Here is a 55,098-nt window from a genome sequence, read left to right as displayed (position 1 = left end):
CGGCCGTATGCCAACCGTGCCGAGATGAGCGCGCGGATTGCGGCGGCGGCCGACCAGACCGGCATCGGCCTGACCCTGCTGCCGGTGTTCTATGCGCATGCCGATTTCGGCGGAGCGGCACCGAACCCCGCGCAGCGACGCCTGATCCACGACGTGGACGGCTTCGCGCAGCTGCTGGACGCCGCGAAGCCGTCTTTGGCCGCGCTGCCCGATGCGGTGCTCGGCATTGCCCCGCACAGCCTGCGTGCAGTCACCGGCGAGGAATTGAGTGCTTTGCTGCCGCTTACCGACGGCCCGGTGCACATCCACATCGCCGAACAGGTGCGCGAGGTGGAGGCCTGCCTGGCCTGGAGCGGCCAGCGCCCGGTGCAGTGGCTGTACGACCATGCGCCGGTGGATGCGCGCTGGTGCCTGGTGCATGCCACCCACATCACCGACGATGAGCGCGCCGCCATCGTGGCCAGCCAGGCGGTGGCCGGCCTGTGCCCGATCACCGAAGCCAACCTTGGCGACGGCCTGTTCCCGATGCAGGCGTTCGCGCGCGAGGGTGGGCGCTTCGGTGTCGGCTCCGATTCCAATGTGCTGATCGACGCGGCCGAAGAACTGCGCCTGCTCGAGTACGGTCAGCGCCTGACCCTGCGCGGGCGCAACGTACTGGCCCCGGATGCCACCCGCAGCAGCGGTCGCTTCCTGTTCGAAGGCGCACTGCACGGTGGTGCACAGGCCCTGGGCGTGGCCGCTGGCCTGGAGGTGGGCGCCAGCGCCGATCTGGTCGAGCTGGATGCCGCACACCCCGCGCTACAGGCGCGGCAGGACGACGCATGGCTTGACAGCTGGGTGTTCGCCGCACGTAATGGCGCGCTGCGATCGGTCTGGCGCCATGGCCGCCAGTGCGTGGCCGACGGCCGCCACCTGCAGCGCGAGGCGATCACCAGCGCCTTCGCTGCCGCCCTGCGCGGCGTGCTGGGCTGATCGCATCCCGCCACCGAGATCCCATCACGTGAAGGCCAGCAAGTCCGCCACGCTCAACCAGCGTATCCGCAGCGATCTGGAAAGCCGCATCCTCAGCGGAGAGTGGGCGCCGGGCTTCCGTATTCCGTACGAGCACGAGCTGATGGAGCAGTACGGCTGCTCACGGATGACGGTGAACAAGGTGCTGACCGCGCTGGCCGAGAGCGGCATGATCGAGCGTCGCCGCCGCGCTGGTTCGTTCGTGGCGCGGCAGCCCCCGCACCTGGAGCAGGTGGCGCTGGAGATTCCCGATATCGCGATGGAAGTGGGTTCGCGTGGCCATCAGTACGCGTATCGCCTGCTGCAGCGCGACCTGCGCCTTGCAGATGCCGGCAATGCCGGTGAAGTCGAGCTGGCCGGCAGCGAAATGCTGCTGGCGATGCGCTGCCTGCACCTGGCCGACGGCCGCCCGCTGGCGCTGGAGCATCGTCTGATCAGCCCGGTGGGCGTGCCCGAGGTGCTGGAGGTCGACTTCAGTACCACCGCGCCGGGCAGCTGGCTGCTGCAGAACGTGTCGTGGACCCGCGCCCAGCACCGCATCAGCGCCTGGGGCGCGGACACCGCCACGGCCAAGCTGCTGGACGTGAAGCCCGGCACCGCTTGTCTGGTGATCGAGCGCCTGACCTGGCGCGGCGAACAGCCGATCACCCGTGTGCGGCAGGTGTTCCTCGGCGATGCCTGGGATCTGGTGGCGCGCTTCGCGCCTGGGGCAAGGTAGGGGCGGCCCCGCTCGGGACACGCTGTCGCCTTGAACTCTGTCGGGGCGTGTGTACGATGTGTATCGTCCCCGCATGAAGAGCAGGGGCCTCATCCGGGATCTGGAGGCGGCAGGTTGGACCTGTCGCCGGATTCGCGGATCCCATCATGTATTCGTGCACCCGCAGCACCCTCACATCATCACCGTGCCTCACCCTAGGAAGGATCTGGGGAAAGGGCTGGTGCAGGCGTTGCGGAAGCTCGCAGGACTGACGTAGGAGGGCCCATGCGATATCCAGTCTTGATCGAGGCAGGCGATGAGCGCACCGCGTGGGGTGTGGTCGTTCCGGATCTGCCGGGGTGCTTCTCGGCGGCCGACACGCTTGAGGAGGCGCTCAGCGCTGCCGAGGAGGCTGCGCTCGCCTGGATTGATGCGGCCCTGGATGACGGGCGCTCGATTCCGACACCTTCCGCGCCACAGAAAATCGCCGCCGAGGCATCCAAGGACATCCGTTGGATTCTTGCGTACATCTGCATTGATCCGGCCCTGCTGGACGACACCATCGAGCGGGTCAACATCAGCCTGCCACGCCGGATCCTGGCGAGGCTGGATGCGCAGGCCAGAGCGGCAGGTGAATCGCGCTCCAGTTACATCGCCCATCTCGCAGCATTGGGCTGAGCAGGCGCCATGTAGAGCCGAGCCATGCTCGGCTGCTGTTGGCGCGATGCACGATGAGTCGAGCGTGGCTCGACGCTACAAGGGCACCCACGCATCTACGGACACCCCAATCAATACGTGGCGCACTGCCGCCAGCGCACCGGCTCATCCACGCCGGGGCGGGCGTTGAGCTGGATGCGCACGTTGCGCAGGGCCGGGTAGTGCAGCACTTCCTCGCAGACCCGCGGCCACACCGCATCCAGCTCGCCGGTGCGGTTGATCGCCAGCGTCTGCCGGGTCAGCCAGACACCGCTGGCGATGCCGGGTTTGCCGGCCAAGGCACGGGACAGATCGGCCTGGAAGCGCTCCAGCGTGGCGGCATCCGGGTTGGGATTGCTGCGCGCATCGGTTGAGGGTGTGGCCGGCGCAGGCAGCGTGGTCGGCGGCGTGGTGGCGGGGGCCGGCGCCGGTTCGGGCGCCGCTTCAACCGCAGGCGCGACCGGCGCGGGGGCGACCGCCACCTCGGCAACGGGCGGGGCGTCCTGCACATGCAGCCCTTGCAGGCTCAATCCCACCAGCAGGCCCAGCGTCACTGCGGCGAGCGCGGCTATAGCAATGCGGCGCAGGGCTTCATGGCGGGCGCTGGCGCGCACACGGGTTTCGATTTCCGCCGGTAGATAGGGCTGCAGCAACGGCCACAGGCGCGGGCCGTCCAGCACCTCGACCGCCTGCTTTTCGGCGGCGCTGCGGCCGTCGCGTTCCATCCGGCCTTCGGTCAGCAGCACGCCGCCGCGGGCGCCGGCCAGGCGCGCGGCCGCGCCCAGTTCGTTCACCGCAGCGGTGCCGATGCGATAGGCCAAGCCGTGCTTGCACGAGACCAGCCAGCTGTTGGGGCCGTCGCTGAGCAGGAAATCGCTGCTGGGCTCACGGGATTCCTCGCCCGGGTCATCCAGTTCGCGCAGGCCGCGCTGCTCGCGCAGCATGCGCTTGACCAGTACCGAGAACTCGCGCCAGTGCATGCCCGCCAGGGCCTGCAGGCCGAGTTGCATCTCCTTTTGCCGCCGCTTGATCCACCACAGATAGACAACAGCCAGGGAACAGGTAAGCAGGGCCGACAGCAGGGCCAGGATCCAAGGGAGCATGCAGGAGGTGCGCGGAAGGGGCGAATGCGAAGGCGACAGTGTAAAGGTCGCGCCGTGCCGCTGAGTCAGGAGGTTCCTGACAGGAAGCGTGATGGAGCACGCAATTCGGAATACCGCAGGCACGAAAAACCCGCCAATCCTGAAGCCGTGAGGGGAGGGAACAAACGGCAGCCGAAGCGATTGGCGGGTTGCTCGCGATTGTCAATCAAAATTTATTGCAATGCAACAATGGTCGGTCAGGGCACGCTGCCTGGCGACTGATGGCTGCCCGGTGCAGGTGCATCAGTGCCCGACGCGTCGCGATTCTCCAGCTTGGCCAGGCGTGCCTGCAGTGCGTCGATGCGCGCCTCCAGCGCAGTCACCTCGTCGGCGGTGGGCACGTGCAGGCGCTTGAGTACGCCCTGCACCTGGTCGTCGAAGGCTTTTTCGACCTTGTTCCAGGTACCGGAAGCCTTCTCGCGGGCCTCGTCCAGCGACGTTTCAACGTTGTCGCGCCACCCCGGGCCCTGTTCGCTGTTGCGTTCACGGCGGCGGGCTTCCCAGGCTTCGCCTTCCTTCACCAGGCCGTCGAAGAAGCGGCTGCCTTCGGCCTGTGCACGGCCAAGAGCGCCCAGGCCGGCCAACCAGACCTGCTGCGCCGAGTCACTCAGCTTGCGCGAGAAGCGCTCGGCCTGGTCACCGAAAGAGGCGTCGTCGTTGCGGCGGTCGTCGTTCTCGTAGTGGTTCATCGCACTTCCCGTGGGAGTTGGGCCTGCCCCGAGAGTAGCGCGCGTTGGCGTTGCACGGCCGTGATGGCCGCCGCCGGGGTTCAGCCCAGCTTTTCCTTCAGAACGCGCTGGATCTCGCCTTCGACCATGCCCTTCATCGCCGACAGCAGGAAGCCCAGCTTGGCCGTGACGCGCACGGCGCCCGGCTGCAGCTCGATCGCACCGTCCACGCCGCTGCCGGAGAAATTCAGTACGTCGGCAGTCCAGGACGACTTCAGGCCGAAGCGCTCGGACAGCTTGGCGGCGACCTGTTCGATCGCGGCGCGCGCCTGTGCATCGGGCAGGGCGTGGGCGTGGCGGACATCGATGGTGGACATGCAGGCTCCTGGCGCAAAGCGGGGATGATCAATGAGGGCGAGCATTGTGCGCATCGAGGGCCTTCGCGCCAAGCACTCATCGTGGGTTCTTCTTCGTTGGCGACCAACCTGCTAGGCTGCGCCGCGTGCAGAACCTGCTTGTTCACTTCAGCCAACAACAACAGCCCGACCAGCCGCTGCGGCCCGGGGTGCAACGCATCGTGCGCCAGGCCAATGGCAGTGTGAGGCTCGGCGACGCCGGCCACGGAGCCCTGCTGCTGGCACAGTTCTGCGTGGATGATCGCGGCCTCTGGCTGCAGGTCGGCAACGGTATCCGCGGCATTCATGTGAACGGTCGCCCGGTGCGGCGCATGGCGCTGCTGCGTGCGGGCGATGCGGTGTATGTGGACGGCGTGGAAATGGTCCTGCAGGGCGAGGTGGAGAGCCTGCTGCAGGCCCCCGCACCGAACAGCGGTGACGGCACCAATGAGCAGCAGCGCCTGCTGCGCGGTGTCGGTGGCCTGCACCATGGCCGCAGCTTCACGCTGTCGCGGTCCCGCCTGATCGGCCGCGGTGGCGACGCTGACATCGAGATCAATGAACCGGCCTTCGCCGAACAGCACGCCCGCGTGGAAGTGCACGGCGAGCGCGTGCTGTTGCGTGACCTGGGCAGTGCCGATGGCACACGGGTCAATGGCGTGGCCGTGCGCCACTGCTGGCTGCAGGCCGGCGACCAGGTGGTGTTCGATGGCCAGCACCGGTTCGTGCTGGAAGTGCCGCATGACCCGCGCCGGCGCCCGCTGCCGGATGAAGACGAGTCCAGCCAGGACGCCGAGCAGGCGCCGGTGATGCCGGCCGCGCCGCGCAAGGTCCGGCGCTGGCCGTGGCTGCTGGTGAGTGCGCTGCTGCTGGCGGCGGTGCTCAGCCTGCTGCTCTGGTTCGGCGCGCGCTGATCTGAACCGGCCGTATCCGCTCTGGTAGGTGCCGACCTTGGTCGGCACGCTCCTTCGGCGGGGATGACGCCTGACGGCGTACGCCGACCAAGGTCGGCGACTACCGGGGCAATGCTGCTGGCCAATGGATTCCAATGAAACCAAATTTCCCTTGCCGCACAAGGCCGCAAGGCTGGTGCACTGCGGCATACTAGGGGTCTTGCCCCACAGGTGTGACATGACGCGCGCGTTCAACTTCAGTGCCGGCCCTGCAACCTTGCCGGAATCGGTCCTGCGCCAGGCGCAGGCGGAAATGCTGGACTGGCACGGTACCGGTGCCTCGATCGTGGAAATGAGCCATCGCGGCGCGGAGTTCATGTCCGTGGCCGCCGAGGCCGAGGCCGACCTGCGTCGCCTGCTCGATATCCCCGAAGACTATGCGGTGCTGTTCCTGTCCGGTGGTGCCACCACCCAGCAGGCGCTGATCCCGCTCAACTTCGCCACCCCCGGCCAGCGTGCCGATTACGTGGTCAGTGGTCACTGGGGCAAGACGGCGGTCAAGCAGGCCAGTGTCTACGTCGACGTCAACATCGCCGCCAGCAGCGAGGCCGATGGTTACCGCACGCTGCCGCCGCGCGCCGACTGGCAGCTGTCGCCCGATGCCGCCTACGTGCACATCACCGCCAACGAAACCATCCACGGCGTCGAGTTCCGTGATGTGCCCGACACCGGCGGCGTCCCGCTGATCGCCGACTTCAGCTCGTCCATCGCCAGCGAACCGCTGGATGTGCGCCGTTATGGCGTGATCTACGCCGGCGCGCAGAAGAACCTGGGCCCGGTCGGCATCGCGGTGATGATCATCCGCCGCGATCTGCTCGAGCGCAGCGGCCAGCCGCGCGCGGACATCTTCGACTACCGCTCGCATGTCGCCCGCGATTCGATGCTCAACACCCCGCCGACCTGGAACTGGTACCTGGCCGGCCTGGTGTTCAAGTGGATGCTGGCCGAAGGTGGCGTGGCCGAGTTCGCCAAGCGCAATGCCGCCAAGGCCGCGCTGGTATACGGCGCCATCGATGGTTCCGGGGGCTTCTACCGCAACGAGGTCGCACATCCGGCACGCTCGCGGATGAACATCCCGTTCTTCCTGCCCAATGCCGAGCTTGATGCCCGTTTCGTCGCCGAAGCCAAGGCCGCCGGCCTGCTGGCGCTGAAGGGGCACAAGGTGGTCGGGGGCATCCGCGCCTCGCTGTACAACGCCATGCCGCTGGCCGGGGCCGAGGCGCTGGTCGCCTTCATGGCCGATTTCCAGCAGCGTCACGGCTGAGCAATGAACGGCGCGCACCGTCGGGTGCGTGCCCCGCAACAAGGAATTCCGATGGCAAGCAGCAAATCCAGCAAGAAGGCGCCGAAGAAGGCCGAACCGGCCAAGGACAGCGCGCCCACCAAGGCGAAGGGCAAGGCCAAGGCCGCGTCGAACCCGGCACCCACCCTGGCGCCGCTGGCGCTGGCCGATGTGCGCTCGAAGATCGACCAGATCGACCGCGACATCCAGAGCCTGATCGCCGAGCGCGCGCGCTTCGCCCACCAGGTCGGCAAGGCCAAGGGCAAGCTTGCCGCCGCCGTCGACTACTACCGCCCCGAGCGCGAAGCGCAGGTGCTGCGCATGGTGGTGGACCGTAACGAAGGCCCGCTCAGCGATGAGCTGCTGGTGCACGTCTACCGCGAGATCATGTCGGCCTGCCTGGCCCAGCAGGAGCCGCTGAAGATCGGCTACCTCGGCCCGGAAGGCACCTTCAGCCAGCAGGCCGTGCTCAAGCACTTCGGCCGCTCCGCGCTGGGCCTGCCGATGGCCAGCATCGAGGAAGTGTTCCAGGAAGTGGAAGCGGGCAACGCAGATTTCGGCGTGGTGCCGGTGGAGAATTCCGGGCAGGGCACCATCCAGATCACCCTGGACATGTTCCTGACCTCCAACCTGAAGATCTGTGGCGAAGTGGAGCTGCGCGTGCAGCAGTACCTGATGTCGCGCAGCGGCCGCATCGAGGACATCGAGCGCATCTACGCGCACCCGCAGTCGTTCATGCAGACCTCGGCGTGGCTGCGCGCCAACCTGCCGAAGGCCGAGAAGATTCCGGTATCCAGCAACGCCGAAGGTGCGCGCCGTGCGCGCAACGCCGACGACGCGGCGGCCATCGGTGGCGAGAGTGCCGGCCACGTGTACGGCCTGAAGAAGGTGGTCACCAAGCCGATCCAGAACGATGCCGACAACACCACCCGCTTCCTGGTGGTGGGCCGGAATATCTTCCCGACCTCCGGCCACGACCGCACGTCGGTGCTGGTGTTCATCCATGACAAGCCCGGTGCGCTGTTCGACGTGCTCAGTCCGTTCGCCCGCCACGGCATCAGCATGAACCGCATCGAGTCGCGCCCGTCGCACCACGGCAAGTGGGAATACGGCTTCTTCATCGACCTGGCCGGCCATATCGACGACGCGCCGATGCAGGCCGCGCTGGCCGAACTGGAAGCGCACTCGGCACAGATCAAGGTGCTGGGTTCCTATCCGGTGGCCGTGCCCTGAGTGCCGCTGTGGCGGCTGCGGCCGCTGCCCCCTGATGCATCGCCGGTGCTGCCGGCGTTTACGGAATGATCGAACGATGAGCAACGCGCAACACTGGATTGCCCGCAAGGGCCAGCCGCTGCAGGGCAGCCTGACCATTCCCGGCGACAAGTCGGTCTCTCACCGCTCGGTGATGTTCGCCGCGCTGGCCGATGGCACCTCGCATATCGAGGGTTTCCTGGAAGGTGAGGACACCCGCGCCACTGCGCGCATCTTCGGCCAGCTGGGCGTGCGCATCGAAACCCCCAGCCCGTCGCAGCGCATCGTGCACGGCGTCGGTATCGACGGCCTGAAGGCGCCGGATGCGCCGCTGGACTGCGGCAACGCCGGTACCGGCATGCGCCTGTTGGCCGGTCTGCTGGCGGGCCAGGCATTCGACTGCACGCTGATCGGCGATGAGTCGCTGTCCGGCCGCCCGATGCGCCGCGTGACCGGCCCGCTGTCGCAGATGGGCGCGAAGATCGACACTGAAAGCGATGGCACGCCGCCGTTGCACGTGCATGGCGGCCAGACGCTGCACGGCATCGACTTCGCCTCGCCGGTGGCCAGCGCGCAGATCAAGTCGGCGGTGCTGTTGGCCGGCCTGTACGCGCAGGGCGAAACCCAGGTGACCGAACCGCACCCGACCCGTGACTACACCGAGCGCATGCTGTCCGCGTTCGGCGTGGACATCGAATTCTCGCCCGGCAAGGCACGCCTGCGTGGTGGTCAGCGCCTGCGCGCGACTGACATCGTGGTGCCGGCCGACTTCTCTTCGGCCGCGTTCTATCTGGTGGCGGCCAGTATCATTCCCGGCTCCGAACTGCGCCTGAAGCAGGTCGGCCTGAATCCGCGTCGCACCGGTTTGCTGCACGCGCTGCGCCTGATGGGTGCGGACATCACCGAAGAGAACCCGGCCGAGCAGGGCGGTGAACCGGTGGCGGATCTGGTGGTGCGCTACGCCCCGCTGAAGGGCGCACGCATTCCGGAAGCACTGGTGCCGGACATGATCGACGAGTTCCCGGCGCTGTTCGTGGCCGCTGCGGCCGCCGAAGGCCAGACCGTGGTCAGCGGGGCCGCCGAACTGCGGGTAAAGGAATCTGATCGTCTCGCCGCGATGGCGACCGGCCTGCGCGCGCTGGGCATGCAGGTGGACGAAACCGAAGACGGCGCCACCCTGCACGGCGGTGTGCGCCTGGGCAGCGGCACCATCGAAAGCCACGGTGACCATCGCATCGCCATGGCCTTCGCCATCGCCGGCCAGATCAGTGACGGCGAAGTGCGCATCAACGATATCGCCAACGTCGCCACCTCCTTCCCGGACTTCGATGGCCTGGCGCGCAGCGCCGGGTTCAACCTGGCCTGAGCGGCCACGCCCGGCAGATGACGTAACCCGGTGGGTGCCAACCTTGATCGGCTCGCTCACATCACCCGGTAGGTGCCGACCTTGGTCGGCACGCTCACATCGCCCGGTAGGTGCCGACCTTGGTCGGCACGCTCATATCGCCCGGTAGGTGCCAACCTTGGTTGGCACGCCTTTCCGCATAAAAAGACGGAGGCCGAAGCCTCCGTCGAAACATCACGAACCCCTCGTCCGCGATCAACGCTGCTCGGTACGGAAATCCACCGGGACCCGCACCACGCTTGCTACTGCGCGGCCGTCATGCACCGCAGGCTGGAACTTCCAGTTCTGCACGGTGTTCAGCACCGCACGGTCCAGGTCGCGGCTGCGCTCGCCGCTGCGCGAAACAATCGCAGCGTTGGCGACATTGCCACGGGTATCGACATTCAGGCTGGCGATCACGCTGCCCTGCACGCCACTGCGCAGTGCGGCAGCGGGGTAGGTGGGCATGCGGTTGCTGGCCAGCGGGCGTGCTTCGCGATTACGCGCGACCGGCGCAGTCTTGTGCTGGCTGGAGGCCGGGGCGGCCTGGCGCGTTGCAGGTGCTGCTGCATCGGTCACCGCAGCCTGCTCAGGGGCGGGCAACATGCGCTCACCGACCGGTGCCGGCGCCACATCCTCCTGGTTGGAATGGCGCAGCCACAGCAGGGCGGCCGCAAACATCGCCACGATCAGCGCGATCCACATCCAGGGCGACGTGGGCTTGTGCTGCACGCTCGGATCCTGCTGCAGCTGCGGCGAATGAAGGTCTTCGTGGGTGGTGGCAGTCATCGCAAACTCCTTCCGTCAACTGACGACGTGGGAAGTGTTGCCCGAGCCATGGACGGGAAGTGTCAGCGCTGCGTCAACGCCACCGGCAGGGTTCAGTTTGCCTGCCGGGAAGCGTTCAGTTACTGCGTCTTGAAGTCGAACGGTACTTCAATGCTGCCGGGCACGGCCTGGCCATTGCTCTGCGCCGGGGTGAAACGCCAGCGGCGCACCGCGTCGGTGGCGGCACGGTCGAGGTCGCGTGAACCACTGCGCTGGATCACTGTGGTGTTGTTGGGATAGCCGGTGGCGTCCACGTCTACGCGTACCACCACGGTGCCGGTTTCGCCGGCGCGCAGGGCGGCGGCGGGGTACGACGGCGGCGGCGACTGGCCGGCAATCGGCATCGGCTGGCTGTTGCTGGTCGCAGCCGGCGCAGCGCCCGGGGCGGCCGGGGCCGGCTCGGCGATCGGGGCGGGTGGCGGCGGAGCGGTTTCGACCAGCTTCGGCGCTTCCTCCTCCACCGGTGCCGGCTTGGCGTCAGGCATGTCGCTGGAACCGGCTGCAGCGGCCAAGGGTTCCGGCAGGGGCTCGACCTGGGCGGTTTCCTGCGGGGTCTGTGCGGCCGGGTCGGCGCGGAAGAACTCCTTGTCACGGCCGGTCAGCCAGACCAGCACGAACAGCAGCACGCCCACGCCGAAGGCGATGCCGGCGATCTTCAGGGCGTTGCGCGGGATATGCACAGTGAACGACTTGGCGGACGACGAGCGGGGTGCAGACATGGACCGGACCAGTACGGAATAGCCCGATTCTGCCACGCCGGGAATGAACCGGGCGGCAGAAATCCGTATAACAAGCGATAATCCCGTTCCTGATACCCACCACGACACCTGCCATGCTTGATCCAGCCCTGCTCCGCCACCAGCCCGCCGACCTCGCCGAACGCCTGCGCACCAGCCGCGGCTTCGAGCTCGACGTGTCTGCCCTGGAGTCCCTGGAGGCCGATCGCAAGCGCATCCAGGTGCGGACCCAGGAGCTGCAGAGCCTGCGCAACAGCCGTTCCAAGGCCATCGGCCAGGCCAAGGCGAAGGGAGAGGACGTCTCGGCCATCATGGCCGAGGTCGCTGCCTTCGCCGACGAACTGAAGGCCTCGGAAGTGGCGCTGGACGAGCTGCGCGAGAAGATCGACGCCATCTCGATGGGCATTCCGAACCTGCCGGCCGATGACGTGCCGGCCGGTGCCGACGAGAACGACAACGTCGAGCAGGCGCGCTGGGGCACCCCGCGCCAGTTCGACTTCAAGGTGCTCGATCACGTCGAACTGGGCGCCCGCAACGGTTGGCTGGACGGCGAAACCGCCGCCAAGCTGTCCGGTTCGCGCTTCACCGTGCTGCGCGGCCCGATTGCGCGCCTGCACCGTGCGCTGGCGCAGTTCATGGTCGACCTGCACACCGGTGAGCACGGCTACGAGGAAACCAACGTGCCGCTGCTGGTCAACGCCGATTCGCTGCGCGGCACCAGCCAGCTGCCGAAGTTCGAGGACGACCTGTTCAAGACCGCCGTGGGCGACTCCACGCGCTACCTGATCCCGACCTCGGAAGTACCGCTGACCAACATCGTGCGCGATGAGATCGTCGATGCCGAACGCCTGCCGCTGCGCATGACCGCCCACTCGATGTGCTTCCGTGCCGAGGCCGGCAGCGGTGGCCGCGACGTGCGCGGCATGATCCGCCAGCACCAGTTCGAGAAGGTCGAGCTGGTCTCGATCAGCCGCCCGGAAGACAGCGACGCCGAACACCAGCGCATGACCCGTTGCGCCGAAGTGGTGCTGGAAAAGCTGGGCCTGCCGTACCGCAAGGTGCTGCTGTGCACCGGCGACATGGGCTTCTCGGCGGTGAAGACCTACGACCTGGAAGTCTGGCTGCCGTCGCAGGAGACCTACCGCGAGATCTCCTCGTGCTCGAACTGTGGTGACTTCCAGGCCCGCCGCATGCAGGCCCGCTGGCGCAACCCGGCCACCGGCAAACCGGAACTGGCGCATACCCTGAACGGTTCGGGCGTGGCGGTGGGCCGCGCGATGATCGCGGTGATGGAGAACTACCAGAACGCCGACGGCAGCATCACCGTGCCGGAGGCCCTGCGCCCGTACATGGGTGGCCTGGAAACCATCGGCTGATAGCCTGATGGGGTGGGTGCCATGCTTGCATGGCACTGCTCTGGCTCTGGTGGGTGCCATGCTTGCATGGCACTGCTGCGGCTCTGGTGGGTGCCATGCTTGCATGGCACCATATCCACGCATGGCGTGGATCTACAATGCGGGCTACATCCACGCCATGCGTGGATGAACCACCGTGATCACTCCACAACCCGCACCTTCTCCAACGGCACCCAGCCCGGTTCACCCGTCTCCGGCACGCACCACGCCCAGCCATTGAGCGTGCGCTCGCCACGCAGCAGCTGCCCGGGATCCACATCCAGTTCGCGCGCACAGTAGTCTTCCGTGGCAAATGCGCCACCCTGCGCGTCGCGGCCGATCACCGGCGCCGGCACGAATCCCGGCTGCTGGCCCTCTGCCTCGCACAGGAACCAGTCTTCCCAGCCTTCAGGCCCTTCATAACGTTCGCCCACCACCAGCGGCTGGCCACGGCGCAGGGTGATCGGGTGCGGAAATTCGCTGCGGTGTGCAGTGGTCACGATGTAGTTCATGGCCCCAGCCTAACGTTCTGGTGAGCGTCGCGCATGGCAGCGTATCCACGCGCACGTGCGGTAGAGCCACGCCATGCGTGGATGACATAGCGCACAGTCCATACGCCATAAAAAAACGGCCCCGCAAAGCGGGGCCGCCAGGGTGGGCCGGGATGGGGGAGGGGATCCCGGCCCGCGTTCAGCGCCCAGACGAGGAGAGAGCGGCGCCGAACGCTGGAACGCGTTACGCCGCGGCGGCCTCGGCCGCTTCGTGCGACGGCAGCGCAGCCAGTGCGCCGGCAATGGCGTCTTCGCGGTGCTGCGGCGAGTAGGCGATGCCTTCGGCGCGTACGAACTCGACATCGTTGATGCCCCAGAAGGCAAACGTCTGGCGCAGGAACGGCTCCTGGAAGTCCGCGGGCGAATCGGTGTAGATGCCGCCACGGCTGCTGGCGATGATCACCCGCTTGCCACCGGCCAGGCCGACCGGGCCGTTCTCGGTGTACTTGAAGGTGCGCCCGGCCACGGCCACGCGGTCGATCCAGGCCTTCAGGGTGGACGGAATGCTGAAGTTGTACATCGGCGCGCCGATCACCACGATATCGGCCGCCAGGAACTGCTCGAGTACCTGTTCAGCATCGGCGGCTTCGGCAGCGTCGGCCTTAGCAAGCGATCCGCTGCGCAGATGCGGTACCGGATTGGCGTCAAGATCGCGATAATCAACCTGCAGGCCGTCGATCTGCTGAGTGAACTGGGCCACCACGGCGGCGGTCAGGTGGCGGGAGACGGAGTTGTCGCCAAGCACGCTGGCGTCGATGTGCAGAAGCTTCATGGCAGTACCTATGTTCGGGAGAGGTGGCGGGCTTGCCGCCGACGGAGAGAACGATAGGTTGTTGCAAAGGCGGGATAAAGGTGGTTGAATGCCACGTATTGTTCTAGATATGGAACTCGGGCATGCATGACCTGAATGATCTGTACTACTTCGCGATGGTGGTCGACCATGGCGGATTCGCCGCCGCCGAGCGCGCACTGGGTATCCCCAAGTCGCGCCTGAGCCGCCGCATCAGCCAGCTGGAAACCGACCTGGGCGTGCGCCTGCTGCAGCGCTCCACGCGTCGTTTCGCCGTCACCGATGTCGGCACCAGCGTGCACCGCCACGCGCAGACGATGCTGGCCGAGGCACAGGCCGCACGCGAAGTGGTGGACCGCCTCAGCGCGGAACCGCGCGGCGTGGTGCGCGCCAGCGTGCCGGTATCGCTGGCGCAGATGCAGCTGCCCAAGCTGCTGCCCAAGTTCCTTGAGCAGTACCCGAAGGTGCGCCTGCAGTTGAACATCAGCAACCGCCGCGTGGACATCATCAATGAAGGCTACGACGTGGCCCTGCGCGTGCGCTCGCGCCTGGACGACGATGGCAGCCTGGTGATGCGCAGCTTCGGACAGGTGCAGGAACTGCTGGTGGCCAGCCCGAAGTACCTGGATCGCGCCGGCCGGCCGAAGGATCCTGAAGAGCTGACCCAGCACGTCACCCTAAGCATCAGCGAAGACGAAGCACGCCAGCGCTGGGAGCTGCATGGCCCGGAAGGCGAAGTGCGCCGGGTCGACCTGCAGCCGCGCGTGGCCGGCTTCGACTTCCCGCTGCTGCAGAGCATGGTGAAGGACGGCTTCGGCATCACCATGCTGCCGGAAACCGTGTGCGCCGATGCCGTGCGCAACGGCGAACTGGAAGTGGTGCTGCCGGACTGGTCGCTGCCGCAGGGCGTGTGCCATGCCGTGTTCGCCTCGCGCCGCGGCTTGCTGCCGGCGGTGCGCGTGTTCATCGACTTCCTGGCCGAGCACCTGCCGCCGCAGCTGGAGGCCTCGCGCCTGGATTGCGGTGGCGCCTGTGAAAAGGCCAAGGAGCGGATCAAGGCCAGTGCGCTGGGCGCGTTGGCAGTGGATGCGGGCTGAGGCACCTGGCCGCAACTGCACCGCCGATCTGTGAAACGGTAGCGCCGGGCCATGCCCGGCGTTGCTGCTTTCCGGCCCCGGTCACTTCCGGCCGAACAGCCGATCCCAGAAGCTGCGCCGCGGCGGTGTGGCTGGCCTGGGCTCGGCAATGACCGGTGCTTCCAGTACCGCCATCAGTTCTGCGCTGCGTGGCTTCTTCAGGAAGCGGGCGTAGTCCATGTAGCTGGTCACCTTGCTCATGTGCAGGCGCTCCGGCATTGCCGGCAACGCGCCGCCCTGCAGCAGCACCCGCAGTGCCTGTGGACGGTCCAGGCGGATCGCCTCGAACAGGGCGGTGCCGCCGCAACCGGGCTCGATCTGGTTGGCGCGCTGTGGCGCATCCTTCAGCAGCTCTCGCAGCGCATCCGGGTCGTCGCGGTCCACGGCGGCAACCAGCCGTGCCAGCGCTTCAGCTTCTTCGGGTGGAAGACTGTCGCGATAGGCCTGGTCGGCGATCTCGCGCTCGTCGCGCCCGTCACCGCCCTGGATGCACAGGAAGTCGGTGACCAGGGCGACCGGAATGCCGGAGGTATCCAGCGCCCAGTAGCTCGGATAGACGCCGTCGCCCCAGCCGCTGGTGAATACGACCAGGCCGTGTGGAGAGTCCTCGCCCCAGGGGCGGTACTCGGCGCCTTCATCCAGGCCGTCATGGTCGATCAGCGCATCCGACCATTCGCTGTCTTCGTCGCCATCGGTCTGTTCGATCAGGGCCAGCAGTGCCTGCTGAGTGTTGGTATCCATGAAGCAGCCGATGCCGGCGTCGACCGGATAGCCAATGAAACTGTCCTCATCCAGGCCGGTCAGGTCCTGCGTGGTCCAGCGCGCCATCTGCCAGTGCAGGGCAGACGCAGTGAGGGCTTCGCGGGGCTTGAACCAGACCACGGCCAGCGCCGGGCGGCCGCTGTGCACGATGATCTCGACCGGATGCCGGCCCAGCGGGGCGGTGTAGTCGGCCAGCGCGGGCGCCTCGGCCTGGACCAGCGGATCGCAGACCACCAGATGCCCACTGCTGACCGGCAGGTGCCCGGCGAAAGTGCGGTGCAGGGCCACTGCGGCCAGCTGGGTGTCGTCCAGCAGGGTGGTGCGCAGGTTGGCCAGATCGAGGTGGGCCATGGGGGCTCCGATTGCAGTGAAGGCCCCACCGTGCCGGATGCGAAGGGCGGGGGCAAGGGTGGTCTTGGGCAAATGCCCTTCACGTGCGAGAATACGCCGCTGCCCGGGCGACCGGGACCCGATTGGAGAGATGGCCGAGCGGTTTAAGGCACCGGTCTTGAAAACCGGCGAAGGGTTAAACCTTCCGTGGGTTCGAATCCCACTCTCTCCGCCAGTCTTTACAAAAAGCTCCTAGAAATAGGGGCTTTTTCGTTTCTACAGCCTTCGCTACCCGCCCGCTTACCCATCCACCTGCAAAGGTCGGTTCTGCGCGATCTGCTGCCGAACCCAGCCTTGCACCTCGGATTGTATCCAGAGTGCGCGACGGCCGATGCGGATAGAGCGCGGGAAGCGGCCAGCTTTGATCTCGCCGTAGATGAAGGTGGTGCCCATACCGGTCATCTGGCGCACGCGATCAAGCGATAGCAGCTCTTCCAGTCTTTCAGCCGCGCCCATGATGGCCTCCGATACGACTAGCCTCCGTAGGGCGGTCGGCCAGCCCAAGCTGGAACTGCAGAACGTTGTCGATCGGCGTATCGACCGATGGGTGGCGCGCGCCGCGCACCGGTCGGTTGAGCCTGCGCCAGGCAGCAATGGTCGCATCGGGATCGTCATGCTTGCTGGTCGACCTGCAGGCGCACTCGACCAGGTGGCCGCCGCCAGCGGACGGGCAGCGCTTGTCGTGGATGTGGCGCCCGGCGGCCGGCGGCGCAGTTCGGCAGTCCTTCGGGGTGAGCTACATGTCGCGGAGTCATTATGCGCCCTCCATTTTGTGGCTATAGCTCTGGCGTAGTCTGGGGGCCTCGGAGCCGAGCTTTAATTTTCTTAATCCACAACTTATCCACATGGCTGTCCGTGGCCGCAGTGTGCTGGGGGATATAGTCTGTGCTTGGCACTTAATGGAGGCCGAAATGAACTGGAACAGCAGCGATAACAAGCACTACCGTGGTCCGATAGATCGAGTGTTTGTCTCGATGACCGAGCAGTACGAGGTGAGTTACTTCATTGATCAGTATCTGAAGACTCGCGGTTATGGTCTGACTGACGAGAATAGGAAGAAAGTCGGCACTAAACTGGCTACGTATGCGGGCAGGGCACCGTTCAAGCGCGACGACCTCAACGCGTTCTTGGACAACGGCTGGAAGAAATGAGATGTCCGCGAGAGGAGAGTCGCACTCTCCTCTCGTTCCCTGAGGAAATCCCAATGGTTTGAATGACGCCGCGCCGCGGCGTGCTCCCGCAAACCCACCGTGGTACTTGGATTGACCCCTCCAAGCAAACCATGCGGTGGCACGGATGGAGTGAACGGAAACATCTGCGTGGGCGTCTTCGTGCCGCATTTCCTCTCGCTGGCACTGGGTCACCATCAATCGCTCCCAGGCGGGAGCGGTGGGGAGCTTCGATCTGGAAGCAGGAAAGCCGTCAGTCATCGGTGGTCTACCTAAGACATTGGGTGCAAGGGGCGGTGTGAGGCGCGCGCAAGGAGAACCTGGTGTCGCACACATGCTCGCCTGGGCGGATCACGACGTGAACGCACGACAATAGACATTGGAATCGAGCGGCAAGGACGCTCGCGCCGGGCGAAGCAACGAATTGCGCGCGGGTGACGTTGAGCACAGGTGCAGCGGTGAGCAGCTGGTCAGCCATGGGTGATCTCCTCCGGCCGCATTGGCGTGGCAGAATACCCGGCAGTCCACAGGGGGATCAGGGAATGAGCTGGTGGAGCGGCTTTAGTACGTGCTCGGGCTTGGGGGTCGACGGCTGTGTCGTCTGGTGGGACGGGTGGGCGGTTGTCGTCGCGACACTCGCAGTCTTTGCGACGGTATTTCTCGGCATCGCTACGCTTCGGCTTGGCCGCCAGGCAAACTGTCTTGGGCGCATGTCCGTAAGACTGGGCAGAGCGGCCAATCGAGCTGCGAACTTGGCCGTGAAAATTGCGTCGGAGGAATCGAAAGCCCGTGCCGACCAAGAGCGTGCTCGCCGATTGCTGGTCCTCATCCAAATACGGGCTGAGGCGGCATTGGCCCGTGGCATCTTGAAAGGCACGTTGGACGCGATGCTCGCTGAGGGCGCAGAAAGACAGTTCTTGGCAGACCCGGGCTTCCGTAGTCGCATACGAGGCTCGGTACTCCTGCAAAGATTCCCGGTGGCGGAGTCGCTCAGCGATCGGCTGCATTACATCGGCCATCCGGTTGCCGGACACTTGGCCGCCGCTATGGCGATCGTCCAGAATTGGGCGCGCATATTTCCAAGCGCTGAGACGTTGGCTGGCGTTCCGTCAGACAATGATTGGGGCACCACTATGAAGGTGGTGCAGCTCGTGCATGGCCATATCACACAAGTTGATACCGCTTGCGATGCGGCCGCAGTGGAGGCGGGAATTGTGCCGGCCGAGTGATCGGCCGCGATAAGTGTCACGCCAACGGGTCATGAGTGCGCCTCCTTGATACTGGTGATCTGCTGGCCGCCGAGCGCTGCGCGGAACTCCCGCCGCTCGGCTTCGTTTGTGTAGTAGGCGGCGCGCTCCTGGCGCTCGCGCTTGGTGAACTGCGTGTCGTGCAGCGCGTGGTCGGCGGCATCGCGATTCGCCTTCCCGGTCCTCTGTACCGCGGGCTGACGTGCACGCTGTCTGGCCGGGCGACGGGTTCAATCCCGTTTTCACGGACACTCACAAGAAGGCCGATGCAGGCCATGAGGAGTGTTCATGTCAAAGCGTAGGAAGTTCAGTGTCGAGTTCAAGCGTGGTGTGGTTGAGCAGGCAAGCCAGCCCGGCGTCAGCTGTGCCCAGGTGGCGTGGGAGCCGGGAGTTCGGGACACCCTACTGACCCGCTGGAAGCGGGAAGCACAGCACCCGGGAGCTGCCGCTTTCGGCGGCACCAGGGCGCCACGGGACGACGAGCTGGCTCGCATTAAGCGTGAGCTGGCTCGGGTCAAGAAGGAATGGGATTTTTTGCGAGGAGCGGCGACGGTCTTTGCAAAGGAATCATCCTGAGGTGTCGGGTGAGCCGTGTTCTGATCACCGTCCGCCTTGTGCGGTTGACGACGTCGCTGGTACCAGCGACGTCGGTTACATGGCCGGCATTCTCTCTGCCAGAATCATGGAAATGCCCCTTGGAGCAGGGGCCTTTCTTGCTGCTTCCGCAGCTACTGCCCAGACATCGAACCGTTACGTCAGCCTGCGCAGCCTGGTTTGGGCGGGTGCACATGGATGAGGCCGAATGCACTTACCCACGCCGCCCACCCTTCGGCTTGTTGTGGCACAACGGATAACTGGAGCACGACCGGAAGGCCCCATGCGGTCCATTGCGGTCCACGAACACGCCCACCTTGCATACCGGACAGCGTTCTTCGTGGATGGCCGCGCCAGACAGGCTCGTCACTTCCACGGCCCCGTCCTTGACCAGCTCATCCAGGAACGGCGAGTGCTTGCCCTGCAGCGTGAACATCGCAACCGACCGCCGCGCTCGCGTCAGCGCCACATAGAACAACCGCCGTTCTTCGCTCAGTGGATAGGTGTCGCCATCCGGCATCGCCAGCGAAAGCACCGGGTCGTCCGACCGCAGGCTGGGGAAGCCTCGGTGGATCATCCCCGGCAGGATCACGTAGTCCGCTTCGCGCCCCTTCGATCGATGTGCGGTCAGGAATTCGACCTCCATCGTGCTGCCGAAGGCTGTCTTCCAATCCGAAGGCATCGCGCTGCGATCGGCGCGGTAGCGCCCCAGGATGAAGACCGTCACGCGTCCGTTGCGCCCTTGCGGCACCGCCCCGGACAACAACTGCTGATGCAGCTTGGCGAGGTACTGGCGAACGCCATCCTGCACCTCCTCACGCCGATTCATCTGGAACGCCTGCAGCACCGGGCCCATGGCCGTTGCAGCTGAGCGAACTGCTTTGGCGATCTGCGCGGGGTTGCGGCTGATGAAGCGGCTGGACACATCGCAGAGCGCCTGTGGGCAGCGGAACGTCTGTTCCAGTTTCAGCACCTGGCCATGGCCCATCCACCCGCGGAATCCGGTCATCACCGAAACGTCGGCCCCGGCGAAGCGATTGATCGACTGCCAGTCATCGCCCACCGCGAACAGATGGCGGCCCGGTTGGCTGACCAATGCACGGCAGAGGCGTGCGCGGGCGCGCGAAGCGTCCTGGAATTCATCGGCCATCACCAGCTCGTAAGGCGATTCGTAGCGGCCTTGTTCCAGCAGCCCGGCCGCCATGTTGAGCATGTCCTCGAAGTCGATGCCTCGCTCGTCAGCCAGTGCGTTGTCCCAGGCCTGGAAAACCGGCCCTGCGATTTCCAGGAAGCGACGGTGTCGCTCCTTGAACTGATCCTCGGGCATCTGCCGCAGGCGCGCGGCCATGTCATCCAGCGTCAGGCAGTTGCTCTTGGCATGGGCAATGAAGGTGCGCATCAAGCCGATCAGGTCCGCGTCCGGCATCGGCTTGGCACCCTGATCGGGCAGCTCGCGGTCCGGGTTCGGGTCGAGCTCGATGTCACACTCGCCAAGCTTCTCTGCGAGATCCAGCAGGGCATGCCCGCTGCGCAGGCCAAAGGATGTCGTCTCGACAAGGGCCGTGCCGCGTGCCACATGCTGCTGGCGCTTCCAGTGCATCCCTTCGCTGTAGTTGGCAATGTGCTTCGGCGGCTGACCATCAGCATCCAGCGCAAAGTGCTCGTGATACAGCCCGGCGTCCGGGTAATAGAAGTCGGGGCGATACTGGCGATGGGTGTCTGTCGCGGTATCAAATTCGTAGCGTCGCTCGTAGTCGTACGTCACGCCGTTATAGAAGAGCCAGTCGGCGATCACGCACTCTTCCAGGCTCTTCACCCGTTCCCCCTGCAGGGTGCGGATGTAGGGCGTGCCATCGCGGTCGTAGCCATCGGCCTCCATTTCCGCGCCGAATGGCGGCAGGTCGCGCCCGAACACCAGGCGGAACATGTCCCATTGGGTACGGAAGTGGGTCGAGCGATCCTTCAGATCGTCCACCAGTTCGGCCAGCTTGTTGAAGCCCAGCGTGGCGTCAGTGGTCCATTCGGGGATGTCGGGCTTGCGTCCGGTGGCCTTGGCGACGATGGCCAGGCCGAGGGCGTGGAAGGTCCGGGCTTCAACCACGGTGTCGCCCATGCCGAGCCGGTCGAAGCATCGCTGCGCGCGCTCTTCAAGCTCCCTGGCGGCATCCTTGTTGAAGGCGAGCATCACGATCCGTTCGGGTTCGACAAAGCCGCGATCAATGGCATAAGCGGCCTTGGCGACCATGGTGGAGGTCTTGCCAGAGCCGGCTGCGGCCACGACCTGCACGCGATTGTCGAAGCATATGACCGCGCGGGCCTGTTCGTCGGTCAGCGGCTTGCTCTCGACCCGGTCCAGGAAGTCCTTGGCCAGTACCCGTTCGCGTGCTGTCATGGATGCGTTGGCGTCGGCCCACGCCGCGGGCCAGTCCAGCTGCCAGTCGTGCAGGGCGTCCAGTGCTGCACGGTGGCTGGGCGAATGCAGGTCCTCGTGCACATCCTCATCCAGGAACAATTGTTCCAGCTCGCGCGGCGGGAGCGGCAGGGCGGGGCGACCAGCCAGCAGTGCCTGCTGTTGTTCGTGCGTGATCCAGCGGCGGCCGGTGCTGCCCCGGTCGATGAGGGCATCTGCCTCGGCCAGCCACGACTGGATCTGCTCCAGAATCGTGTCGAACAGTGCCTTGCGCCCGCGCGTGGTACCCGCAAAGCGCAGCTGCTGCAGCGCTGCCGCAAGCCGGGAAGCCTGGCTGTTGGACAGTCCATCCATGGTCAGCACGCCATCGCCCTGGGTCTGCAGGACGACCTTGGCCCAGACGAGTCCAGGGATGACCTGCACGCGCTCGTCGTCAGCTACGTGTTGCCGGTACTGGCGACCTTCAATCAAAAGCTCAACATGTTCGCCGTCAAGTCGCAGCCACCAGTTCGGCGAGCGGGTCACACGTAGGCCCCAGCCCGAGGGGCGCCATTCCATAGACATCCAGATACTGCCTTGCGTACGTCGACTGGGCTTGCAGAGCCCTTACCCCTCCATGATAAGGGGCCTTGACCACGCGCGTGGCCTTTCGCTTCATGGTCGGCCGTGCGGCCGGTTTCATTGACGTGGGCGAAGGCCGTTGCCAGCATGAAGCCTGTGGATGTGGACGCCGATCATGGAAATCGACTGGAACAGTGTGGGTACCTTGAAGCACACCGTCGGCGGCTACGATATCCGCACGGATGCACTGAAGATTCTGGTGACCGTTGCAATGCAGGGGCACGAAGGTGATGCCTCGCAGATGCGCATCGAAATGGAGGACGGCGTCGTGTTTCTGCCAGACGAGATCAGGCGCCTGGCACTGGCGCGGAGTCGCATCCGCTAGCCTCGCCGATCGGCACTGGACCTGGTTGCCCTGCGGCAGCTCCAGGTGCCAGCACCTGCCGGCACGGAATCACTCGTAGACGCAGTCCTGCCTTGTTGGAGGCACCTCAACCAGGTCTCCCCGTCGGATCAGCTCATCCAGATCCACTGCCGATGCCGCCAATGCCTCCTGCGCATCGAAATCCCATTTGTTCCTGTACTCACGCGCCAGGAGATCGCAGACAGCCTTGGCGCGCTGGTAGGCATCGCTCTTCGCGTCATCCTGCATCAGCTCATCGCGATGGATCTGGCAGAGCATCAGCTGGTGTGCGTCTTCGCCGCGCTCGCGCTCCCAGGCAATGTCGGGCAGGCCGGAAAGAGCGGTCGCAAGGGCGAGTGCAGTCATTGACATGGCGGTGTCCACAGTCGGCGGAAACCTGAGCGTATGCGAGCAGCAGTGGCAAACGGCCACTGCCGCACGCATGGTTTCACGGCGTGTTCACCATTCGTTGCCGGATGGAATCCGCTGGGGAGGCTTCCTCAGGCATTCACATCCACCACTATCCGCCCACGCACCTTGCCCGGAATGATCTGCTCGTAAACCTCAAGCACGCCGGCAAGCCCAATCAGCTGCACCGTGCTTTCAAGCTTCTGCGGATCCAGGTCGGTGGCAAGCCGGTCCCACGCGCGCTGGCGGACGTCCTGCGGCGCATTCACCGAATCCACGCCCGCAAGGGTCACGTTGCGCAGGATGAAAGGCAGCACCGAGCCGTGCAGCGCGTCGCTCTGCGCCAGGCCGCACGCGGCCACGGCACCGCGGTACTTGGTCTCGGCGATGGCGTTGACGAGGGTAGGGCCGCCGGCCACATCCACCACGCCGGCCCAGCGTTCGGCGCTCACCGGCCGGTCGCGTGGTTCCGAAAGCTGCGCGCGGTCGATGATTTCGCTCGCACCCAGGTTGTGCAGATACTCAGCATGCTCCGGGCGCCCGGTGGCGGCCACCACGCGATAGCCCAGCTTTGAAAGGATCGCCACCGCAATCGAGCCGACACCGCCGTTGGCGCCGGTCACCAGCACATCGCCCTTGTCGGGCGTCACGCCGGCATGTTCCAGGGCCAGCACGCACAGCATGGCGGTATAGCCCGCGGTGCCGATGGCCATGGCGTCGCGGGTGCTCAGGTTGCCGGGAATCCGGTTGAGCCATTCGCCGCGCACGCGGGCGCGCTGTGCCAGGCCGCCGTGGTGACTCATGCTCAGGCCCCAGCCATTGAGCACAACGCGGTCGCCTGGCTTGAAGTCGGCCCTGCTGGATTCCAGCACCACGCCTGCCAGATCGATGCCGGGAATGAGCGGGAACGTCCGGATGACCGGGCTCTTGCCGGTGAGGGCAAGCGCATCCTTGTAGTTGAGCGTGGAGTACTCGACCTGCACCAGGACGTCGCCGTCCATCAGATCGGCCTCATCAAAATCGACCAGATCGGTCGATACCTGGTTGTTTGTCTTGCGAGCGAGCAGTGCTTTGAACGTCATGGAGGGGCTCACATTCAAGGAATGGGGCCATGCTAGGCTCGCACCGCTATTGCAACAAGAACGATGATTTTCCGTAGGTACTATGGTTTTCCGGAGTATGCATGCGTAGCAAGCGTTGGGATGGCAAGAGCGGTTGCGCCGTGGAGGTCACGCTGTCGGTCATGGGTGGCGTGTGGAAGCCTGTCATCCTCTTCCACCTGATGACCGGCAAGCGTCGCTTCATGGAGCTGACGCGGCGGGTGCCCAACGCCACCCAGTCCATGCTGACCAGCCAACTGCGGGAACTGGAAGCTGACGGGGTGGTGATCCGCCATGTCTATGCAGAGGTGCCACCGAAGGTCGAGTACGAGCTGTCCGAATTCGGGCGCACGCTGGTGCCGGTGCTGCTGGCCATGCGCGAGTGGGGCGAAACCTATCGCGGCCATAGAAGCACGGACAGCGACAGCTGAGGTCTGAAGCGTAGCGCCGAGTGTGGTCGACATGGCCCGCGCACCCCGCAGCGTTTCGGAGGCCACAGCAATCGCGGTAGTGCAGGAGGCAGCGCATGTGGGGCGCTGCCTCGCTTCGTGAAGGGCGGCGAGCAGGATATCGAAATGCAGGCGCGCGAAAATAACGCGATGCGGATGGGATGAAATCACTCCGCCCACGCGTATGGAACCTCTTCAGTAGCAAGGGGCAGCGCCTGGCAGCCAATGCCAGCCCCCGAAATGGGGGCCGGCACACATCACGGCAGTGCGTGACTTACGGGATGGTGCAGCCGCTGTTCCGCAGGCAGCGGGCAAAAGCCGGGTAGCACACCTTCTCGCCATTGCCCGCTGCGAGGCAGGCCTCGTAGGCCGTGTAGCACGGGGTACAGCGGGACTGCGCGGAGGCACTGCCGATTCCCAGGGTCAGTGCAGCAGCCGCAATAGCAACAGACAGCTTGAATCCAATCTTCATGCTTCACTCCGTTGATAGCCCTCCTTGGGCACCTCGGAGGCTAACGTGGGAAGAGGGTGTATTCAACCCGCACCGAGCCCGGATGGGTATCCATCTTCAGCGCCCCGCCCTGGATTTACTTTGTTGGTGCGTCTGCAGTCTGAGCAGCAACCATGGCCTGTTGCATTTCCTTCAGCGACAGATAGCCATCACCATCGGTGTCCAGGCCCGCGAAGTACTTCGCGATCTCCGGCACCACGTTGGCTTCCTCCTTGCTGATCCTGCCGTCTTTGTTCCTGTCCATCGCGGAAAACGCGGCGTCGATGGAATCGGCCTGCTTGCTGAAACGTTCCTGCTGAAATGTCGCGTACTCTGTCTTGTCGACGCGTCCGTCGTTGTTGGCATCCATGGCGGTGAATGTGGCGTCGATGTAGGCCTGCTTCGGGTCGGCCGGTGAGGCCTGGGCCAGCAACGGGGCAGTGCACAGGGCGATCAACAGAGTGATCCTGGTCATGGGTGATTCTCCTTGAAAATTGCAGATCAGCGGCAGGGATAGGTGTAGCCGTCGGAGTCGCGATAGGTGTCGTTGCGGCGGTCGTAGTTGCCGTAGCGGTTCATGCAGTAGTTGGCGCGCTCGCGGGTCTCGCGCTCGCGTTTGGCGGCAGCGGCAATCACGCCGGCCACCACCGCTGCACCTACCACGCCCACCACGACACCGGCGGTCTTGGCATCGTGCCGGCGCTCGCGTTCGCGCTCATGATTCCGCTCACGTTCGCGCCGTTCCCATGCATCGCGCTCCCGATCGCGGTAGTCCTGGTTCCACTGCGGGTTGTAGCGGTCGCCACGCTGCGCATGGGCGTCGCCGGCGTACGGCATCAACACCAGCTGCGCAGTGACCGCTAGAATCAGCGCGGTTCTTCCTGTCTTCAGAAACATCGTCCAGCTCCTGTGCGGACATCGTTGGTAGCCGTAGTACACCCCGCAGACATTGCGCGAACCTGCCGTCAGGGCGAGCAATTGCAGCGGCTATCGAACCAGCGCCTCCACAGGATCCAGCTGTGCGGCACGGCGTGCCGGCAGGAAGCCGAAACCAACGCCGATCAGGCTGGAACACACGAACGCAGCCAGAATCGAATTGACGGAGAACACCAGGCTGAAGCCCGCATCGGCCAGCTCCATGACCGCGCCCAGCGCCAGTGCCACGCCGATGCCGAGCACGCCACCGAGCAGGCAGACCAGCACCGATTCGATCAGGAACTGCTGCAGGATGTCGCTGCGTCGCGCGCCCACCGCCATGCGCACGCCGATCTCGCGGGTTCGCTCGGTCACCGACACCAGCATGATGTTCATCACCCCGATCCCGCCCACTACCAGTGCGATGGCAGCGATGGAGCTGATCATCATGGTCAGGATGCCAGTGGTCTGTTCAATGGATCTACGGATCTGCGCGTTGTTGCTCATGTAGAAATCGGTGCTGCCGTGGCGGCGAGTCAGCAGTCGCGCGATGGCCTGCTCAGCCGCTTCCATGCTGATCGCATCCGAGACGCGCACGGTGATGCTGGAGACGTGGCTCTGCCCCAGTACGCGCGCCATCGCGGTGGTGTAGGGCAGCCATACCCGCAGCAACGATGCATCACCAGTGGTGCCGGCATCCTTCTTCACCACACCCACCACGCGCACCGGGACATTGCCCAGCAGCAGGGTCTGCCCGATCGGATTGTCGGTCGCGGCGAAGAAGCGTGCGCGGGTATTGGCGTCGATCACCACCACCTGCTGGTAGCCGACCACGCCGGGTGGACCGAAGAAGGCGCCCTCGCCGAGCTTCAGGCCATGCACGCGGAAGTACTGCTCGCTGACGCCCTGCACCTGCACGCTGGCAGAGCGGTTGCCGCGCAGGGCGGTGCCGCTGGTGGCAACACCCGGGGTGGCGCTGTCCACGAATGGCTGCCGGGCCAGGGCCACGCTGTCGCCGGGGGTGAGTGTTTCCACTCGCGCCGAGTGCAGGTCGCCAAAACCGGAACCGGGATAGATCTCGATCGTGTTGGTACCCAACGAGGAGATGTTGGACAGGATGGCCTGCCGTGCACCGGTGCCCAGTGCTACCACCGCCACGACCGAAGCAATGCCGATGATGATTCCGAGCATGGTCAGGAAGGTGCGCATGCGGTGGGCGTTCATCGCGCGCAGTGCCATGCGGAAGGCTTCAGCGAAACGGTCCCGCCAGACCTGCCAGCCGCTGCTACCCGCGGATTGGGGCACGGCTGGCGTCGCCACGCCCGCCGCCAGAGCAGTACCGGTTGCACGATCATCCACGATCCGCCCATCGCGGATTTCGATGATGCGCTGCGCATGCTCGGCCACGGCCATGTCATGCGTGACCAGCACCACGGTATGGCCCTCGGCGTGCAGCTCGCCGAGGATCTTCATCACCTCTTTGCCGGAATGCGTATCCAGCGCACCTGTGGGTTCGTCGGCGAAGATCACCGCGCCACCATTCATCAGCGCACGCGCAATCGAAACGCGTTGCTGCTGGCCGCCCGAGAGCTCGCCAGGGAGATGCTGCATACGCTCGCCCAGACCCAGCCGCGACAGCAGGGTGGCTGCCCGTGCATGGCGTGCTTCGGCAGGCATGCCGGCGTAGATCGCAGGCACCTCCACATTGCTCAGTGCAGTCAGATCGGTCAGCAGGTGGTAGCGCTGGAAGATGAAGCCGAAGTGCTCGCGGCGTAGTTCGGCCAGTTCATCAGGCGACATCTGCGCGGTCTCGCGCCCGGCGATCTGATAGACGCCAGCGGAAGGGCGATCCAGGCAACCCAGGATGTTCATCAGCGTGGACTTGCCCGAACCGGATTGGCCTACGATGGCCACCAGTTCACCTGCGTGAATATCCAGGTCGATGCCGTCGAGTACCACCAGTGTCTGCTCGCCCGCGGCAAATTCACGGCGTACGCCGCGAACGCGCAGCAGTGGCTCGGTCATGGTCGTACTCATTTGGGCTGAGCGGGTGCGCTGGTGGCTTCGACGTTGGCCTGCGCCAGCACGACCTGATCGCCTTCGTTCAGCCCGTCGCGTACTTCCACCTGGATCTGGTCATCCAGCCCGGTGGTGATGCGCCGCGTGCTGGCGCGGCCGTCGGCACCACGGACCTGCACGCTGTAGCTGCCATCGACGGCGCGCGCACCCAATGCGGCCGAGGGAATGGTCAGTACGTCGTTGGCGCGGCCCAGCACGATGCGAACCTGCGCGGTCATGTAGCTGCGCAGGCGGCCATCGGCGTTGTCCACGTCGAACTGGCCGTTGTAGTACATGGCCGTGCGGCTGGCACCCGACACCGCCGGTGCGGCGAGGCTGGAACTGTCTTCGTTGGTGATCGATTCCGGTGCTGGCGCTATATCCCGAAGCCTGCTGCTGTAGCGGCGACCGGCATCACCAAGAATGGTGAAGAACGCCTCCTGCCCAACAGCGGTGTGTACGACGTCAGCCTCGGAGATCTCGGCGTATACCGTCATCACGTCCTGATTGCCCAGCATCACGATGGTCGGTGCGCTCTGCACCGCATTCACGGTCTGCCCCTGGCGCGCGACCACGGCCAGTACGGTGCCGTCGGTGGGGGCGGTGATGCGGGTGTACTCCAGATTGGTCTGCGCGACATCGACGTCGGTCTGTCGACGCGCAACTTCACCGTCCAACGCGGCGATCTGTTCACGGGTGGCGTCGACCTTGGCCTTGGCTGCATCGAAGTCGGCGCGGGCCACCAGCTGCGCGGCAGCCAGTTGCTGCTGCCGATGCAGTGTCAACTCGAACTGGCGCAGGTCGGTCGCCAGTGCATCGCGGTTGGCGCGCGCGGTGCGCTGTGCGGCCTGCGCGCTCAGCAATGCATTGCGCTGCGTGCGCGAATCGATATCGGCGATGGGATCGCCGGCTTTCACTTTGTCGCCCAGTTTCACATGCAGGGTGTCGATGCGGCCGGAGACCTGCGCACCCACGCTGACCAGCCGCGAGGGCTTCAGCGTACCAGTGGCTTCCACCACCTGTTCGATGTTGCCGCGAACGACCGGCGCAACCTGCAGTTGCTGAGGTGGTGCGGGCCGCAACCATGCAAACAGAATCAGCGCGCTGCACAGCAGGGCGGCAGCAATCATGAGCGCCCGGCGGCGCTTGCGTGGTGCGGCGCTCATCGTCGCAGCATCCAGTAGAGACAGGTCATCGCGGGTCCTCGCGGCAGTAGAGACACACGTCTGGCGTGGCAGACGGGGTTGGCCGTCGAGTCTCGATGCGCTGGGTTGCGTGAACCTTGCGGGGCTGTCGCTGTGTCAGCGTGCGGCAAGAAGGGCGAGCAATGCTACGGCGATGAACTGCAGGGCGCTACCGAGAACCAGCAGTGCATTGCGCAGCCGGTGGCCTGCCAATCGCGCAGCGAAGAGTTGACTCACCGCGCCGGCCAACAACCAGAAGAATGCTGGAACAGGCAGCTTCGTCATCCCTGCACCGATGCTGATCAGCAGCGCGCTGGCAATCATTATCCCGGTGGCATGACCATCCAGGACGCGCAGCAGTGGTGGCATCGGGCGCGAGGTTGCCGCGCGCCATGCCGCCAACCCATGCAGCGCAGCATGCACGGCAACGAACAGGAGCACGGCAGCGGCCGCCGCAGCGCTCGCGTGCCTGTACGTTGAAGCCACCAGTGCAATGCCGGGCAGCAGTAGGAACAGGGCGCCGAACAGCCGCATCAATACACCTGCGCGCTCGGTTTCGGGAACTGCCCGCAGCCAATGCGGCCAGTGTTCCAGGCCGAGCGCGCGGCCAGTACGCGGGTGGCGATTCCATGCGGCAGCGGTAAGGCCCGGCGAATTCCGCGGTGGCACAGTGCGCGTGGAAGAGGACGGTGGCGGAGCTCCCTGGGTCACATGCAGGCTTCCTGTCAGATCGGAACGCGGTGGCACGGCAGGTGCCACACCCCGATGCTGTGCAGCGAACATTGCCGCAACCTTGCCTGTCCTCGCTACCGGCATCGCATGGACAGGTGCCAGTTACACAGGTGCACGCGGTGTGTTCAGTGCTCCAGCGGTGGCGCGCTGGTCACGCCCGGGTGCAGTGGAAACTCAACACGGATCAATGCACCACCGCCAGGCGCATCCAGAATCGTGACGTGGCCGCCGTGGCGGTCGATCACCTGGCGCACCAGGTTCAACCCCAGTCCTGCGCCTGTCTGCCGTGGCCGCAGCCGCTGGAAGGGTTCGAAAACCCGTTCGCGCTGGTCGACCGGTATGCCGGGGCCGTCGTCCTCGACCTCCAGGCAGCTGCCCTGAACGCGCACGATGATCTGGCGTCCGCCATGTTCGGCAGCATTCAGCACCAGGTTGGAGATTACCCGCTCCACTGCGCCGGTCTCGCCGAACACCGGGAAGTGCGATTCCACCGCCACGGCTACGGTCTTGTCCGACTGGATCAACAGCGGCGCCAGATCGGCGGCCACCCGTTTGGCCACCCGCGCCAGGTTGATGGTTTCCTTCGGCCCGTCTTCGTCCATGCGGTGCAGATCCAGCAACTGCTCTGCCAGCGTCGCCAACCGTGCCACTTCCACGGCCAGGTTGCGCGAGGTGGCGTCGTCGGCCGCATCGACCTTTACCCTCAGAATCGCGATGGGGGTGCGCAGCTCATGCGCGGCGGCGGCGATGAAGCGGCGTTGCCGCTCGTGCCCCTCGTCCAGCCGCTCCAGTGCTTCATTCACCGCCGTCACCAACGGAGCGATCTCCACCGGCACCGCGGTTTCTGTCAGGCGGACACCGCGGCGACTGGCGGAGATGTTGCGGGCTTCCTGGGCGATGCGCTCCACCCCGGCCAAAGCTCGTCTTACGATGATCGGTGTCAGGACGATGGTGGCCAGGCCCAGCAGCAGGAAGATCGGCAGGGTGATGATGTGTGCCGCCAACGCCATCTGCCAGGTCAGCGTATCGGTTTCGCCGTGGGCCATGATGGTCAGCTTGCCGGCCGGCCCGCTGTGCTGGCGGACCACGACGGCCAGGCCATCGCTGCGGTCGCGCCCGCGCAGGTCGCCAAAGGGGATGCCATCCAGTGCGCCAACCAGCGAGGCATAGGCCGGCGGCACAGGCCCGAACGTAACGTGGTGGCCGTGCTCATCCTCGGCGATGAACCATGCACCGGGAACAACCTTCAGCAGTTCGGCCAGTTCCGGCGTGTTCTGCACGTAGAGGTCGCCATTGCGGTCGCGGTGCACCGCGTCGGCCGCCACCGGCGCGAAGGTCTGGATGGTGTAGTAGCCACCGCTGTCGGCACGTATCAGCACCATCAGCAGCGCGAAGAACGCCACCAGCAACGCCAGCAGCTGATAGATCAGCGTTTTGACGATCAACGGGCGCTTCAGCGAGGGACGACGCGCCATTACTTGGCTTCCCGCATCAGATAGCCGACGCCGCGGATGGCGTGTATCTCTACTCCTGCATCGGCATCGGCCAGCTTGCGGCGAAGGCGCGAGACGTGCGAGTCGAGCGTGTTGGAATGGATGCCGTCATCGAATCCATACACTGCCATCTCAATCGACTCGCGCAGCACGGTGCGCCCCAGGCGCCGGGCCAACGCGGTCAGCACACGGATCTCGCGGCGCGGCAGCTCAAGCCGTTGCCCGCCCACACTGGCTTCACCCGATGCCGGGTCGAACACCAAACGGCCGATGCTGACCAGTTCCACCTGCATGCCGCTCGGCCGGCGCCCTGCAGCGCGGATGCGGGCGAACAGTTCCTCAAGTGCGAAGGGCTTGGCCAGATAGTCGTCCGCGCCCTCATCCAGGCCGGCGATGCGGTCCGGCAGCTGCCCCAGCGCGCTCAGCACGATGATCGGCACCCCTGGGTTGCGCTCACGCAGCAGGGAAATCAATCCCAGCCCGTCACCGTCGGGCAGGGTGCGGTCCAGCAGCACCAGATCGTGCGATCCGCACAGGGCCGCTTCGCGGGCCAGTGCCAGCGTGTTGGCCAGGTCCACCACGTAGCGCTCGCGCTGCAGGGCGGATTTCAGGGTGGCGGCCAGTTCGGCTTCGTCTTCGATCAGCAGGATGTGCATCGGCAGGGCTTGGGCAGGAAGGGCGTGGCAGGGCGGTTCGGCACGCGCCGGCACCGTATTACAGGAACATTGCGTGAACATGGCGTGCCTTCCCGATCTTCCGCACGGCTGTGGTGACGCAGGAAACACGCTGTCGGCGCAAGGTTCGCGCAATCCAGGCACTCCAGCCTTGGCGGCCACTCGCTGCCCCCCAATCCCTGGAGTACCCATGAAGTTGTTCGTTCCGTTGTTGCTCGTGGCCGCGTTGAGTGGCTGTACCACCGCGAAGATGACCGTTACCCCTGATGGCCGGCGCGGCGTCTCCATCGACTGCAGCGGCTCCAGTGCCTGGAGTGGCTGCTACGAAAAGGCCGGACAGATGTGCCCAGGCGGCTATGTAGTCTTCAGCAAGGATGGCGACGACGGCAACGCCATCGCGGTGGGCAACAAGAACGGCTTCACCTCCACCCAGATGGCCACCCGCTCGATGCTGGTGGCCTGCTCGCACTGACACCCACAGGGGAGGTGGGTTGCCACCTCCCCGTCATCACCGCCCCCAGCCCTGCGTCAGAAGCTGTAAGCGGCCTGCACGTACACCCGCCGCGGCTCACCCGGGAAATGCCCGTTGCGCGCGATGAAACCGCTGGCTGCATATACCTTGTCGAACAGGTTCTTGACGTTGGCCTGGAACTGCCACTGCTTCCATGTGGTCTTCCAGCTCATGTCGAACACGGTGTAGGCCTTGACCGTCTGCCCGTCCAGACTGACGCGCTCACCCACATGGTCAGCACCAAAGCCGATGGCCGAATTGATCGACGGCAGGTCGTAGCGCGTCCACATTCCCAGCTTGTTGCGCGGCGCATTGGCGAATCGGTCGCCGGAAGCGTTGGTGATGCCATTCGGGCCTGCATCCTTCACCCGCGCATCGTTGTAGGCGTAGGTCAGATTCAGCACCCAGCGCTCGGTGAGGTCGGCCAGCAGATCCAGCTCCATGCCGGTACTGCGCACCAGGCCCAGCGCGGCCAATTGGTTCACGCCACCGATCACTTCGCCGGTGGCCTGCACGATATTGCTGCGGTCGATCCGGTAGGCGGCCATGTTCAAGGTCACACGGTCGGCCAGCAGGGACTTCATGCCCACTTCCCACTGCTTGCTGCGTTCTGCATCGAACGGCCCGCCAGCGGCGGGGTTCTGGTTGGCAGCACTCTGCGGTACAAAGCCGCTGGCCACGTTGGCGTAGACATTCAGGCCCTCGCGCACGGTGAACGTGCTGCCCAGCCGCCAGCTGAGGTCGTTGCCGTCCACACTGCTGCCGGCAATGCGGTCGTCGTCCTTGAAGCCATCCCAGCGCAACCCGGCCAGCACATGCCAGCGTGTGCCCAGTGCCAGCTCGTCCTGCAGATAGCCGCCATAGCGCATGCTGCGGGTGGACGTGCTGCGCCAGGGCAGGGCCGCCAGGTTGTAGTCGTGCCAGGTACTGGCGCCATACACGGGATTGAACAGGTCGATACCGCGCACCGGCCCCGCACCACGGGCAAGGTCGGCGCTGCTGGCGGTCTGTGCAGTGAAATCCGCATCCAGCTGGTACACATCGGCACCGAACAACACCTTGTGCTCAACCGCGCCGGTGGTCACCCGCCAGACTGCATTGCCGTTGGCAGTGAATGCTTCGTTGTCGCGGATCTGGTTGCGCAGCTGGCGGGTCATCCACTCGGCCACGCCATCGCGGTCACGATCGATCAGGCCCATCGGCTCGTGGTACATCTGGTGCTCGTTGTTGCTGAACCAGCGAGCGGCGAAGTCCACATCCAGATTGTCACGTGGTGCGAAGCGGTACTGCGCCAGCGCCACTTTGGCGCGCATGTCGAGGAAGTCGCTGGCCTCGTTGTGGTTCCAGCGGCGGTCGGTCAGGAAGGTGCCCGCATCATTCACCGGCACGCCGCGCAGGCGGTTGCCGCCGAGGTTCTGGGTGATGTCGGTGAACTGCAGCACCAGCTCGCCGGTCCGGCCGATGTCGAAGGCCAGCGAGGCGTCGCCGATCACGCTTTCGCTGTCGGTGTTCCAGCGCACACCCTTTTCACTGTCGGCATACAGCCCGGCGCGATAGCGCACGCTGCCGGAGGCATTCAACGGCCCGGTACCCTCGATCGATCCGGCACGAAAGTTCTTGTCGCCCAGCTGGATCTCGATGTTGCGTCCGGCGCTGGCTTTCGGTTTGCGGGTTACATAGTTGATGACGCCGCCTGCATCACCACCGCCATACAGCGCACCTGCCGGTCCCTTCAGCACTTCCACGCGCTCGATGTTGAACAACTGCGGGACCGAGAAACCTGCATACGGGTCGCCGCGCAGGCCGTCATACAGCACGTTCTCCTGGCGGAAGCCGCGCAGGGTCACCCCGGCATAGCTGAAGTAGCTGATGCCGCTGATGCTGCGATAGAGGTCGGTCACCTGACGCGCGGCCTGATCGTCGATCAGTTCACGCGGGATGACCTGGATCGATTGTGGGACCAGCTCCAGCGGTGTATCCGTGCGGGTGCCGACCGCAGCATCGTCCACCCGGTACAGGGTCTGTGCACGTCCGCGAACTTCGACCTTGTCCAGGTCCTTTGGCGCGGCAGTGGAGGGCTCGACAGCATGGGCAAGGGTTGCCAGGGGTAGGGTCAGTACCAGGCACAAGGCGCGTTTCAGGGGTATTGGAAAAGGCATCGGGAGAGGGGGTGTGTCTGCAAATGAGAAAGATTAGCATTTGCAACACTTCGTGACCTATCCCCCGAATGCGTTATGGACGCGCGCCGGGGTCCGTATACGGGCTGCCCGCCAAGGCCACCAGTACCCCGGTGGCGCCACGCACGATCAGCTGCAGCATGGCCTCACGCGGGTCCTCGCCCTGCAGTTGGCTTGCCAATCCCTTCTCATAGGCCGCCACCATCGACGCCAGCAGCATGGCCGCGCCCAATCGCGCTTCGGCGTCATGTTCTGGCCGGCCGGCAGCGTCGGCCATCAATCGCGCCAGGTCGTCAGTCAACTGCGCCTGCAGCCGTCGCGCGTGCGCGACCAGTACCGGGCTCTCCGCCACGGTGCCCCAGAAGGCGGCAGCGCCGGCATTGATGCGCAGCAGCGGATGGCCAGCCTCCAGCAACTCGCGCACCAGTGACTGGAAGGCCGCCAGCGGGGTCATGCCGCTGCGCGCCATCATGCCCTCGCGCAGCAGCATGCGCGCCTCCTCATCGCGATCGAACACCAGGTCTTCCTTGCTGGCGAAGTAGTTGAAGACCGTCTTGCGTGAGACGCCCGCGGCTTCGGCGATTTCGGACATGGAGACGGCCTCGAAGCCACGCCGGATGATCAGCTCGGTGGCGACGTCCGAAATCGCTTGTCGGGTCTCGGCCTTGCGTTGTTCGCGACGACCTGGAGGCGGGGTCATGGGCGGTTCACTTGTGGAAACGTACACCGAGTGTAACATTTGACCCGCCAGAGCGCCGACCCGGCGCTCACAAGGATTCCCCATGCTGTACGACGTCGTCATTGCCGGTGCTGGCCCGGTGGGCCTGTTCCTGTCCTGTGAACTGGCGCAGGCCGGGTGTTCAGTGCTGGTGCTGGAACAGGCCAGATCCGCCGGTTCGCCGTTGAAGCGCTTGCCATTCGGGCTGCGCGGCTTGAACGCCCCTACGCTGGAGGCATTGGATCGGCGCGGCCTGTTGGACGCGGTCGCCGCGACACAGGTGCTCAAGCCCGAGAAGGGGGCGCCGCCGCCCGGCACCGCCCATTGGCTCGCGCAGCCGCGGGCGCTGGGCGGCCACTTCGCCGGAATACCGTTTGCCTTGGACGACGTCGACCGCACGCGGTGGACCTGGCGCCTGCCGTCGCCGGTGGGCAGCCAGATGGCGGTGGAGCTGCAGGCCCTGGAAACGGTCTTGGCCGAACGTGCGACCACGCTGGGCGTGCGCATCGAACGCGGGCGTGCGGTACAGGCGGTGCGCGCCTGTGCAACCGAAGTGGAGATCGAGACCGCTGACGGGGCGGTACGTGGTCGCTGGCTGGTAGGTTGCGATGGAGGCCGCAGCACAGTGCGCAAGCAATGCGGTTTCAGTTTCATCGGCACGGATCCCGAATTCACCGGTCATTCGCTGCAGGTCGATCTGGAAGATCCCGGCGTGCTGACCCCGGGCCGTCAGTACACCGCGCAGGGCATGTGCAATTTCAATCCCCCCGGTGTGCTCGCGCTTGCCGATTTCGATGGCGGTGCCGGGCATCGAAAACCTCTCGCGCTGGATGAAGCGCAATCGCTGCTGCGACGTGTGTCTGCCCGCGACGTGACCATCACCGCGCTGCATCTGCACAGCACCTGGACCGACGGTGCGCGCCAGGCCAGCGCCTATCGCAACGGCCGCGTGCTGCTGGCAGGCGACGCTGCGCACGTGCATTCCCCGTTGGGAGGGCAGGGCCTGAATCTGGGCATCGGCGATGCGATGAACCTGGGCTGGAAACTGGCCAGCGTGATACGCGGTGACGCTGACGTGGCGCTGCTGGACAGCTATCACGCGGAACGGCATCCAATTGGCGCCAACGTACTGGACTGGTCGCGCGCGCAGGTTGCGCTGATGCGTCCTGGAGCCGGTTCGCGCGCGTTGGCGGCGGTCATGGCCGATCTGGCCGGCACCCGCGATGGCGCCACCTATCTGGCCGAACGGGTCTGGGGCGTGTCGCAACAGCTCGATCTGGGCGATGGCCATCCATTGGCCGGTCGCAGCGTGCCGGATTTCCTGCTGGCCGATGGCCGCCGCATGGGAGAGGTGCTGAGGACGGGGCAGGGGGTGTTGCTTGTGCTCGATGAGAACGGCGCTTCGTACAATCCCGTCGACCGTTGGCGACAGCCGTTCACCCGCATTGCCTCGGCGGTGGACGATGCGCTCGGCCTGGGGGCGGTACTGGTGAGGCCCGATGGAATTGTCGCGTGGGCCTGCGATGCGGGAGGTGATCAGGCAGGGTTGCGCCAAGCGTTGCAGCGCGGGTTCGGACTGCCGGAGGCTGACTGACGTACAGGGCGGAGGCGCAGCCGATGTGGGCTGCGCCGGGTGCGGTTACAGATCCTTCTTCTTGCCGCTCAGGTCGATCGGCCTGTCACTGCCCTTGCGCTCGCTCGACCACACTTCCATGCTCTTGTTGCAGCGGCTCTCGCGGGCAGCCACTTCGCGCGGCAGGTCCTTCAGATGCGGCGACTCCTGGCAGGCCTGATGCATGTTGCTGTCGTCATAGGTTGCACAGGCGCTGAGCGAGGCCAGAGTGATGGCGACGAGGGTGGTGCGGAGCAGGGGCTGCAGGTTCATGGGAGGGTCTCGGGTGGTGCCGGGCTGGCCATGGAATTCAAATCCGTGACACCGGGCGCAGACAATCCGACCAATCACACTTGTTATTCTATAACAGAAGCGCGATAGTCCGGCGCCTGCTGCTGTCAGGCGACGCAGATCATCAGCATCATGCTCAGCGCCAGCATCAGCACGAATACGCGCCGGCTGAGCGCAAGGCAGGCCAGGCAGGCGGCCAGTGCCCAGGCAGCCAGCAGCGCGCAGGCCAGCAGCCACAGCCCGATCACCATCAAAGAGCCACTCGCCAGCGCTGACAGTGCGATCGCCTTGAACAGCGTCACGCCCAGCACACTGCCGAGCACGCCAGCCTGCAGAGCGATGGCATCGTGACGGGCAGGGGCGGGCGGGTGGCGCATGTCGGCGGCGTTCGTTTGCTGCAAGGGAGGCGCAGCCACTGTGCCCGATCACATATCCACGCCATGTGTTTTTCGCGCACGCGATGCAGGGCCGATGCAGGCCTCAGTCGAACTCACCCTCGGCCGATTCCAACCGTTGCCGGTAGGCAGCGCGGTGCTGATACAGGCGCTGGCATTCGGCCGACCTGTGGATGCGGCTGCCGGGTTCGTTGGCTACCGAGTCGCACATCCGCGCAATATGGTTGTTCTCTGCCAGCTCGGTGACGAAGAACACAGCCGTGATGCCGGTGCCGAGCAGCACGACATACAGCAGGCGGCTGAGCCAGCGCGACAGCTTGCGCTCGAAGTGCTGCTGGATGGTCAGGTCGAAACGGATGATGCTGAGCACGATCCAGATGATCGCGACCAGGAAGCAGAGCGTGGGCAACAGGCCGCGCCAGAGCCCGGCCTCGTAGACCGATTCGTTGTAATGGACGGCAGCCCCGGCACCGGCGATGGCGATGGCAAGTGCCCAGTTGCGGCCCAGCGAGAGCAGGTCATCGAGCAGCTTTTCGCGGTTCCTGTTTGATCCTGCTGCCACGGTGGTTCCTTCTGCGTGCTACGTCCGGCGGCGGACCGCCGCCGATCCTGCAGATGGTGGCGCATCGCTGCAGCGATGAGAAGACCGCGCGGCTCAATGTGCGATGGCGCGGGCACTGATCCAGCGCCTGTAGCGGCGGGTCCGGCACTTTGTGGCCGCCTGTGCCAGCAGCAGTGCCCATACCGGTGAAACCGTGGGTGCGGTGGGGTGGCGCCGGCTCAACCGGCCCAGCTGATACTTCACTGCGGCCATGTGCGCGCTGGCCGCCAGCGGCTTGCTGCGCCAGTTGATGTTGCGCAGCGTCGGCGCCGGGTCGCGGCCCTGCTGCCATTGCTGTGGCAGATCCGGCTCGATCGCCAGGGCGGTGGCGATGCCGACCATAGCCACGCCGCTGGCCAGCACCTGTTCTGCCACCTCGCGGCGGCGGATGCCGCCGGTGACCATCAACGGCATCGTTGCCACCGTGGCGATCTCGCGTGCGAATTCGAGGAAGTACGCTTCGCGGGCCACGCTGCGATCGTCGCGTGCGGCGCCGGTCATGGCCGGTGCTTCATAGCTGCCGCCGGACAGCTCGACCAGATCCACACCGAGGGGGGCCAGCATCTCCACCACGGCGCGCGCATCCTCGGGCGAGAAACCGCCGCGCTGGAAATCGGCGGAGTTGAGCTTCACCGCCACCACGAATGTGGGCGCCACCGACGCGCGTACACCCTGCACGATCTCCAGCAGCAAGCGCGCACGGTTTTCCAGGCTGCCGCCCCAGTGGTCCTCGCGCCGGTTCGACAGCGGTGACAGGAACTGGCTGAGCAGGTAGCCGTGCGCGGCATGGATCTCCACGCCACTGAAACCGGCACGCTCGGCCAGTTCGGCACTGCGGATGAAGCGCGCGATCACCGAGTCGATGTCGTCCTCGGTCATCGCCTTCGGCGGTGCGAACTGCTTGGACAGCGCGCCCATCTGCAATGCAACGGCCGACGGCGCGAGCGCGGGTTGACCGAGTGCGGCCGGCATCTGCCGCCCCGGGTGATTGATCTGCATCCACATCTGCGCACCCCGCGAGCGGGCAGTGTCCGCCCAGGCAGTGAAGCGGTCGAGGTGGCGGTCATCCTCCAGTACCACGCCGCCGGGCCCAGTCATGGCGCGCCCATCGACCATCACGTTGCCGGTGATGATCAGTCCGGCGCTGCCGTCGGCCCAGCGCTGGTACAACTGCAGTAGCGCTTCGGACGGAGCGTGGTCAGCGTCGGCCATGTTTTCCTCCATCGCCGCCTTGGCGATGCGGTTGCGGATGACGGCACCGGAGGGCAGTGCCAGGGGCGAGAACAGCGACATCGGACAGCTCCAGGACAGGGGAATGGGGCTACGCTAACCTTCAAGTTTGATTGAAGGTCAACAGGCTTCCATGTCGAGGATTCAGGCAGATGAAGATCGGTGAGCTGGCCCGCCGCACGGGCCTGACAGCGTCGCGCATCCGCTTCTACGAAGAGGCCGGGTTGTTGGTGGTCCAGCGCCAGGCCAACGGCTACCGCGATTATCCGGAGCAGGCGGTGCTGCTGCTGGAACTGATCACCGGTGCGCAGCGCGCCGGTTTCAGCCTGGAAGAGATCCGCGCGCTGTTGCCGCCGGACATGGGCCAGTGGCAGCACGAGGTACTGATCACGATGCTGCAGCAGAAGGTGGCCGACATCGAAGCGCTGCAGTTGCGGCTGTCAGAGAGCCGTGCGCACCTGCTGGCCCTGATCGAAGATATCCAGGCGCGGCCGGAGGGCATCGATTGCGCGGCCAATTCGCAGCGGGTGCTGGACCGGGTGAAGCGTGGTGAGCTGGCGCGGACGACCCTGGCGGCCGGCGATACCGCGTTGCTGCGGCCGGATCGCCGCCGCCGCACGGGCAGCGAATGACGATCCGGCGCGATGTTCAGAGGCTGCCGGCGACGGCGCTCTTGCGCTTCTTGTCCAGCATCACCGCCACGCACCACAGCAGCAGGCCGCCGATGGCGGTGGCCGCACCGACGTAGCCGGTGCTGGCCGGGCTGAAGCCGGCGCTGATCGCCATGCCACCCAGCCACGGGCCGAGCGCGTTGGCGGTATTGAAGGCGGCATGGTTGGAGGCGGCGGCCAGGGTCTGGGCTTCGCCGGCCACGTCCATCAGGCGGGTCTGCAGCACTGCCGCCAGCGCACCCATGGTGCCGACGGTGATGATCATCGGGCCGATGGTCCACACCGATTGCGCGGCCAGCGGATACAGCAGCAGCATCACGATCGACCACAGCAGCACCACCGCAGCGGCCTTGAAGTGGAACCTGTCGACCAGCCAGCCACCGGCGATGTTGCCGATGATGGCGCCGATGCCGAACACGCCCACCGCCAGCGGCATCCACGATTCGGCCACGCCGGTGACCTGCACCAGGGTCGGCGCCAGGTAGGTGAACACACAGAACATGCCGGCGAAACCGACCGCGCCGATCGCCAGCGCCAGCCACACCTGGGGGGTGTTGAAGGCACGCAGTTCGCGCATCGGCGAGGTGCGCACCTCGTCCGGGTCCGGCAGCAGGAAGCGCGCGATCATCGCCACGGTGGCGATGGCCAGCACGCTGACCAGGGCAAAGGCGGTGCGCCAGCTCAGCTGCTGGCCCAGCCAGGTGGTCAGCGGATTGCCGACCAGGATCGCGATCGACAGGCCCAGCAGTACGCGCGACATCGCCTGGCCGCGCTGGCCGGCCGGACTGATTGCGGCGGCCACCAGCATCGCCACGCCGAAGTAGGCGCCATGCGGCAAGCCGGCAACGAAACGTGCGATCAGCATCGTGCCGTAGTTCGGTGCCAGTGCGCTGGCCAGGTTGCCGACAGCATAGAAGCCCATCAGCGCCAGCAGCAGCTTGCGGCGCGGGAAGCTGGCGCCGACGAAGGCGAGAATCGGCGCACCGACGACCACGCCGATGGCATAGGCGCTGATCAGGTGGCCGACCTGGGTTTCGGAGATCGACAGGCCACGGCTGATCTCCAGCATCAGGCCCATGCTGGCGAACTCGCTGGTACCGATGGCGAAGCCGCCCAGGGACAGGGCAAGGATGATCAGGGTGCGCTGACGGGGCGTCAGCCGCGCAGCCAGGGAAGAGTTGGGGCTCATGCGGGGGCGCGATGGGGGCGGGCAGCCGTGCATTGTACTGCTGCACCGCAACAGCAGCAGCCACGCTGGGGGTAAATCAGCGTTTGATCCGTGGGGTTGCGGCAAGCCGGGCACGGGCTCGGTACGAAAGCAGGTTCGGCGCATTGTTGTCGGCGTCCTGCATGTAATGACGACATGGACGTCGGCATGATGCGAAACACAGGGGCTGCGGAGTGCTGGAACAAGGAGGATGTCGATGCAGGAATTCAGGCATGTGCTGGAGACGCGCGGCCGCTATCAGCTGGTAGCGGTGTCCTACGCGCCGGTGTACGCTCCGGGCGATGTGGTCGGCCATGCGGTCGTCGCCGACGATGGGGATCGTCTGACCGACCTGATGTCGCTGGCCGAAGCGCGCCAACGCCTGCAGGCACTGGTGCGTGAAGAGGGCGAAGAGCCCGGGCTGGAGAACGAAAACCACCTGCGGAAGAAGGCGTCGCGCTGGCGCCGCCGCTAGGCCGTCGCGCCCTTGTGCGCATCATGGAGGATCCGGGTGTTGCCCAGTAAGAAGTATCTGCTCATCGCCATCATCACGCTGGCGACCCTGCTGCTTGGTTTCGTGTTTTCCGGTTACCTGACCCTGTTGTTGCTGGGGCTGGACACCAAGCTGTTCACCTGGAACACGTACTACCAGTATTACCACGCCATTGGCCAGCCGCAGGTCGCGCCGTTCGTGGGCAAGATCAAGTGGGCCGGCTATCTCGGCTTCGGCCTGCCGCTGTTGGTCCTGCTGGTGACCGGCCTGGTGCTGCTGCTGAAGAAGGACAAGCGCTCGTTGCACGGCGACGCGCGCTTTGCCACCGGCGCCGACCTGTCCAAGCACGGCATGTTCAAGAAGACCGGCCAGAGCATCGTGGTTGGCAGCCATGGCGGCAAGCTGGTGCGGCTGGACGGCCAGCAGTTCGTGATCCTTGCAGCGCCCACCCGTTCAGGTAAGGGCGTAGGCGTCGTCATCCCGAACCTGCTGGAGTACGGCGAATCGCTGGTGGTGCTGGACATCAAGCAGGAGAACTTCGACCTGACCAGTGGCTGGCGTGCCAGTCAAGGGCAGGAGATCTACCTGTTCAATCCTTTCGCCGAAGATCGGCGCACGCACCGCTGGAACCCGCTCAGCTATGTTTCCGATGACCCGGCGTTCCGTGTCTCGGACCTGATGAGCATCGCCGCGATGTTGTATCCGGACGGGGCCGAGGACCAGAAATTCTGGGTCAGCCAGGCGCGCAACGCGTTCATGGCCTTCACCCTGTATCTGTTCGAAAACTGGGACGACGAGCGCAGCAGCGGTTTCCCGGGCGGCTCGGGCACGCCCACGCTGGGCGCTGTCTACCGGTTGTCGTCGGGGGACGGCACCGATCTGAAGAAGTACCTCAAGGCATTGTCGGAGCGGTCGTTCCTCAGCGCCAACGCGCGTTCGGCGTTCGCCAACATGCTGTCCCAGGCCGACGAGACCTTCGCCTCGATCCTGGGCACCTTCAAGGAGCCGCTCAATCCCTGGATCAATCCGGTGCTGGACAAGGCCACCAGCAGCAACGACTTCCTGCTGACCGATGTGCGCAGGAAGAAGATGACCATCTATATCGGCATCCAGCCCAACAAGCTGGCCGAGAGCCGATTGATCATCAACCTGTTCTTCAGCCAGTTGATCAACCTCAACACCAAGGAACTGCCCAAGTCCAACCCGGACCTGAAGTACCAGTGCCTGCTGTTGATGGACGAATTCACCTCCATCGGCAAGGTCGAGATCATCGCCTCGGCGGTGTCCTACATGGCCGGTTACAACATCCGCCTGCTGCCGATCATCCAGAGCATGTCCCAGCTTGATGCCACCTACGGCCGGGAAGTGTCACGCACGATCATCACCAACCACGCACTGCAGATCCTGTACGCGCCGCGCGAGCAGCAGGACGCCAACGACTACTCGGACATGCTGGGCTACACCACCGTCCGCAAGAAGAACGTCACCCATGCCCGTGAGAAGACCCACAACTTCACCGAAGAGCGGCGTGCACTGATGCTGCCGCAGGAGCTGAAGGCGATGGGGCCGGACAAGGAAGTATTCCTCTACGAGGGCATACCGCATCCGGTGAAGTGCGACAAGATCCGCTATTACAAGGATCGCTATTTCACATCGCGGCTGCTGCCGAAGGTCGACGTTCCGATGCTTAACGTCTAATTCACGTCGCTAAATTTGTGACGTAGATTCATATTCACCGACGTGAAAGCGTGAGCTGAGTCAAAAATTCGGCATCTGTTCATAGATTTTCAGACTTGTCTGACATGGAATTGACGCGTGGTTGTGTAACTCTGTGTGCGTCATCCAGAAGTGTGTGCTGGATGGCAAAAGTTGTAACGCAGGGTGGCCAGGAGTTTGTGCCATGGAAACAAGGATGGTTTCGACGTTGGTGAGGGTGTGCGGGTGTGTCGTCGGCAACGTCTGGCGGCCCCGCGACCTGGTTGGCAGCTTTCGGGCTGCAGGGGAGCCGGGGCAGGTGTGCTGCATGCCAGCGCGTCTCCCCGATTCCGGCGTGCGCCATGCAGCGCCGGACGGCCAGGGAACCAACGCTCGGGACTGCTTTTTCGTACGTCAAAGTGAAGCCCGTATGAATCAGGCGTTTATCGCGAAAATCTCCATCGCCGCAGTTGCGGCGCTGATGGTGGCAGGGTGTGCCACCAAGTCCGCCCCCGATTTCGGTGGGCGCTGGAAGCCGGTCAACCGCTTTGCCGTGGCGACGACCGAGATCCCGCTGTATTCCAGCTACGTCTACCAGGCCTCGCCGATGGATGGCACGCTCAAAGCCATGCTCGAGCGCTGGGCCAAGGATTCCGGACGAACACTGGACTACCGCCTCAGCTCGGACTTCACGCTGTATGGCGCGGTCTCGAAGATCGACACCACCAATGCGCAGCAGGCCGTGATCGATCTGACTTCGGCGTATTCGGCGCAAGGCATCTCCGTCTCCATTGTTGGCAACCAGATCGTTGTGCAGAGCGCAGGCTCGACGCCCACCGCGTCGGCGCAGGGCGCTGATTCCAACAGCGGCACCTGAGTCCACCTCGAAACCATCGAACGTGCCGCTCCCCGCGCGCCTGTCGCAGGGGCTCCATGCCCATTGATGTTTCAGCAGTACGGAAGAATCCATGTTCCGCAAGAAGGATCCCGGCAACAGTCCCAAGGTCGAGCAGTCGGTCGCCAAGGCGGTCAGCTACGAGATCACCGTGGCCGACATGGCGCGTCGCAGCGAGCGCCGTGCCTGGTGGGTCGCCACGGGCTCGTTGCTGATGTCGCTCGCACTGGCGGGCGGCTACTACTACATGCTGCCGCTGAAGGAGAAGGTGCCGTTCCTGGTGATGGCCGATGCGTACACGGGTACCGCGACGGTCGCACGCCTGAGCGGGACCTTCCAGGGCGAGACGATTACCAGCAACGAAGCGATCAATCGCAGCAATGTGGCCCAGTACGTACTGGCGCGCGAGTCGTACGACTCGGCGGTGATGGGCCTGCGCGATTGGGAACTGGTGTTCGTGATGTCCACCGATCCGGTGGCGCAGTCCATGCGCGTGCGCTATGCCGGCAACAACCCGCAGAACCCGTTCGTCATGTATGGCCGCGAACGTGCCATCCGGGTCAAGATCCTCAGCATCACGCCGCTGGGCGCCGAAGCGAACGGCAGCTTCCGCGGCGCTTCGGTGCGCATCCAGCGCAGCCTGCTGGACAAGCGCACTGGCGTTGCCACCTACCTGGACAACCAGCTGGTGACGATGCGCTTCGGCTACAACCAGAACCTGGCGCTGTCCGAGCAGGATCGCATCCTCAATCCGCTGGCCTTCCAGGTCACCGAGTATCGCGTCGACAACGACTATTCCCGTGGCGTCCCGGTGCCGGATGACGGCGCCATGCAGGCGCAGGCGCAGCAGGCTGCACAGGCCGCGCAGCAGGCCCAGGGTGTCTACGATCCCAACAACCCGGCCGCGGCCACGATGATCGATCCGGCCACCGGCCAGCCGGTCGCCGTCCCGGCCAATGGCCCGACGCCGGGCCAGCCGATGCCGGGTCAGCCCGTACAGGGGCAGCCCATGCCGGGTCAGCCGGTGCAGGGGCAAGCAATGCCGGGGCAGGCCATGCCCGGACAGCCGGCCATGAGGCCGGCGCAGAACAATTCCACCGGAACTGCTGATGGAGCAAGCAACCGATGAGTAGTCGAAATATCAGGGGAAGCGCACTGGCGCTGCTGTCGATGTTGTCGCTGTTGTTTTCAGCAGCGGCGATGGCGCAGGCGGTGGACCATTACGAGTACGAGAAGGACCGCATCTATCCGGTTCGCACCGGCCTGGGCCTGACCACCCAGATCGAGTTGAGCCCGAACGAGAAGATCCTCGACTACAGCACCGGCTTCAGCAGCGGCTGGGAACTGACCCGTCGCGAGAACGTGTTCTATCTCAAGCCGAAGAACGTCGACGTCGACACCAACATGATGGTGCGCACCGAGACCCATTCCTACATCTTCGAGCTCAAGGTGGTGGCCACTGACTGGCGCCAGCTGGAACAGGCCCGTCGTGCTGGCGTGCAGTACAAGATCGCCTTCACCTACCCGAACGACACCGTGTTCGGCGTCGCGCAGGAAGCGGTGGAAGAGGAGGCGCAGCCGCTGTTGAGCTCTGAACTGGCCAAGGACCGCCAGTACAACTTCAACTACTCCTATTCGACCAGCAAGGCGAAGAAGATGGGCTGGCTGATCCCGGTCAACGCCTACGACGACAGCCGTTTCACCTACCTGAAACTACCGAATTCGCCGGAGTACAAGACCGGCATCTTCCCGGCCGTGTTCGGTCGTGAAACGGAATACGGTGAAGACTTCGTGGTCAACACCACGGTTGAAGGCAATACGCTGATCGTGCACGGGACCTACCCGTACCTGGTCATCCGCCACGGCGACTTCGTCGTCGGCCTGCGAAGGAACGTGAAGAAATGAGCCAGCAGAACACTCCCGGAAACGACCCGAACAACGGACGCGACGAGAGCCAGAGTCCGTACGGTGCACAGGCTGCTCCGGAGGCGCAGACGAATCCGTACTTCGGCACGACCCAGGCTGAGCCTGCACCGGATCTGGACGCGGCCGCGCCGCAGCTGCGCTCGGCTGAAGAGCAGCGATTGAACCGCAAGGCGCTGCTGTTCCTGGGCGGTATCGTGGTGCTGCTTGTTGCCATGGGCTTCCTGCTGTTCCGCAAGGGCCAAGACAAGGACGATGCGCCGAAGGTGCCGGATGTTGCGCGCGCGAGCACGCCAACACTGCCGGATGCTGTCCAGACCGATCCGGGTCCGGCGCAGGCAATGCAGCCCGTTGATCCGATTCCGATGTTGCCGCCGCCTCCATTGGGGCCGAGTCGCCCTGAGCCGCCAGTGACGTTGGAAGATCGCTCCGCGGGCCCTCGTGGTCCGACGCTTGCCGAACGTCGGATGGGTGCCAGTGCCGACGGTTTCGTTGGCAATGGCAGTTCACAGGATGAGGAGCGCTCGCAGCAGGCGGGCATGGACGAATACACTCGGGCAATGCTGCAGCAGATGAACGGGCAGCAGAATGCAGCGCCAGCGCGCGTGCGTCGTGGCCCCGACGTGGATGACGTGTCCAATGCCAGCTACATCCGCAGTCCCGATGCGCTGCTGGTGCGAGGAACCTATCTGCGCTGTGTACTGGAAACCCGCATCATCACTGACATCGCGGGCTACACCTCGTGCCTGGTGACAGAGCCGGTGTACTCGATCAACGGCCGCAATCTGCTGCTGCCGAAGGGCTCCAAGATCTATGGCGCCTATGGCGGTGGTCCTACCGGCAAGCGGGTGGAAGTGATCTGGGACCGCATCACCACGCCGAACGGTATTGACGTGGCCATGTCCAGCCCGGGCGTGGATCAGCTGGGTGGCGCCGGTCATCCGGGCCAGTACAGCGCGCACTGGGGTAGTCGTATCGCCTCGGCGCTGATGATCAGCTTGTTGGCCGACGCGTTCAAGTACGCCGCCGCCGAACATGGCCCGGAGACCACCACGGTGGCCAACAACGGCATGACCATCCAGTCGCCCTATGAGAGCGCCACCGCGCGCACCATGGAACGCCTGGCCAACGAGTCGCTCAGCCAACGTCGCCCGCCGACCGTGACCATCAACCAAGGCACCATCGTGAATGTGTACGTCGCCAAGGACGTCGACTTCACGAGCGTGCTGCATCCTCGCCGGTAACCCAACGAACGATCATGGACGCTGAAGTGTCACCCCTTGCCCTCGTCTCCAGCGATTTCCTGCGCTATCAGTACGAAGTGCTGGGCATCGCCGAGTACATGACTTCCCCGGAAGTGACGGAAATCTGCATCAACCGTCCCGGTGAGCTGTACCTGGAAACCCGGGCGGGGTGGCAGCGGGTGGATGTGCCGAGCCTGACCTTCGAGCGGGCCCGGCAGTTCTGCACGGCGGTGGTGAACGAGAGCAACACCGGCCAGCGCATCACCGATGCCGATCCGGTGGTCTCGCTCACGTTTCCCACCGGCCAGCGTGCCCAGTTCGTGATTCCGCCGGCGTGCGATGCAGGCAAGGTGTCGATCACCATCCGTCTGCCGTCCAAGCACACCAAGTCGCTCAGCCAGTATCACGAAGATGGGTTCTTCAACCAGATCCTGGAAAGCGATGGCAGCATCAGCGAGCAGGATCGCGAGCTGCTGGAGCTGCGCCATTCGCGCGAGTACGCCGAGTTCTTCCGGCGTGCGGTGATGTACCGCAAGAACATCGTGGTATCCGGTGCGACCGGTAGCGGCAAGACCACCTTCATGAAAGCGCTGGTCAATCATATTCCGGACAACGAACGCCTGGTCACGATCGAGGACGCGCGCGAGCTGTTTCTGACCCAACCCAATGTGGTGCACCTGCTGTACTCCAAGGGTGGGCAGAGCACCAGCAATGTCAGTGCCAAGAGCTGCATGGAAGCCTGCCTGCGCATGAAGCCCGAGCGCATCATCCTGGCCGAGCTGCGCGGTGACGAGGCGTTCTACTTCATCCGCAACTGCGCATCGGGCCACCCGGGTTCGATCACCAGCTGCCATGCAGGCAGTCCGGAGCAGACCTGGGACCAGTTGGCCCTCATGGTGAAGGCCTCCACCGAAGGTTCGGGCCTGGAGTTCAACGTGATCAAGCGACTGTTGATGATGACCATCGACATCGTCGTGCATATCAAAGCGCACGCCGGTTCGCGCTACATCACCGGTATCGATTTCAATCCTGGGCGTGCCCAGGGGCAGGAGGGCTGAAGGATGCTGCCAGGACTGGAGATGATGGCGTGCCCGGAGATGGCGGTGTCGATGGACGTGATGCAGCACGTCATCAACGTTGAATCGTCACGCAACCCTTATGCCATCGGCGTAGTCGGTGGCGCTCTGGTGCGCCAGCCCAAGGCGCTGGACGAGGCACTGGCGACGGTTCGGATGCTGGAAGAGAAAGGCTACAACTTCTCCATCGGGCTGGCCCAGGTCAACCGCTATAACCTCGGCAAGTACGGCCTGGATTCCTACGAGAAGGCTTTCCAGCAATGCCCGAACCTGCAAGCGGGTTCTCGGATCCTCGCCGAGTGCTACAAGCGCTCCGGTGGTGACTGGGGCAAGTCATTCAGTTGCTACTACTCGGGCAATTTCGAGACCGGCTTCCGCCATGGCTATGTGCAGAAGGTCTATGACTCGATGCGCCGCGGGCAGCAGCTTGCCAGCAATGGTGTTGCACCGATCGACGTGGTGAGTCGCGGTGAACGCCGCAGCGTGAAGGTCGAGCATCACCCGCAGCTCGCTTCGCCGGCGCAGGCGCGCATCGTTGCGCAGGCGAGTGGCCCGGTGTACGTGCCGTCGGAAGACCCGGCACGTGCGTATGTCGTGTATCCGTCCACCGGTGCAATGGCGCGGGGCAGCCTGCTGAACATCGCCGACCAGGCGCTTTCCAAAGTGGTACTGGGCTCGGTGGATCGGATGATGCAGCCGCAGGCGCAGCCCACCCAAGGGGCCGCCTATCCGCAGCAACAGGCCGGTGGCATGCCGCAGCAGCTGCCTCAGCAGGGTCCGGCGCAGGCGATGGCCATGCCGCAGCAGTTGCCAGGTGCTGCAGGTGGCAGCAACGAGGGCCCTGTGATGTTGCGGCCCTGGAATGAGCGCAATCAGCCAGTGGCCGGCAATGGCAGTTCATATAACGCACCGGCACAGTCCGCACCGGTGCAGCAGATTCCCGCAGGGGATGCGGCCTTCGTGTTCTGACGAAGTCGTGGTACGGCCAGTCCCCCGGCTGGTCGATTCAGTTGTGTTAGTCCATCAACAAGGAAATCAATCCATGAAGCGATCCAATCTCGACCTCGTCCAGGCCCAGCGCACGCTGAAGACCCTGCTGATGGCCACTCTGTTCGTCGGCGCACTGTTTGCCCCGCAAGTCTTCGCCAACGGCGCCACCGACTTTGGCGGCACCGACAAGAAGGTCTGCAGCTTCTTCAACAACATCAACGGCCTGCTGAACATCGCCTCGATCGCCGTGGTCACCATCGCGGTGATCTTCGCTGGTTACCAGATCGCCTTCGCGCACAAGCGCATCGCTGACGTCGCCCCGATCCTGATCGGTGGCGTGCTGATCGGCGCCGCAGGCCAGATCGCGCGCATGCTGCTGGGTGATGGCAGCGACGGCAAGTGCGGTGGTGGCACCAGCACCTCCTACCTGATCAACCACGTGATCCAGTACTACAGTGCATAAGAACGTCGTGTTCCGCGGCTGCACGCGTCCAGCGATGTTCCTGGGCGTTCCCTACCTGCCATTCTTCATGGTGGCAGGCGGGCTGTTGCTGCTCAGCATGTACACGAACTTCTGGTTCCTGCTCACCATTCCGGTGGCGGTCTTCATCATGCGGCACATGGCCAAGCGTGACGAGATGATCTTCCGTCTGCTGGGCCTGCGCCTGATGTTCAAGCTGAAGGTGCGCAACGTGCAGGAGCACGATGGCATGTGGGTGCTCAACCCCAACCATTACCGCAACAAGCCGGCCCGAATGGATTGAGGTCCGGATCCGGCCTGGCGGGCATCCGCGCCCGCCAGGTCTCTTGAAACTTCTTGGCAGTACCTCTTTGGAAGCAGTCGTATGTTCAGCCCTGACACCTCCATCAGTGAGTTCATCCCGTTGTCGTCGCATGTCGCCCCGAACGTGGTCAAGACCACGGGCGGCGACTACCTGCTGACCTGGCATCTGGAAGGGCTGCCGTTTGTCGGCCGAGAGGAGTGGGAGCTCGAGCATCGCCACAATACGTTCAACCGTCTGCTGCAGACGTTGCGCGCGCCTGACTTTGTCAACGTAGCCTTCTGGGTGCACGACATCCGTCGCCGTCGCACGTTGAAGGGCAAGAGCAACTACAGGCAGCGCTTCAACCAGGACGTTTCCGACCAGTACATGGGCATGCTGTCCTCGCAGCGCATCATGCAGAACGAGCTGTACCTGACCATGATCTATCGCCCGGTGGTGGCGGGCAAACGCTTCGTCGAAAAGTCGGCGAACGTGGAGAAGCTGCGCGCCGAGCAGGAGCAGGCGGTAGAGAAGTTGATGGAACTGGCCGGCAACGTCGAGGCCGTGATCCGCGACTACGCGCCGTATCGCCTGGGTATGTACGAAGCCAAGAATGGCGTGGTGTTCTCGGAAACGCTGGAGCTGTTCGGTTACCTGATCAATCGCATCGACGAGCCGGTGCCGGTGCTGTCGGCACCGATCAAGGATTACCTGCCGGTCAGTCGCCACATGTTCTCGGCCAAGACGGGCGATTTTGCGATCAATACTCCCAACGGTGCCAATCACTACGGCGCCATTCTGAACATCAAGGAGTATGCCGAGGGGACTTACCCGGGCATCCTCAACGGCCTGAAGTACCTCGACTACGAATACGTCATCACCCATTCGTTCAGCCCGATGGGGCGCCAGGACGCGCTGAAGGTGCTCGACCGTACCAAGGGCATGATGATCTCCTCCGGCGACAAGGCGGTCAGCCAGATCGTCGAGCTCGACCAGGCCATGGATCAGCTGTCGTCGGGCAACTTCGTGCTGGGTGAGTATCACTTCATCATGGCGGTCTACGGCGACACCCAGGCCAAGCTTTCGCAGAACGTCGCCTCGACCCGCGCCGAGCTTTCCAATGCCGGTTTCGTATCGACCAAGGAAGACCTGGCCGTTACTTCGTCCTTCTATTCGCAGCTGCCGGGCAACTGGCGCTACCGCACTCGACTGGCCAACGTCAGCTCGCTGAACTTCCTGGGTCTGTCGCCGCTGCACAACTTCGCCACCGGTAAGCAGCACAACAACCCGTGGGGCGACTGCGTCACCACGCTGCAGACCACCAATGGCCAGCCGTACTACTTCAATTTCCATGCGACCCATCCCTCGGAGAATTCGCTGGGTGAGAAGGCGATCGCCAATACCATGGTGATCGGCAAGTCCGGTACCGGTAAAACCGCGCTGATCAACTTCCTGCTCAGCCAGGTGCAGAAGTACGAGCCGTCGCCGACCATCTTCTTCTTCGACAAGGACCGCGGCGCGGAGATCTTCGTGCGCGCCTGCGGTGGCAACTATCTGGCCCTGGAGAACGGCGCACCGACCGGCTTCAACCCGTTCCAGTGCGAGAACAACGAAGCCAACCTGCAGTTCCTGGCTGACCTGATCAAGGTGCTGGCCGGCAAGCGCGAGTACAGCGCCCGTGAGGAAGAGGATATCTACCGCGCGGTGGAGAGCATGCTCGATACGCCGATGCACCTGCGCAGCATGACCAACTTCCAGAAGAGCCTGCCCAATATGGGCGACGATGGCCTCTACGCGCGCATGCGCCGCTGGACCTCGGGCAACTCGCTGGGCTGGGTGTTCGATAATCCGATCGATACCGTTGACCTGAGCAAGGCCAACATCATCGGCTTCGACTACACCGACATCATCGACAATCCTGAAGTGCGCGTGCCGGTGATCAATTACCTGCTGCACCGCCTGGAGTCGCTGATCGACGGTCGTCCGCTGATCTATGTGATGGACGAATTCTGGAAGATCCTGGACGGCGAAGGTGGCCTGAAGGAGTTCGCGAAGAACAAGCAGAAGACCATCCGTAAGCAGAACGGTCTCGGCATCTTCGCTACGCAGAGCCCGGAAGATGCGCTGAAGAGCGATATCTCCGCCGCCCTGATCGAGCAGACCGCTACCCTGATCCTGCTGCCGAACCCGAATGCCAGCAAGAGCGACTACATGGACGGCCTGAAGCTGACCGAGGCCGAGTTCAGGGTGGTGACTGCACTGGACGAGCGCTCGCGCTGCTTCCTGGTCAAGCAGGGCCATGCCTCCAGCGTGTGCCAGCTCAACCTGCGCGGCATGGACGACATCCTGTCGGTGATCTCGGCTTCGACCGACAACATCGATGTCATGCATCGGGTCCTGCAGACGGCCGCGGTCCGCAATCGCGTCACTGTAGACGAGCTCAGCCCGGAGCAGTGGCTGGAAGATTTCTACAAGAACCGGAAGGGATCGGGAAAGGAACCCCGGTCCGACGCGGCCTGATGGCCGTGCGAGCAGGAGACAGGCAAGTGGACGTCAATCAGAACAACAGGAGTTTTCCCATGAACAACGTCAAGCGTCGGGCCAGCGCCCGCAAGGTACTCAAGCCGATGGCCAAGGTGCTCGGCGTTGCCTTGGCCCTCTCAGCGACCAATGCGGGCGCCATCGGCCCGGTGCAGGAAACGGGTCCTGCGCTGTGGCAGCACATCCTCAATCAGATCAATACGTACCAGGCCCGTTTCCAGGAGAAGTACCAGTTCGTCAAGGAGAACACCCAGTGGGCACGGGACTGGGCGCAGACGATCAAGGAGTACCAGGAGACGATGGTCCAGATCCAGGGCATCGTGAATTCCTTCGGGTTGCCGGATTCCGCCCCGCTGACGCCGGTGCCACCCAATTATCTGGTTGCCGAGACCTGCGGAATCGGCACCGACCTGAAGACTCTCGCGACCCGGGTCGTTTTCAATTTCAAGGGCGATTGGAAAGATCAGCAGCAACAGATCTGCGTGAACATCCGGATGATGCAGAACCGCAAGTACAACGATGCGGTGGACTTCATGCTCAAGACGATGCCGTCGTTCTTCGATAGCCTCGATGCAATCGAGAAGCAGCGAAATGTCAGCAATCTGCTCGGCAACGTCAACGCAACGCAGAACGACACGTTGCGCACCGCGAACGACATGGCAGCCAAGGCAAAGTCCTTCGAGGCACAGCAGAAGGCCTACGATGCCTACATCGAGGTGATGGAAGCCAATCAGAAGGTAGTCGCACAGGCAGCGTTGAAGGGCGACCCGATGAAGACCATTGCCAGTGATCTGGTCAAGACGGCCGCGCTGAAGGCAGCGCTGTCCATCGACTGATGCATGGAATGGAGCACCAAGGGTGCGCGCGTCAGCGTCGCCCCTCATGTGATTGCAGTATTACCAAGGGAATGTGGGTATGACGATCAGGTCGATTGCCAACTTTGATTTTTCGGGCGGATTCCAGGATCTGATGGGGCACGTCGCACGTGTCCAGTCGATTGGCGATTTCGTGTTCTTCAAGCTGATCCTGGACTACCTGCGGGACAGGATCGGCAAGTTCGGCTTCGACCTGATGGACAACATGATGGCGTGGGTGGGCGGCATCGCGCTGACCCTCATGACCTTGTGGGTGCTGATCCAGGGCTATCGAATCGTTACAGGCCGCAGCCGCGACTCGATGATGGTCCTGGTAACCAACATGGCGCGGGCAGCGTTGATTGTGGCCGTTGCCACCAGCATGGGCATGTTCGGGCGCGATCTTCATGAGTTCCTGACCGAGGACGTGAAGGGCCTGATCACCCACGTTGTCACTGGCAAGGATCAGAAGCCGGAAGAGCAGATCGACAAGAGTCTGGCTTGGATGCAGGTGGCGCTGTCCAGCATTGATGGCATCAAGATTCTGAATGACCCTGGATTGCAGGAAGACAAGACCCGGGCCATGTGGTTCATCGGCCTCGGCACCGGTGGTCCAGCGGTAACTGCGGGTTCAATGCTTCTGCTCTACGAAGTAGCAATGGCGTTGTTCATTGGATTCGGGCCATTGTTCATTCTTTGCCTTCTGTTCGACCAGACCAAGCAGTTGTTCCAGCGATGGCTGTTCTACGGCATTGGAACCATGTTCTCCATGGCGGTATTGGCAGCCATGGTCTCGATTGCGCTGGACATGGTGATTCGCGTGTCTGCGTCGTTCTGGGTGACGGCGCTGGTGAACAAGTTCCCGCTGATGGGCGCGTCCAGCGACGGCATGACCAGTCAGGCGATGCAGCAGGGCGGCATGGGATTGATCCTGACGACCCTGATTCTGACTGCGCCCCCAATGGCGGCCATGTTCTTCCAGGGCACCTTGGGTAGCTTCATGGCATATTCGCAGATAGGTGGCAGCCCGGTTGCGCAGGCGCCGGGCCCGAGCGGGCAGCCGCCGGGTAGTTATTACACGCCGGACAAGCCGTCGACGAGCGGTGGCAGTCAATCGGGTGGATCGACTTCAGTTGGGAGCAATGTCGTAGTCACTGGCAGCAACTCCACAGTTGGGTCAGGCAATTCTGATACTGGTCGTAAAGGCTTAGCTTCGAACTAGAGGCCGGAAATGAAGTCAATTCGTGTCTATTCAG

The 55,098-nt window shown here is 64.6% G+C and carries 58 protein-coding genes, 1 tRNA gene and 1 pseudogene (2 of these 60 only partly in view); 33 read left to right on the top strand and 27 right to left on the bottom strand.

The annotated features are described in order from the left end of the window. The 4 genes from ACZK45_RS13425 to ACZK45_RS13410 all read left to right on the top strand — a co-directional run. Positions 1–972 carry the 3' portion of a formimidoylglutamate deiminase gene (locus ACZK45_RS13425; RefSeq protein ID WP_478444816.1) on the top strand. Its footprint begins 399 nt before the window's first position, so only the last 972 of its 1,371 coding nucleotides appear in the window; its start codon lies beyond the left edge, outside the window; it ends in the stop codon at positions 970–972. Positions 973–1,000: 28 nt separating this feature from the next. Beyond that, positions 1,001–1,729: a histidine utilization repressor gene (hutC, locus tag ACZK45_RS13420; protein ID WP_049422110.1), complete on the top strand. Its 729-nt coding sequence runs from the start codon at positions 1,001–1,003 to the stop codon at positions 1,727–1,729. Positions 1,730–1,802: 73 nt separating this feature from the next. Continuing rightward, positions 1,803–1,985 (top strand): type II toxin-antitoxin system HicA family toxin, encoded by a 183-nt coding sequence (locus tag ACZK45_RS13415; protein WP_080355371.1) that lies wholly within the window; start codon positions 1,803–1,805, stop codon positions 1,983–1,985. A 23-nt stretch (positions 1,986–2,008) separates the two neighbouring features. Beyond that, a complete protein-coding gene (locus ACZK45_RS13410) occupies positions 2,009–2,386 on the top strand; it encodes a type II toxin-antitoxin system HicB family antitoxin (RefSeq protein WP_232528032.1) in 378 nt (125 codons plus the stop codon). A 110-nt stretch (positions 2,387–2,496) separates the two neighbouring features. On the opposite strand, the gene ACZK45_RS13405 is transcribed toward ACZK45_RS13410, so the two are convergent. The 3 genes from ACZK45_RS13405 to ACZK45_RS13395 all read right to left on the bottom strand — a co-directional run bounded on the left by ACZK45_RS13405 (position 2,497) and on the right by ACZK45_RS13395 (position 4,591). Continuing rightward, positions 2,497–3,507 carry a restriction endonuclease gene (locus ACZK45_RS13405; protein ID WP_253144299.1) on the bottom strand — a complete coding sequence of 337 codons (1,011 nt, stop codon included), beginning with the start codon at positions 3,505–3,507 and terminating at the stop codon, positions 2,497–2,499. Between the two features lie 236 nt (positions 3,508–3,743). After that, on the bottom strand, positions 3,744–4,235 hold the full coding sequence (locus ACZK45_RS13400) for a phasin family protein (protein WP_253144297.1): 492 nt from the start codon (positions 4,233–4,235) through the stop codon (positions 3,744–3,746). An 80-nt stretch (positions 4,236–4,315) separates the two neighbouring features. Continuing rightward, positions 4,316–4,591: a polyhydroxyalkanoic acid system family protein gene (locus tag ACZK45_RS13395; protein ID WP_005417302.1), complete on the bottom strand. Its 276-nt coding sequence runs from the start codon at positions 4,589–4,591 to the stop codon at positions 4,316–4,318. Between the two features lie 125 nt (positions 4,592–4,716). Here ACZK45_RS13395 and ACZK45_RS13390 point away from each other — a divergent pair, with 125 nt between their 5' ends. From ACZK45_RS13390 to aroA, 4 genes are all read left to right on the top strand, one after another. After that, on the top strand, positions 4,717–5,523 hold the full coding sequence (locus ACZK45_RS13390; RefSeq protein WP_253144295.1) for an FHA domain-containing protein: 807 nt from the start codon (positions 4,717–4,719) through the stop codon (positions 5,521–5,523). Between the two features lie 217 nt (positions 5,524–5,740). Further along, a complete protein-coding gene (serC, locus tag ACZK45_RS13385; RefSeq protein ID WP_478444815.1) occupies positions 5,741–6,826 on the top strand; it encodes a 3-phosphoserine/phosphohydroxythreonine transaminase in 1,086 nt (361 codons plus the stop codon). Positions 6,827–6,877: 51 nt separating this feature from the next. After that, positions 6,878–8,077 (top strand): prephenate dehydratase, encoded by a 1,200-nt coding sequence (gene pheA, locus ACZK45_RS13380; RefSeq protein ID WP_014037689.1) that lies wholly within the window; start codon positions 6,878–6,880, stop codon positions 8,075–8,077. 76 nt (positions 8,078–8,153) lie between these two features. Next, positions 8,154–9,461 carry a 3-phosphoshikimate 1-carboxyvinyltransferase gene (gene aroA, locus ACZK45_RS13375; protein WP_317217443.1) on the top strand — a complete coding sequence of 436 codons (1,308 nt, stop codon included), beginning with the start codon at positions 8,154–8,156 and terminating at the stop codon, positions 9,459–9,461. 234 nt (positions 9,462–9,695) lie between these two features. Here aroA and ACZK45_RS13370 read toward each other — a convergent pair whose 3' ends face one another. Together ACZK45_RS13370 and ACZK45_RS13365 are read right to left on the bottom strand one after the other, a co-directional pair. Then, positions 9,696–10,268 (bottom strand): energy transducer TonB, encoded by a 573-nt coding sequence (locus ACZK45_RS13370; RefSeq protein WP_478444814.1) that lies wholly within the window; start codon positions 10,266–10,268, stop codon positions 9,696–9,698. A gap of 119 nt (positions 10,269–10,387) precedes the next feature. Beyond that, entirely contained in the window at positions 10,388–11,026 is a 639-nt protein-coding gene (locus ACZK45_RS13365; RefSeq protein ID WP_071227505.1) for an energy transducer TonB, read from the bottom strand. A gap of 113 nt (positions 11,027–11,139) precedes the next feature. On the opposite strand from ACZK45_RS13365, the gene serS reads away from it, so the two are divergent. Then, the gene (gene serS, locus ACZK45_RS13360; RefSeq protein WP_032129791.1) at positions 11,140–12,420 is read left to right on the top strand and encodes a serine--tRNA ligase; all 1,281 of its coding nucleotides are present in this window, start codon (positions 11,140–11,142) and stop codon (positions 12,418–12,420) included. A gap of 179 nt (positions 12,421–12,599) precedes the next feature. Here serS and ACZK45_RS13355 read toward each other — a convergent pair whose 3' ends face one another. Next, positions 12,600–12,950, bottom strand: a complete 351-nt coding sequence (locus ACZK45_RS13355) for an SH3 domain-containing protein (RefSeq protein WP_478444813.1) — start codon at positions 12,948–12,950, stop codon at positions 12,600–12,602. A 223-nt stretch (positions 12,951–13,173) separates the two neighbouring features. Continuing rightward, positions 13,174–13,761, bottom strand: a complete 588-nt coding sequence (locus ACZK45_RS13350) for an FMN-dependent NADH-azoreductase (protein WP_032129793.1) — start codon at positions 13,759–13,761, stop codon at positions 13,174–13,176. Between the two features lie 122 nt (positions 13,762–13,883). Here ACZK45_RS13350 and ACZK45_RS13345 point away from each other — a divergent pair, with 122 nt between their 5' ends. Beyond that, positions 13,884–14,876 (top strand): LysR family transcriptional regulator, encoded by a 993-nt coding sequence (locus ACZK45_RS13345; protein WP_005410175.1) that lies wholly within the window; start codon positions 13,884–13,886, stop codon positions 14,874–14,876. Between the two features lie 81 nt (positions 14,877–14,957). Here the strand turns inward: ACZK45_RS13345 and ACZK45_RS13340 are convergent, their stop codons facing one another. Continuing rightward, positions 14,958–16,028, bottom strand: coding sequence for a DUF4241 domain-containing protein (locus ACZK45_RS13340; protein ID WP_478444812.1), 1,071 nt, complete (start codon positions 16,026–16,028; stop codon positions 14,958–14,960). Positions 16,029–16,152: 124 nt separating this feature from the next. On the opposite strand from ACZK45_RS13340, the gene ACZK45_RS13335 reads away from it, so the two are divergent. After that, a tRNA-Ser gene (locus ACZK45_RS13335) sits at positions 16,153–16,242 on the top strand. Between the two features lie 65 nt (positions 16,243–16,307). Here the strand turns inward: ACZK45_RS13335 and ACZK45_RS13330 are convergent. Then, positions 16,308–16,523, bottom strand: a complete 216-nt coding sequence (locus ACZK45_RS13330; RefSeq protein ID WP_010480570.1) for a helix-turn-helix transcriptional regulator — start codon at positions 16,521–16,523, stop codon at positions 16,308–16,310. Between the two features lie 455 nt (positions 16,524–16,978). Here ACZK45_RS13330 and ACZK45_RS13325 point away from each other — a divergent pair, with 455 nt between their 5' ends. From ACZK45_RS13325 to ACZK45_RS13315, 3 genes and pseudogenes are all read left to right on the top strand, one after another. Beyond that, positions 16,979–17,218, top strand: a complete 240-nt coding sequence (locus ACZK45_RS13325; protein ID WP_279912174.1) for a hypothetical protein — start codon at positions 16,979–16,981, stop codon at positions 17,216–17,218. A 770-nt stretch (positions 17,219–17,988) separates the two neighbouring features. Beyond that, entirely contained in the window at positions 17,989–18,465 is a 477-nt protein-coding gene (locus tag ACZK45_RS13320) for a hypothetical protein (protein ID WP_478444811.1), read from the top strand. Positions 18,466–18,771: 306 nt separating this feature from the next. Continuing rightward, positions 18,772–19,070: pseudogene (locus ACZK45_RS13315) on the top strand (transposase); the annotation flags it as partial. A gap of 221 nt (positions 19,071–19,291) precedes the next feature. Here ACZK45_RS13315 and ACZK45_RS13310 read toward each other — a convergent pair. Continuing rightward, positions 19,292–22,045 (bottom strand): UvrD-helicase domain-containing protein, encoded by a 2,754-nt coding sequence (locus tag ACZK45_RS13310; RefSeq protein ID WP_478444810.1) that lies wholly within the window; start codon positions 22,043–22,045, stop codon positions 19,292–19,294. Between the two features lie 178 nt (positions 22,046–22,223). Here ACZK45_RS13310 and ACZK45_RS13305 point away from each other — a divergent pair, with 178 nt between their 5' ends. Then, on the top strand, positions 22,224–22,433 hold the full coding sequence (locus ACZK45_RS13305) for a hypothetical protein (RefSeq protein ID WP_478444809.1): 210 nt from the start codon (positions 22,224–22,226) through the stop codon (positions 22,431–22,433). A 69-nt stretch (positions 22,434–22,502) separates the two neighbouring features. Here the strand turns inward: ACZK45_RS13305 and ACZK45_RS13300 are convergent, their stop codons facing one another. Beyond that, a complete protein-coding gene (locus tag ACZK45_RS13300; protein ID WP_478444808.1) occupies positions 22,503–22,817 on the bottom strand; it encodes a hypothetical protein in 315 nt (104 codons plus the stop codon). Positions 22,818–22,951: 134 nt separating this feature from the next. Then, a complete protein-coding gene (acuI, locus tag ACZK45_RS13295; RefSeq protein WP_478445891.1) occupies positions 22,952–23,941 on the bottom strand; it encodes an acrylyl-CoA reductase (NADPH) in 990 nt (329 codons plus the stop codon). Between the two features lie 101 nt (positions 23,942–24,042). Here acuI and ACZK45_RS13290 point away from each other — a divergent pair, with 101 nt between their 5' ends. After that, positions 24,043–24,390: a winged helix-turn-helix transcriptional regulator gene (locus tag ACZK45_RS13290; protein ID WP_107431662.1), complete on the top strand. Its 348-nt coding sequence runs from the start codon at positions 24,043–24,045 to the stop codon at positions 24,388–24,390. Positions 24,391–24,682: 292 nt separating this feature from the next. On the opposite strand, the gene ACZK45_RS13285 is transcribed toward ACZK45_RS13290, so the two are convergent. The 8 genes from ACZK45_RS13285 to ACZK45_RS13250 form a co-directional block, all read right to left on the bottom strand. Then, the gene (locus tag ACZK45_RS13285; RefSeq protein ID WP_032128612.1) at positions 24,683–24,880 is read right to left on the bottom strand and encodes a hypothetical protein; all 198 of its coding nucleotides are present in this window, start codon (positions 24,878–24,880) and stop codon (positions 24,683–24,685) included. Between the two features lie 115 nt (positions 24,881–24,995). Then, positions 24,996–25,373, bottom strand: a complete 378-nt coding sequence (locus ACZK45_RS13280) for an EF-hand domain-containing protein (RefSeq protein ID WP_049463021.1) — start codon at positions 25,371–25,373, stop codon at positions 24,996–24,998. A 26-nt stretch (positions 25,374–25,399) separates the two neighbouring features. Further along, on the bottom strand, positions 25,400–25,795 hold the full coding sequence (locus tag ACZK45_RS13275; protein WP_478444807.1) for a hypothetical protein: 396 nt from the start codon (positions 25,793–25,795) through the stop codon (positions 25,400–25,402). Positions 25,796–25,885: 90 nt separating this feature from the next. Then, positions 25,886–27,850, bottom strand: coding sequence for a MacB family efflux pump subunit (locus ACZK45_RS13270; RefSeq protein ID WP_478444806.1), 1,965 nt, complete (start codon positions 27,848–27,850; stop codon positions 25,886–25,888). Beyond that, a complete protein-coding gene (locus ACZK45_RS13265; protein WP_478444805.1) occupies positions 27,847–29,037 on the bottom strand; it encodes an efflux RND transporter periplasmic adaptor subunit in 1,191 nt (396 codons plus the stop codon). The genes ACZK45_RS13270 and ACZK45_RS13265 overlap by 4 nt, the downstream gene beginning before the upstream one ends. A gap of 135 nt (positions 29,038–29,172) precedes the next feature. Beyond that, positions 29,173–29,589: a hypothetical protein gene (locus ACZK45_RS13260; protein WP_189721228.1), complete on the bottom strand. Its 417-nt coding sequence runs from the start codon at positions 29,587–29,589 to the stop codon at positions 29,173–29,175. Between the two features lie 323 nt (positions 29,590–29,912). Next, a complete protein-coding gene (locus ACZK45_RS13255; protein WP_032128607.1) occupies positions 29,913–31,262 on the bottom strand; it encodes a sensor histidine kinase in 1,350 nt (449 codons plus the stop codon). Next, positions 31,262–31,936 carry a response regulator transcription factor gene (locus ACZK45_RS13250; protein ID WP_049398287.1) on the bottom strand — a complete coding sequence of 225 codons (675 nt, stop codon included), beginning with the start codon at positions 31,934–31,936 and terminating at the stop codon, positions 31,262–31,264. Before ACZK45_RS13250 ends, ACZK45_RS13255 begins: the two co-directional genes overlap by 1 nt. A 208-nt stretch (positions 31,937–32,144) precedes the next feature. Between ACZK45_RS13250 and ACZK45_RS13245 the strand changes: the two genes are divergently transcribed. Further along, positions 32,145–32,426: a hypothetical protein gene (locus ACZK45_RS13245; RefSeq protein WP_049398241.1), complete on the top strand. Its 282-nt coding sequence runs from the start codon at positions 32,145–32,147 to the stop codon at positions 32,424–32,426. A gap of 56 nt (positions 32,427–32,482) precedes the next feature. Here ACZK45_RS13245 and ACZK45_RS13240 read toward each other — a convergent pair whose 3' ends face one another. Beyond that, positions 32,483–34,624, bottom strand: a complete 2,142-nt coding sequence (locus tag ACZK45_RS13240; protein WP_478444804.1) for a TonB-dependent siderophore receptor — start codon at positions 34,622–34,624, stop codon at positions 32,483–32,485. 73 nt (positions 34,625–34,697) lie between these two features. Beyond that, positions 34,698–35,342 (bottom strand): TetR/AcrR family transcriptional regulator, encoded by a 645-nt coding sequence (locus ACZK45_RS13235; RefSeq protein WP_478444803.1) that lies wholly within the window; start codon positions 35,340–35,342, stop codon positions 34,698–34,700. Between the two features lie 82 nt (positions 35,343–35,424). On the opposite strand from ACZK45_RS13235, the gene ACZK45_RS13230 reads away from it, so the two are divergent. After that, positions 35,425–36,954 carry an FAD-dependent monooxygenase gene (locus ACZK45_RS13230; protein WP_285302529.1) on the top strand — a complete coding sequence of 510 codons (1,530 nt, stop codon included), beginning with the start codon at positions 35,425–35,427 and terminating at the stop codon, positions 36,952–36,954. A gap of 45 nt (positions 36,955–36,999) precedes the next feature. On the opposite strand, the gene ACZK45_RS13225 is transcribed toward ACZK45_RS13230, so the two are convergent. From ACZK45_RS13225 to ACZK45_RS13210, 4 genes are all read right to left on the bottom strand, one after another. Next, complete coding sequence (locus tag ACZK45_RS13225; RefSeq protein WP_049398237.1) at positions 37,000–37,245, bottom strand: hypothetical protein; 246 nt, start codon at positions 37,243–37,245, stop codon at positions 37,000–37,002. Between the two features lie 125 nt (positions 37,246–37,370). Further along, positions 37,371–37,640: a hypothetical protein gene (locus ACZK45_RS13220; protein ID WP_032128601.1), complete on the bottom strand. Its 270-nt coding sequence runs from the start codon at positions 37,638–37,640 to the stop codon at positions 37,371–37,373. Positions 37,641–37,743: 103 nt separating this feature from the next. Further along, a complete protein-coding gene (locus tag ACZK45_RS13215; protein ID WP_253144259.1) occupies positions 37,744–38,220 on the bottom strand; it encodes a hypothetical protein in 477 nt (158 codons plus the stop codon). 93 nt (positions 38,221–38,313) lie between these two features. After that, positions 38,314–39,552 carry an NADH:flavin oxidoreductase/NADH oxidase family protein gene (locus ACZK45_RS13210; protein ID WP_478444802.1) on the bottom strand — a complete coding sequence of 413 codons (1,239 nt, stop codon included), beginning with the start codon at positions 39,550–39,552 and terminating at the stop codon, positions 38,314–38,316. Between the two features lie 89 nt (positions 39,553–39,641). Here ACZK45_RS13210 and ACZK45_RS13205 point away from each other — a divergent pair, with 89 nt between their 5' ends. After that, positions 39,642–40,121 (top strand): MerR family transcriptional regulator, encoded by a 480-nt coding sequence (locus ACZK45_RS13205; RefSeq protein ID WP_478444801.1) that lies wholly within the window; start codon positions 39,642–39,644, stop codon positions 40,119–40,121. A 16-nt stretch (positions 40,122–40,137) separates the two neighbouring features. Here the strand turns inward: ACZK45_RS13205 and ACZK45_RS13200 are convergent, their stop codons facing one another. Then, positions 40,138–41,349 carry an MFS transporter gene (locus ACZK45_RS13200; RefSeq protein ID WP_125893911.1) on the bottom strand — a complete coding sequence of 404 codons (1,212 nt, stop codon included), beginning with the start codon at positions 41,347–41,349 and terminating at the stop codon, positions 40,138–40,140. A gap of 235 nt (positions 41,350–41,584) precedes the next feature. Between ACZK45_RS13200 and ACZK45_RS13195 the strand changes: the two genes are divergently transcribed. The 14 genes from ACZK45_RS13195 to ACZK45_RS13130 all read left to right on the top strand — a co-directional run. After that, positions 41,585–41,842 carry a hypothetical protein gene (locus ACZK45_RS13195; RefSeq protein ID WP_006374755.1) on the top strand — a complete coding sequence of 86 codons (258 nt, stop codon included), beginning with the start codon at positions 41,585–41,587 and terminating at the stop codon, positions 41,840–41,842. 36 nt (positions 41,843–41,878) lie between these two features. Next, positions 41,879–43,558 (top strand): type IV secretory system conjugative DNA transfer family protein, encoded by a 1,680-nt coding sequence (locus ACZK45_RS13190; protein WP_125893913.1) that lies wholly within the window; start codon positions 41,879–41,881, stop codon positions 43,556–43,558. Between the two features lie 427 nt (positions 43,559–43,985). Further along, positions 43,986–44,432: a hypothetical protein gene (locus ACZK45_RS13185; protein WP_032129529.1), complete on the top strand. Its 447-nt coding sequence runs from the start codon at positions 43,986–43,988 to the stop codon at positions 44,430–44,432. A 91-nt stretch (positions 44,433–44,523) separates the two neighbouring features. Continuing rightward, complete coding sequence (locus ACZK45_RS13180) at positions 44,524–45,579, top strand: VirB8 family type IV secretion system protein (protein ID WP_032129528.1); 1,056 nt, start codon at positions 44,524–44,526, stop codon at positions 45,577–45,579. Beyond that, on the top strand, positions 45,576–46,355 hold the full coding sequence (locus ACZK45_RS13175) for a TrbG/VirB9 family P-type conjugative transfer protein (protein WP_006374751.1): 780 nt from the start codon (positions 45,576–45,578) through the stop codon (positions 46,353–46,355). The genes ACZK45_RS13180 and ACZK45_RS13175 overlap by 4 nt, the downstream gene beginning before the upstream one ends. After that, a complete protein-coding gene (locus tag ACZK45_RS13170; RefSeq protein WP_032129527.1) occupies positions 46,352–47,617 on the top strand; it encodes a TrbI/VirB10 family protein in 1,266 nt (421 codons plus the stop codon). The genes ACZK45_RS13175 and ACZK45_RS13170 overlap by 4 nt, the downstream gene beginning before the upstream one ends. Positions 47,618–47,631: 14 nt before the next feature. Further along, a complete protein-coding gene (gene virB11 / locus ACZK45_RS13165; protein ID WP_014037650.1) occupies positions 47,632–48,675 on the top strand; it encodes a P-type DNA transfer ATPase VirB11 in 1,044 nt (347 codons plus the stop codon). A 3-nt stretch (positions 48,676–48,678) separates the two neighbouring features. Continuing rightward, positions 48,679–49,662 (top strand): lytic transglycosylase domain-containing protein, encoded by a 984-nt coding sequence (locus tag ACZK45_RS13160; protein WP_071227599.1) that lies wholly within the window; start codon positions 48,679–48,681, stop codon positions 49,660–49,662. Between the two features lie 73 nt (positions 49,663–49,735). Further along, positions 49,736–50,146, top strand: coding sequence for a TrbC/VirB2 family protein (locus ACZK45_RS13155; RefSeq protein ID WP_006374697.1), 411 nt, complete (start codon positions 49,736–49,738; stop codon positions 50,144–50,146). Then, on the top strand, positions 50,139–50,447 hold the full coding sequence (locus ACZK45_RS13150; protein WP_006374695.1) for a VirB3 family type IV secretion system protein: 309 nt from the start codon (positions 50,139–50,141) through the stop codon (positions 50,445–50,447). Before ACZK45_RS13155 ends, ACZK45_RS13150 begins: the two co-directional genes overlap by 8 nt. 81 nt (positions 50,448–50,528) lie before the next feature. After that, positions 50,529–52,967, top strand: a complete 2,439-nt coding sequence (locus ACZK45_RS13145; RefSeq protein ID WP_032129524.1) for a VirB4 family type IV secretion/conjugal transfer ATPase — start codon at positions 50,529–50,531, stop codon at positions 52,965–52,967. A gap of 59 nt (positions 52,968–53,026) precedes the next feature. Then, on the top strand, positions 53,027–53,824 hold the full coding sequence (locus tag ACZK45_RS13140; protein WP_049398226.1) for a hypothetical protein: 798 nt from the start codon (positions 53,027–53,029) through the stop codon (positions 53,822–53,824). 79 nt (positions 53,825–53,903) lie between these two features. Next, positions 53,904–55,064 (top strand): TrbL/VirB6 family protein, encoded by a 1,161-nt coding sequence (locus tag ACZK45_RS13135; RefSeq protein ID WP_253144252.1) that lies wholly within the window; start codon positions 53,904–53,906, stop codon positions 55,062–55,064. A 9-nt stretch (positions 55,065–55,073) separates the two neighbouring features. Further along, positions 55,074–55,098 carry the start of a DUF4189 domain-containing protein gene (locus ACZK45_RS13130; protein WP_253144250.1) on the top strand. It continues 512 nt past the right edge of the window, so 25 of the gene's 537 nt are visible here — the first part of the coding sequence; the start codon lies at positions 55,074–55,076; its stop codon lies off the right edge, out of view.

It is taken from the genome of Stenotrophomonas sp. 63632_Sma (genome assembly GCF_056482875.1).
This window is presented reverse-complemented; position numbering and strand designations above follow the sequence as displayed.

Excerpts from the sequence above, each read along its gene's own strand:
- ACZK45_RS13205 (WP_478444801.1), top strand. The coding sequence starts at position 39,642 with ATGAAGATCGGTGAGCTGGCCCGCCGCACGGGCCTGACAGCGTCGCGC.
- ACZK45_RS13185 (WP_032129529.1), top strand. The coding sequence starts at position 43,986 with ATGAATCAGGCGTTTATCGCGAAAATCTCCATCGCCGCAGTTGCGGCG.
- ACZK45_RS13340 (WP_478444812.1), bottom strand. The coding sequence starts at position 16,028 with ATGGCCCACCTCGATCTGGCCAACCTGCGCACCACCCTGCTGGACGAC.
- ACZK45_RS13415 (WP_080355371.1), top strand. The coding sequence starts at position 1,803 with ATGAAGAGCAGGGGCCTCATCCGGGATCTGGAGGCGGCAGGTTGGACC.
- ACZK45_RS13155 (WP_006374697.1), top strand. The coding sequence starts at position 49,736 with ATGAAGCGATCCAATCTCGACCTCGTCCAGGCCCAGCGCACGCTGAAG.
- ACZK45_RS13135 (WP_253144252.1), top strand. The coding sequence starts at position 53,904 with ATGACGATCAGGTCGATTGCCAACTTTGATTTTTCGGGCGGATTCCAG.
- ACZK45_RS13175 (WP_006374751.1), top strand. The coding sequence starts at position 45,576 with ATGAGTAGTCGAAATATCAGGGGAAGCGCACTGGCGCTGCTGTCGATG.
- ACZK45_RS13230 (WP_285302529.1), top strand. The coding sequence starts at position 35,425 with ATGCTGTACGACGTCGTCATTGCCGGTGCTGGCCCGGTGGGCCTGTTC.
- ACZK45_RS13265 (WP_478444805.1), bottom strand. The coding sequence starts at position 29,037 with ATGAGCGCCGCACCACGCAAGCGCCGCCGGGCGCTCATGATTGCTGCC.
- ACZK45_RS13310 (WP_478444810.1), bottom strand. The coding sequence starts at position 22,045 with ATGGAATGGCGCCCCTCGGGCTGGGGCCTACGTGTGACCCGCTCGCCG.
- ACZK45_RS13270 (WP_478444806.1), bottom strand. The coding sequence starts at position 27,850 with ATGAGTACGACCATGACCGAGCCACTGCTGCGCGTTCGCGGCGTACGC.
- ACZK45_RS13195 (WP_006374755.1), top strand. The coding sequence starts at position 41,585 with ATGCAGGAATTCAGGCATGTGCTGGAGACGCGCGGCCGCTATCAGCTG.
- ACZK45_RS13290 (WP_107431662.1), top strand. The coding sequence starts at position 24,043 with ATGCGTAGCAAGCGTTGGGATGGCAAGAGCGGTTGCGCCGTGGAGGTC.
- serS (WP_032129791.1), top strand. The coding sequence starts at position 11,140 with ATGCTTGATCCAGCCCTGCTCCGCCACCAGCCCGCCGACCTCGCCGAA.
- ACZK45_RS13330 (WP_010480570.1), bottom strand. The coding sequence starts at position 16,523 with ATGGGCGCGGCTGAAAGACTGGAAGAGCTGCTATCGCTTGATCGCGTG.
- serC (WP_478444815.1), top strand. The coding sequence starts at position 5,741 with ATGACGCGCGCGTTCAACTTCAGTGCCGGCCCTGCAACCTTGCCGGAA.
- ACZK45_RS13225 (WP_049398237.1), bottom strand. The coding sequence starts at position 37,245 with ATGAACCTGCAGCCCCTGCTCCGCACCACCCTCGTCGCCATCACTCTG.
- ACZK45_RS13405 (WP_253144299.1), bottom strand. The coding sequence starts at position 3,507 with ATGCTCCCTTGGATCCTGGCCCTGCTGTCGGCCCTGCTTACCTGTTCC.
- ACZK45_RS13285 (WP_032128612.1), bottom strand. The coding sequence starts at position 24,880 with ATGAAGATTGGATTCAAGCTGTCTGTTGCTATTGCGGCTGCTGCACTG.
- ACZK45_RS13370 (WP_478444814.1), bottom strand. The coding sequence starts at position 10,268 with ATGACTGCCACCACCCACGAAGACCTTCATTCGCCGCAGCTGCAGCAG.
- ACZK45_RS13240 (WP_478444804.1), bottom strand. The coding sequence starts at position 34,624 with ATGCCTTTTCCAATACCCCTGAAACGCGCCTTGTGCCTGGTACTGACC.
- ACZK45_RS13400 (WP_253144297.1), bottom strand. The coding sequence starts at position 4,235 with ATGAACCACTACGAGAACGACGACCGCCGCAACGACGACGCCTCTTTC.
- ACZK45_RS13365 (WP_071227505.1), bottom strand. The coding sequence starts at position 11,026 with ATGTCTGCACCCCGCTCGTCGTCCGCCAAGTCGTTCACTGTGCATATC.
- ACZK45_RS13250 (WP_049398287.1), bottom strand. The coding sequence starts at position 31,936 with ATGCACATCCTGCTGATCGAAGACGAAGCCGAACTGGCCGCCACCCTG.
- pheA (WP_014037689.1), top strand. The coding sequence starts at position 6,878 with ATGGCAAGCAGCAAATCCAGCAAGAAGGCGCCGAAGAAGGCCGAACCG.
- ACZK45_RS13180 (WP_032129528.1), top strand. The coding sequence starts at position 44,524 with ATGTTCCGCAAGAAGGATCCCGGCAACAGTCCCAAGGTCGAGCAGTCG.
- ACZK45_RS13255 (WP_032128607.1), bottom strand. The coding sequence starts at position 31,262 with ATGGCGCGTCGTCCCTCGCTGAAGCGCCCGTTGATCGTCAAAACGCTG.
- ACZK45_RS13300 (WP_478444808.1), bottom strand. The coding sequence starts at position 22,817 with ATGACTGCACTCGCCCTTGCGACCGCTCTTTCCGGCCTGCCCGACATT.
- ACZK45_RS13200 (WP_125893911.1), bottom strand. The coding sequence starts at position 41,349 with ATGAGCCCCAACTCTTCCCTGGCTGCGCGGCTGACGCCCCGTCAGCGC.
- ACZK45_RS13220 (WP_032128601.1), bottom strand. The coding sequence starts at position 37,640 with ATGCGCCACCCGCCCGCCCCTGCCCGTCACGATGCCATCGCTCTGCAG.
- ACZK45_RS13280 (WP_049463021.1), bottom strand. The coding sequence starts at position 25,373 with ATGACCAGGATCACTCTGTTGATCGCCCTGTGCACTGCCCCGTTGCTG.
- ACZK45_RS13305 (WP_478444809.1), top strand. The coding sequence starts at position 22,224 with ATGGAAATCGACTGGAACAGTGTGGGTACCTTGAAGCACACCGTCGGC.
- ACZK45_RS13355 (WP_478444813.1), bottom strand. The coding sequence starts at position 12,950 with ATGAACTACATCGTGACCACTGCACACCGCAGCGAATTTCCGCACCCG.
- ACZK45_RS13235 (WP_478444803.1), bottom strand. The coding sequence starts at position 35,342 with ATGACCCCGCCTCCAGGTCGTCGCGAACAACGCAAGGCCGAGACCCGA.
- ACZK45_RS13160 (WP_071227599.1), top strand. The coding sequence starts at position 48,679 with ATGCTGCCAGGACTGGAGATGATGGCGTGCCCGGAGATGGCGGTGTCG.
- ACZK45_RS13170 (WP_032129527.1), top strand. The coding sequence starts at position 46,352 with ATGAGCCAGCAGAACACTCCCGGAAACGACCCGAACAACGGACGCGAC.
- ACZK45_RS13395 (WP_005417302.1), bottom strand. The coding sequence starts at position 4,591 with ATGTCCACCATCGATGTCCGCCACGCCCACGCCCTGCCCGATGCACAG.
- ACZK45_RS13140 (WP_049398226.1), top strand. The coding sequence starts at position 53,027 with ATGAACAACGTCAAGCGTCGGGCCAGCGCCCGCAAGGTACTCAAGCCG.
- ACZK45_RS13210 (WP_478444802.1), bottom strand. The coding sequence starts at position 39,552 with ATGTCGCTGTTCTCGCCCCTGGCACTGCCCTCCGGTGCCGTCATCCGC.
- ACZK45_RS13325 (WP_279912174.1), top strand. The coding sequence starts at position 16,979 with ATGAACTGGAACAGCAGCGATAACAAGCACTACCGTGGTCCGATAGAT.
- acuI (WP_478445891.1), bottom strand. The coding sequence starts at position 23,941 with ATGACGTTCAAAGCACTGCTCGCTCGCAAGACAAACAACCAGGTATCG.
- ACZK45_RS13275 (WP_478444807.1), bottom strand. The coding sequence starts at position 25,795 with ATGTTTCTGAAGACAGGAAGAACCGCGCTGATTCTAGCGGTCACTGCG.
- aroA (WP_317217443.1), top strand. The coding sequence starts at position 8,154 with ATGAGCAACGCGCAACACTGGATTGCCCGCAAGGGCCAGCCGCTGCAG.
- ACZK45_RS13350 (WP_032129793.1), bottom strand. The coding sequence starts at position 13,761 with ATGAAGCTTCTGCACATCGACGCCAGCGTGCTTGGCGACAACTCCGTC.
- ACZK45_RS13145 (WP_032129524.1), top strand. The coding sequence starts at position 50,529 with ATGTTCAGCCCTGACACCTCCATCAGTGAGTTCATCCCGTTGTCGTCG.
- virB11 (WP_014037650.1), top strand. The coding sequence starts at position 47,632 with ATGGACGCTGAAGTGTCACCCCTTGCCCTCGTCTCCAGCGATTTCCTG.
- ACZK45_RS13345 (WP_005410175.1), top strand. The coding sequence starts at position 13,884 with ATGCATGACCTGAATGATCTGTACTACTTCGCGATGGTGGTCGACCAT.
- ACZK45_RS13245 (WP_049398241.1), top strand. The coding sequence starts at position 32,145 with ATGAAGTTGTTCGTTCCGTTGTTGCTCGTGGCCGCGTTGAGTGGCTGT.
- ACZK45_RS13260 (WP_189721228.1), bottom strand. The coding sequence starts at position 29,589 with ATGCGGCTGTTCGGCGCCCTGTTCCTACTGCTGCCCGGCATTGCACTG.